General features: G+C 35.8%; 43 protein-coding genes (1 of these 43 running past the window's edge). 12 read left to right on the top strand and 31 right to left on the bottom strand.

The features are described 5' to 3' along the window. Positions 1-2,463: the 5' portion of an EAL domain-containing protein gene (locus tag EZV73_RS05870; protein ID WP_240839225.1), read on the bottom strand. It extends 210 nt beyond the left edge of the window; the window shows 2,463 of its 2,673 coding nt (coding positions 1-2,463); it begins with the start codon at positions 2,461-2,463; its stop codon lies off the left edge, out of view. A gap of 232 nt (positions 2,464-2,695) precedes the next feature. Here EZV73_RS05870 and EZV73_RS05865 point away from each other — a divergent pair, with 232 nt between their 5' ends. Beyond that, complete coding sequence (locus EZV73_RS05865; protein ID WP_240839223.1) at positions 2,696-4,318, top strand: diguanylate cyclase; 1,623 nt, start codon at positions 2,696-2,698, stop codon at positions 4,316-4,318. A 2-nt stretch (positions 4,319-4,320) separates the two neighbouring features. On the opposite strand, the gene EZV73_RS05860 is transcribed toward EZV73_RS05865, so the two are convergent. After that, on the bottom strand, positions 4,321-5,475 hold the full coding sequence (locus tag EZV73_RS05860; RefSeq protein WP_240839221.1) for a PLP-dependent aspartate aminotransferase family protein: 1,155 nt from the start codon (positions 5,473-5,475) through the stop codon (positions 4,321-4,323). Between the two features lie 242 nt (positions 5,476-5,717). Between EZV73_RS05860 and EZV73_RS05855 the strand changes: the two genes are divergently transcribed. Both EZV73_RS05855 and EZV73_RS05850 read left to right on the top strand, forming a co-directional pair. Next, complete coding sequence (locus EZV73_RS05855; RefSeq protein WP_240839219.1) at positions 5,718-6,089, top strand: BlaI/MecI/CopY family transcriptional regulator; 372 nt, start codon at positions 5,718-5,720, stop codon at positions 6,087-6,089. A 2-nt stretch (positions 6,090-6,091) separates the two neighbouring features. Beyond that, positions 6,092-7,540, top strand: a complete 1,449-nt coding sequence (locus EZV73_RS05850; protein WP_240839216.1) for a M56 family metallopeptidase — start codon at positions 6,092-6,094, stop codon at positions 7,538-7,540. A gap of 217 nt (positions 7,541-7,757) precedes the next feature. Here the strand turns inward: EZV73_RS05850 and EZV73_RS05845 are convergent, their stop codons facing one another. Then, positions 7,758-10,775: an S-layer homology domain-containing protein gene (locus EZV73_RS05845; protein ID WP_240839215.1), complete on the bottom strand. Its 3,018-nt coding sequence runs from the start codon at positions 10,773-10,775 to the stop codon at positions 7,758-7,760. A gap of 199 nt (positions 10,776-10,974) precedes the next feature. Here EZV73_RS05845 and EZV73_RS05840 point away from each other — a divergent pair, with 199 nt between their 5' ends. Beyond that, positions 10,975-12,669, top strand: coding sequence for a WG repeat-containing protein (locus tag EZV73_RS05840; protein WP_240839213.1), 1,695 nt, complete (start codon positions 10,975-10,977; stop codon positions 12,667-12,669). Between the two features lie 33 nt (positions 12,670-12,702). Here EZV73_RS05840 and EZV73_RS05835 read toward each other — a convergent pair whose 3' ends face one another. From EZV73_RS05835 to EZV73_RS05825, 3 genes are all read right to left on the bottom strand, one after another. Further along, positions 12,703-14,742, bottom strand: a complete 2,040-nt coding sequence (locus EZV73_RS05835; protein ID WP_240839211.1) for a methyl-accepting chemotaxis protein — start codon at positions 14,740-14,742, stop codon at positions 12,703-12,705. Positions 14,743-14,948: 206 nt separating this feature from the next. Continuing rightward, positions 14,949-15,737, bottom strand: a complete 789-nt coding sequence (locus tag EZV73_RS05830) for a DUF3298 and DUF4163 domain-containing protein (RefSeq protein WP_240839209.1) — start codon at positions 15,735-15,737, stop codon at positions 14,949-14,951. After that, positions 15,727-16,272 (bottom strand): sigma-70 family RNA polymerase sigma factor, encoded by a 546-nt coding sequence (locus EZV73_RS05825; protein ID WP_240839207.1) that lies wholly within the window; start codon positions 16,270-16,272, stop codon positions 15,727-15,729. Before EZV73_RS05825 ends, EZV73_RS05830 begins: the two co-directional genes overlap by 11 nt. Before the next feature lie 108 nt (positions 16,273-16,380). Here EZV73_RS05825 and EZV73_RS05820 point away from each other — a divergent pair, with 108 nt between their 5' ends. Further along, positions 16,381-17,187: an AraC family transcriptional regulator gene (locus EZV73_RS05820; RefSeq protein ID WP_240839206.1), complete on the top strand. Its 807-nt coding sequence runs from the start codon at positions 16,381-16,383 to the stop codon at positions 17,185-17,187. A gap of 11 nt (positions 17,188-17,198) precedes the next feature. Here EZV73_RS05820 and EZV73_RS05815 read toward each other — a convergent pair whose 3' ends face one another. The 13 genes from EZV73_RS05815 to EZV73_RS05755 all read right to left on the bottom strand — a co-directional run bounded on the left by EZV73_RS05815 (position 17,199) and on the right by EZV73_RS05755 (position 32,589). Further along, positions 17,199-19,496, bottom strand: coding sequence for an HD domain-containing phosphohydrolase (locus tag EZV73_RS05815; RefSeq protein WP_240839204.1), 2,298 nt, complete (start codon positions 19,494-19,496; stop codon positions 17,199-17,201). 142 nt (positions 19,497-19,638) lie between these two features. Next, positions 19,639-20,892, bottom strand: coding sequence for a GAF domain-containing sensor histidine kinase (locus EZV73_RS05810; RefSeq protein ID WP_240839202.1), 1,254 nt, complete (start codon positions 20,890-20,892; stop codon positions 19,639-19,641). A gap of 8 nt (positions 20,893-20,900) precedes the next feature. After that, the gene (locus tag EZV73_RS05805; protein WP_240839200.1) at positions 20,901-21,290 is read right to left on the bottom strand and encodes a response regulator; all 390 of its coding nucleotides are present in this window, start codon (positions 21,288-21,290) and stop codon (positions 20,901-20,903) included. Beyond that, positions 21,277-22,542, bottom strand: coding sequence for a GAF domain-containing sensor histidine kinase (locus EZV73_RS05800; RefSeq protein WP_240839326.1), 1,266 nt, complete (start codon positions 22,540-22,542; stop codon positions 21,277-21,279). Before EZV73_RS05800 ends, EZV73_RS05805 begins: the two co-directional genes overlap by 14 nt. Positions 22,543-22,714: 172 nt before the next feature. Further along, positions 22,715-24,844, bottom strand: a complete 2,130-nt coding sequence (locus tag EZV73_RS05795; RefSeq protein ID WP_240839198.1) for a CocE/NonD family hydrolase — start codon at positions 24,842-24,844, stop codon at positions 22,715-22,717. Between the two features lie 12 nt (positions 24,845-24,856). Beyond that, entirely contained in the window at positions 24,857-25,156 is a 300-nt protein-coding gene (locus tag EZV73_RS05790) for a hypothetical protein (protein WP_240839197.1), read from the bottom strand. Further along, positions 25,156-26,109 carry an ABC transporter ATP-binding protein gene (locus EZV73_RS05785; RefSeq protein ID WP_240839195.1) on the bottom strand — a complete coding sequence of 318 codons (954 nt, stop codon included), beginning with the start codon at positions 26,107-26,109 and terminating at the stop codon, positions 25,156-25,158. Before EZV73_RS05785 ends, EZV73_RS05790 begins: the two co-directional genes overlap by 1 nt. Then, positions 26,102-27,097 carry an ABC transporter ATP-binding protein gene (locus tag EZV73_RS05780; protein WP_240839193.1) on the bottom strand — a complete coding sequence of 332 codons (996 nt, stop codon included), beginning with the start codon at positions 27,095-27,097 and terminating at the stop codon, positions 26,102-26,104. Before EZV73_RS05780 ends, EZV73_RS05785 begins: the two co-directional genes overlap by 8 nt. 8 nt (positions 27,098-27,105) lie before the next feature. After that, positions 27,106-27,993: an ABC transporter permease gene (locus EZV73_RS05775; RefSeq protein WP_240839191.1), complete on the bottom strand. Its 888-nt coding sequence runs from the start codon at positions 27,991-27,993 to the stop codon at positions 27,106-27,108. Beyond that, complete coding sequence (locus EZV73_RS05770; RefSeq protein WP_240839189.1) at positions 27,993-28,949, bottom strand: ABC transporter permease; 957 nt, start codon at positions 28,947-28,949, stop codon at positions 27,993-27,995. The genes EZV73_RS05775 and EZV73_RS05770 overlap by 1 nt, the downstream gene beginning before the upstream one ends. Before the next feature lie 13 nt (positions 28,950-28,962). After that, the gene (locus EZV73_RS05765; protein WP_240839187.1) at positions 28,963-30,474 is read right to left on the bottom strand and encodes an ABC transporter substrate-binding protein; all 1,512 of its coding nucleotides are present in this window, start codon (positions 30,472-30,474) and stop codon (positions 28,963-28,965) included. Between the two features lie 17 nt (positions 30,475-30,491). Beyond that, complete coding sequence (locus EZV73_RS05760; RefSeq protein WP_240839186.1) at positions 30,492-31,637, bottom strand: membrane dipeptidase; 1,146 nt, start codon at positions 31,635-31,637, stop codon at positions 30,492-30,494. After that, on the bottom strand, positions 31,624-32,589 hold the full coding sequence (locus EZV73_RS05755) for an ornithine cyclodeaminase family protein (RefSeq protein ID WP_240839184.1): 966 nt from the start codon (positions 32,587-32,589) through the stop codon (positions 31,624-31,626). The genes EZV73_RS05760 and EZV73_RS05755 overlap by 14 nt, the downstream gene beginning before the upstream one ends. A 212-nt stretch (positions 32,590-32,801) precedes the next feature. Between EZV73_RS05755 and EZV73_RS05750 the strand changes: the two genes are divergently transcribed. The 4 genes from EZV73_RS05750 to EZV73_RS05735 all read left to right on the top strand — a co-directional run bounded on the left by EZV73_RS05750 (position 32,802) and on the right by EZV73_RS05735 (position 37,126). Then, positions 32,802-33,449 carry a transcriptional regulator gene (locus tag EZV73_RS05750; RefSeq protein WP_240839182.1) on the top strand — a complete coding sequence of 216 codons (648 nt, stop codon included), beginning with the start codon at positions 32,802-32,804 and terminating at the stop codon, positions 33,447-33,449. A 188-nt stretch (positions 33,450-33,637) separates the two neighbouring features. Continuing rightward, positions 33,638-34,345: a type II toxin-antitoxin system prevent-host-death family antitoxin gene (locus tag EZV73_RS05745; RefSeq protein WP_240839180.1), complete on the top strand. Its 708-nt coding sequence runs from the start codon at positions 33,638-33,640 to the stop codon at positions 34,343-34,345. A 40-nt stretch (positions 34,346-34,385) separates the two neighbouring features. After that, positions 34,386-35,396, top strand: a complete 1,011-nt coding sequence (locus EZV73_RS05740) for an aldo/keto reductase (RefSeq protein WP_240839178.1) — start codon at positions 34,386-34,388, stop codon at positions 35,394-35,396. A gap of 116 nt (positions 35,397-35,512) precedes the next feature. Beyond that, entirely contained in the window at positions 35,513-37,126 is a 1,614-nt protein-coding gene (locus EZV73_RS05735; RefSeq protein ID WP_240839176.1) for a diguanylate cyclase, read from the top strand. On the opposite strand, the gene EZV73_RS05730 is transcribed toward EZV73_RS05735, so the two are convergent. Beyond that, the gene (locus EZV73_RS05730) at positions 37,123-37,959 is read right to left on the bottom strand and encodes a MerR family transcriptional regulator (protein ID WP_240839175.1); all 837 of its coding nucleotides are present in this window, start codon (positions 37,957-37,959) and stop codon (positions 37,123-37,125) included. The genes EZV73_RS05735 and EZV73_RS05730 overlap by 4 nt on opposite strands. Positions 37,960-38,026: 67 nt before the next feature. Between EZV73_RS05730 and EZV73_RS05725 the strand changes: the two genes are divergently transcribed. Continuing rightward, positions 38,027-39,361 (top strand): MATE family efflux transporter, encoded by a 1,335-nt coding sequence (locus tag EZV73_RS05725; protein ID WP_240839173.1) that lies wholly within the window; start codon positions 38,027-38,029, stop codon positions 39,359-39,361. A gap of 164 nt (positions 39,362-39,525) precedes the next feature. On the opposite strand, the gene EZV73_RS05720 is transcribed toward EZV73_RS05725, so the two are convergent. The 7 genes from EZV73_RS05720 to EZV73_RS05690 all read right to left on the bottom strand — a co-directional run bounded on the left by EZV73_RS05720 (position 39,526) and on the right by EZV73_RS05690 (position 48,417). Then, entirely contained in the window at positions 39,526-40,728 is a 1,203-nt protein-coding gene (locus tag EZV73_RS05720) for a glycoside hydrolase family 28 protein (protein WP_240839172.1), read from the bottom strand. A gap of 77 nt (positions 40,729-40,805) precedes the next feature. After that, positions 40,806-43,262, bottom strand: a complete 2,457-nt coding sequence (locus tag EZV73_RS05715; RefSeq protein WP_240839171.1) for an alpha-L-rhamnosidase — start codon at positions 43,260-43,262, stop codon at positions 40,806-40,808. Continuing rightward, complete coding sequence (gene rhaD, locus EZV73_RS05710; RefSeq protein ID WP_240839169.1) at positions 43,263-44,042, bottom strand: rhamnulose-1-phosphate aldolase; 780 nt, start codon at positions 44,040-44,042, stop codon at positions 43,263-43,265. It abuts the gene before it with no gap. A 1-nt stretch (position 44,043) separates the two neighbouring features. Next, complete coding sequence (locus tag EZV73_RS05705) at positions 44,044-45,252, bottom strand: L-rhamnose isomerase (protein ID WP_240839167.1); 1,209 nt, start codon at positions 45,250-45,252, stop codon at positions 44,044-44,046. Next, positions 45,242-46,567: a rhamnulokinase family protein gene (locus EZV73_RS05700; RefSeq protein ID WP_240839166.1), complete on the bottom strand. Its 1,326-nt coding sequence runs from the start codon at positions 46,565-46,567 to the stop codon at positions 45,242-45,244. Before EZV73_RS05700 ends, EZV73_RS05705 begins: the two co-directional genes overlap by 11 nt. Before the next feature lie 67 nt (positions 46,568-46,634). Beyond that, the gene (locus tag EZV73_RS05695) at positions 46,635-47,585 is read right to left on the bottom strand and encodes an AraC family transcriptional regulator (protein WP_240839165.1); all 951 of its coding nucleotides are present in this window, start codon (positions 47,583-47,585) and stop codon (positions 46,635-46,637) included. Further along, entirely contained in the window at positions 47,575-48,417 is an 843-nt protein-coding gene (locus EZV73_RS05690; RefSeq protein WP_240839164.1) for an AraC family transcriptional regulator, read from the bottom strand. The genes EZV73_RS05695 and EZV73_RS05690 overlap by 11 nt, the downstream gene beginning before the upstream one ends. A 121-nt stretch (positions 48,418-48,538) precedes the next feature. Here EZV73_RS05690 and EZV73_RS05685 point away from each other — a divergent pair, with 121 nt between their 5' ends. Then, positions 48,539-49,909: a hypothetical protein gene (locus EZV73_RS05685; protein WP_240839163.1), complete on the top strand. Its 1,371-nt coding sequence runs from the start codon at positions 48,539-48,541 to the stop codon at positions 49,907-49,909. A 244-nt stretch (positions 49,910-50,153) separates the two neighbouring features. Here EZV73_RS05685 and EZV73_RS05680 read toward each other — a convergent pair whose 3' ends face one another. Together EZV73_RS05680 and EZV73_RS05675 are read right to left on the bottom strand one after the other, a co-directional pair. Next, positions 50,154-51,959, bottom strand: a complete 1,806-nt coding sequence (locus tag EZV73_RS05680) for a beta-L-arabinofuranosidase domain-containing protein (RefSeq protein WP_240839162.1) — start codon at positions 51,957-51,959, stop codon at positions 50,154-50,156. Beyond that, entirely contained in the window at positions 51,952-54,228 is a 2,277-nt protein-coding gene (locus EZV73_RS05675; protein WP_240839160.1) for a beta-L-arabinofuranosidase domain-containing protein, read from the bottom strand. The genes EZV73_RS05680 and EZV73_RS05675 overlap by 8 nt, the downstream gene beginning before the upstream one ends. Positions 54,229-54,335: 107 nt before the next feature. On the opposite strand from EZV73_RS05675, the gene EZV73_RS05670 reads away from it, so the two are divergent. After that, entirely contained in the window at positions 54,336-55,100 is a 765-nt protein-coding gene (locus tag EZV73_RS05670; RefSeq protein ID WP_240839158.1) for an AraC family transcriptional regulator, read from the top strand. A gap of 539 nt (positions 55,101-55,639) precedes the next feature. Here the strand turns inward: EZV73_RS05670 and EZV73_RS05665 are convergent. Together EZV73_RS05665 and EZV73_RS05660 are read right to left on the bottom strand one after the other, a co-directional pair. Continuing rightward, complete coding sequence (locus EZV73_RS05665) at positions 55,640-56,788, bottom strand: IS91 family transposase (RefSeq protein WP_240839156.1); 1,149 nt, start codon at positions 56,786-56,788, stop codon at positions 55,640-55,642. A gap of 2 nt (positions 56,789-56,790) precedes the next feature. Continuing rightward, the gene (locus EZV73_RS05660) at positions 56,791-57,642 is read right to left on the bottom strand and encodes a site-specific integrase (RefSeq protein WP_240839155.1); all 852 of its coding nucleotides are present in this window, start codon (positions 57,640-57,642) and stop codon (positions 56,791-56,793) included. Positions 57,643-57,671 lie beyond the last annotated feature (29 nt).

Raw genomic sequence — 57,671 nt, 5'->3', positions numbered from 1 at the left:
CTTGTCCAGCTTAAGCTTATCCAGCGGTAGATAAGTTAAATAGTTAAGAGATGAATAGCCTGTACCAAAGTCGTCTAGGGCAATGCTATGTCCCATCGACTTGAGTTTTTTCATAAACTTGATGGTTTCTTTTTTATCTTCAAAGAAAACGGATTCTGTAATCTCAATTTCAATATTTTTAGGATCCACCTTATAGGTTCTTAAAGCTTCTTCCAAGACAGGTATAAAGTCTTTATCATGAATCTGCTTAACAGAGAAGTTCACAGCGACGGGTTTTAAGATTGGTTTTTCCCATGTGGATACCTGTCTGACAACTTCACGAATCACCCACTGACCAATAGGAATGATCATACCGGAATCTTCTGCTACCGGGATAAACTTACCTGGTGAAAGCTCACTGTCTTTCATCCTTAAGAGAGCTTCATATGAAACAACTTGACCACTTATACTGTCATACTGCGGCTGATAAAGAACCTTAAAGTCATCATTTTCAAGTGCCTTGTGTAGTTCTTTTTCAATATATGAACGTGCCTTTAAAGACTCCTTCATATGAGTGGTATAAAAGGCAAAAGAATTTCTTCCTGATTTTTTTACTGAGTACATGGCCAAATCTGCATTCATGATCAGTTCATCAACAGTATGGCCATCTTTTGGGTATTTGGTAATACCCATAGACATGGTAATGACAATGTGTTCATCATCTATGATCATCTTTTCATTCACGCTCTTAATGATCTGATGAATAGCCTGACTCAAATCACATTTGCCAGACACCTGAATAAGAAACTCATCGCCACCAAATCTTGATACATATATATCCTCACAAGCCAGTTCTTTTAAACGACCAGCGATGGTCTCTAAAACAGCATCTCCAAATACGTGTCCTAGTGTGTCATTGATTTCTTTGAAGTTGTCCAAGTCCAGAAGAATCACTGCACCAGAATCATGCCTGTCTAGAAGCTCCTTTAACTTGAGTTTAAAGTTTCTTCTGTTAGGTAAACCCGTCAAAGGATCCATGTTGGCCATTTCAGAAAGTGCAATTTCTTGCTTTTTCATTTTGGTAACATCCATGATAATACCATTTACCTTACCTTCTATGGTCGTTCTACCAAGTACTAGATACCAATAACCATCTCTCGATATTTGACAGAACAACTCATCCGTTTTGCCGTCTAAATAGTCCAGCATGGCATTTTTAATTTTGTTGAAACTACTGGTCTCTAATATTTTTTCCAAAGAATCATAAATTGGCAATTGCATGCCTTCAATGCTTCTATCATCTGTAAAATAAGCATTGTTATAGACAATGGTCTGATCTTTTATGTCATACTCCCAAACAGAAATATGTGTCAGCTCAACGGCTAAATCATATTTTTCCTTAAGCTCTTCTATACGTTTTAAATAGTCTTGAATCTCATCATACTGGGCTCTTAACTCTTCTTCAGAAGCCTTTAGCTGCTCAAAGGCACTAAGAGTCGTTTCGTTGGATTGTTTTAAGGCTTGTTCCTTCTTTGTAAGTTTTGCGTATAAAGCACTCAACTCATCAAAGTTATCCGACATGCGGATTAAAAGAATGAAAATACCTATCATAATCATCGCCACAATAAAAATAAAGATGCTCAGTCCTTTAAAGAGCTTTGTAGAATACGTCACTTCTTCTTCTAAAATAATAAAGGCAACCATCCAATCATTCTTATCTATCCTTTTATAAGATAAGTGATAGTCTTTTTCTATAGAAAACTTAAATAAACCTTGATCGCCTTCTAACTCATGTATATGGTCACCCAAATCAACCCTAGGTGCCACGACATAAGTCTTGTCCTCACTTAAGAGCATGGCATGACCAGATTGATCTGTTGAATAATCACTGATAAAGTCTACCAGTTTACTTAGGGATATATCTATACCAAGATTACCAATTAATCTGCCATTGTCATAAATGGGCGCAACAATCGAAACAACCATTTCATCCGTTGATGTATCTTCATAAGGACTGGTAAAAACAAGGGGAGACCCATCGTGAATCATTTCCTTGTACCAGGGTCTGTCTAAAATATTGTAGTCTGGTTTGGTTTTATAATCTTCAATGTCTGATATGACATCATTTTCTTTTATCAGCCCAACCCATACCAAGCTGGTTTGATCAGCTGAATGTCTTATGTTTTGAACAGTTTTTAAAAAATCATTGTACAAATCATTTTTAACGCCCTGACTTTCAGTTAACTTCACATAATCAATAAGAATCTGATTGTTTCTCATCTGGTCAACTATTGCTGCATGTTCTGCAAAAAACAAGTTGACTTCTTGTGAAATAACATTGACTTCATTGTACATACGACTGTCCACAGTCTCTTGAAGACGCCTGTTTACAAAAGTAGAATAGATGACTGCAAAAAACAAAAAAGCTGCAATAACAATAATCGCTAAGATATTAAGTTGTTTTATCACTCTTCTTTTTTGCATATTTTTCCTCCACTCTTATATTATATCTATTAATTAAGTTTCTGCCTATAGGTCTGACGATTATTCTACAAAAAATAAGTTTATGCAACACATCACATTTTTCAAAAAAAATACAATGTAGTTTTCCATCCTAGATAAAACACTCAAATATTGGAAACAAACCTTGTAAGCCTTAATAACACTAGTATTCAGAAGAATTATCTGATATATTACAAGTAAGCGGGGAAAAGATATGATAAAGACAATAAAGAAAAATACACTCCTAAGAATTGGTCTGACTTGTTTGATCATTATGGCTACATTCTTGGTTTTGACATATTTAAATAATGATAAACATCTTCTAGAAAGTGGTTCTGTAAAAACCATGGACGACTGGACTTATATGGGCCAGCACATTGAAGTAGGTGAACATTTGCATATTACAGGTGGACAAGCCTATACCCTTACAAGTAAGGTTCCTGAAGATTACAAGAACCATTATAACTTGCTATTAAGATCTTCACTTTCTCATGTTCATGTAGCAGTTGATGATTATCAGGTTTACGATTCAGAACTAAACTATCCTCAAAGCCCTATGGCAAGTATATGGCATATAGTTGAACTACCTGAAAACAGTGTTGGAAAAACCATTCGAGTCACCTACCAGTCACCTTATGAAGCCATGAATGGTGTAGTTAATCCAGTCACCTACGGATCATCTGGTAACTTAAAACAAAGTATCGTTACAAGCTATGGACAAAGCCTAGCTATGGCCATGTTTATTTTGTTCATAGGTATTGTTTTGATTTTTACATCTTTTGTCAACCCGACTAGCAATGCTTGGCATGTAGGACTTTTTGCTGTATTCATATCATTTTGGCTTATTTCAGAATCCAGAATGCTGCAGTTTGTAACAGGCAATCAAGTTATACTGGCGAGTTCAGCCTTTATATCTCTTGCTCTTATCCCAATGCCCTTTCTGAGTTACATAAAGGGGATTTTAACTAAGAACACCCACAAAACACTCGATATTTGTGGCTTACTTGCTCTAGTCAACCTATTTCTTATAATAGGACTCCAAATCTTCCATGTGGCTGACTTTTTTGAAACAGTCGTCATTACACATGGACTAATGATTGGATTTATTGCAACTGTTATGGTTCTTTTATATAGAGAAATAAAGTATCAAAAAAACGAAAAAGCCAAACAGTTTTTTATATCACTCAGTATTTTATTTGGCTTTATTGCTCTGGAAATGGCAAGATTTTATATACTTCAAGCAGCTGAGGTTACAAGCCTTGTTACACTTGGCCTTCTCATCTTTATACTCAACTTAGGTTATGTGACAGGTAAAGACATGCTAACACTCTATAAAAAAAGCTACAAGGCTGAGTTTTATGAGAGACTGGCATATTTAGACCAGTTAACCCAGGGACCTAATAGGACTGCCTATGAACGTGACTTAGAAGATGTCTTTTTTAATCCGCATGTTAACAAACAGCTGAGACTTGTTATTCTAGATGTGAATCAGCTTAAGACCATCAATGATCAATACGGTCATATAAAGGGTGATGAAGCCATAAGAACATCCTTTGAACTGATTCAGAAGAACTACCAGCATTTAGGTTCAACTTATCGTATTGGTGGTGATGAATTTGCAGTCATCATCACTAAAGGATGCGAAAGACACTATGATAGTGCAACTCAAAGACTTCTTAGTGATATCAATGCTTATAATGATAAGACAGACTATCCGTTTTCCATTTCACTTGGTAGTGTTGCTTATAAGGATGACGTTTCTGTCAACCAGTTTATGCACCGTGCTGACACTAAAATGTATGTCTATAAAAGAAAAGCTCATGAGTTCTCCTCATGAGCTTATATTTTGTCTAAAGCCTGTTTCAAATCTTCTATCAGATCTTCTGGATCTTCTAAACCAGCAAATAACCTTATCAGACCAGGATGGATACCAGCTGCTTTTAGCTTATCAGGTGGCAGTTCCTTTGATAAAGAGATGATTGGCGCGTAAGCCAGTGATTCAAAACCACCCCAGCTGAAACCAATTGAAAAGTAGTTTAAACAATCTATGAAATCTCTGGCACCTTGACCATCTGTATCTAGCACAACAGAAAATAGACCTGAAAATCCCTTCATTTGTTTTAAGGCGATAGGATCTTTATCAGGATAAAGTATCTCTAACACTTTAGGATGAGAACCTAAATAATCTAAGACTTTTCTTGTAGATGATTGGTGTCTTTCCATCCTAATTGGCAGTGTTCTTAATCCTCTAAGTATCAGCCAAGCTTCAAATGGCGAAATCTTTGAGCCAAGAAATTGATGCTCTCCCATAAACATTTCTTTAATAATTTTTCTAGATGACACTGCACAGCCTGCAACCACATCAGAATGTCCGCATAAGTATTTACTAGCAGAATGTACAACAATATCGATACCCAGTTTTAAAGGATTCTGAAAGATTGGTGATGCCCATGTATTATCAACAACTGTCCCTATCCCCTTGTCTCTTGCATAGTCTGCAATCGCCTTTAAGTCCTGACAGGCATAAATGCCACTTGAAGGACTCTCTAGATAAATAAGTGACGTATTATGTCTGGTCTTTTCAATAATTTCATCTAGACCACCTTTAATGAAGTCTATTTCAATCTTAAACTTCTTGCCTAAATACTCAGATAAGAAATTGGATGTTGGTCCATAAACACTGTCAATACAGATGACATGGTCACCGGCATTTACAAAATGAAGAATGGCTGATGAAATGGCTGACATACCTGACGAGAAAAACTTGCATGCTTCACCATGTTCTAAGGCAGCTACCTTTTCTTCTAAAATGGTTACAGTAGGATTGTTGCCTCTGGTATAGATATAGGCATCCTCTACATTAGAAAATGCGTGATCGATGGCATCTGCATTTTCAAATGTAAACAGTGAATTTTGAAATATAGGTGGTACTACTGCACCATGATAATCTTTTCTATCTTCACCATGATGGGCAATTATTGTAGATGGTCTCATAATTTCCTCCAAATATTTATATAATTATATTTTCACTGTCATTATATCCGATACTTCCTTAAAGACCAATGCCTGAATACCTAAAATGCAGGCAAGTATGCTTGTAAAATTTATACAAGTACGTAAGACTCAATCAACACTTTAATATTTTAATTGATAAAATGCCTTGACTTTTATCGATTACACTTGTAATATTTAATTAAGATTACAGATGTAATCGTTCTACGTAGAAAAGAGGTCACATGAAAAAGTATCAGATATCAGATTCCGAATGGATTATTATGAAAGTTATATGGAAACATCAATCCATCTCCGCTAATGAAATCATTAAGGCTCTTGAAAGCCAGGTCGATTGGGCACCAAAGACAATTAAAACCATGCTTAACAGATTGGTTTCAAAAGAGATTCTCGGTTATGAAAAAAAGGGTAGAGCCTATCTTTACCATCCACTTATATCTTCGTCTGAAACCATCAAAGAAGAAAACAAATCTTTTATTAAGAAAGTTTATAATGGTGATTTTTCAAGCTTGCTCGCATCTTTTGTTGAACAAAATGAGTTTAGCCAAGAAGAAATAGATGAGTTCAAAAAAATTCTCGAAAGTAAGAGGAAATAAAGATGATTGGTGCAGTATTTTCAAGAGTACTCTCATTATCAATTACAGGATCTATCATAGTTGTTTTAACCATGCTCTTAAAGATGCTTTTTAAGAAGAAGTTCTCAGCTAGATGGCATTATCTTATATGGTTTGTTTTAATCATTAAGCTTATGATGCCCATAGACATTGAGAGTCCGGTATCTGTCATGCCAAACATTGATCTCGAATCCACGCCTTTATCGGTGACGACCGATGAAGGTGTGACTGAAACGCCTGAGCCTGTGATGGAGACCAAGGCTAGACCAGTAAAGTCTTTAACATACATACACTATATTTGGTTTACCATCGTAGTCTTAATAGTAACTATAAAAACCATACTCGAAGGCATTTTCTTAAGAAAACAAAAGATAAGAAAACTAGAACTACCAATGATGGACAAGCTGTTAAGTGAGTTAAAAGAGGAACTTAAGATAAAAGGAAAAGTAAGTCTCTGGCTTGATAAAGAAGATTCAGTTGCAAGAGTTTACGGTGTATTAAGACCTAGAATCATCTTAACAGAGAAGATACTCTATTCTTCTGATGAAAGTAGGTTAAGGTACATTCTTCTACATGAACTGGCTCATGTAAAAAATCATGACATCTTAATTAACATGGTCAGACATCTCTTGATGAGCCTCTACTTTTTTAATCCTATTATTTTATTAGGACTCAAACAGATGGCTAAAGACTGTGAGTTGGCCTGTGATGAAGCCGTACTATCTAGACTTACCCCAAATGAACAAATCGGCTATGGTCATACGCTTATCAGTCTAATCAATAAAAAAAGGCCCCCTAACTCCTTGGCTATGTCATTGGTCAAAAAGAAAGACATTGTAAGGAGACTCAAAATGATTCAGTCATACAAGAAGGCTTCTAAGCTTTCAAAAGTATTATCCATAGTTTTAGCAAGTGGCTTTATTACAACTTGTCTACTAGTACCCCAGGTCAGTGCAGAATACCAAGCACCTCATAAGGAGTTTGTGTTTTCTTTACCTGAAGAAAGTGTAACCGTTGAAACACCAGTAGAAGTTTTAGAGGAAAGTTTAGAGTTTATTTTTCCAACAGAAACTGCTAGAATTACAGCACCATACGGTGAAAGACTCCATCCAATTACAAAAGAGAAATTCTTTCATAAAGGTATCGATATTGCTGCCATAACTGGCACAGATATTTATGCGTCTGAAAAGGGTGAGGTTGTTTATGCAGATTGGATGAGTGAATATGGAAAGATCATCATCATAGAACACAAAGATGGTTACAAAACACTTTATGCACATTGTAGTAAGTTACTTGTATACGAAGGTGATACTGTTGATAAAAATCAAGTTATCGCCACAGTTGGAAACACAGGTCAGACAACGGGTCCACATCTTCACTTTGAAATTAGAAACGACGATGAACCTGTAGACCCAATGACAATATTAAAATAGGCTGTAGACAAAGGCGATTTTCAATCGCTTTTGTCTTACAGTCTTTTTTGATTCCCCACTATGGGACTAAAAAAGGTACTAATATAGGTTTTTGACCATCAATTAACACCTTTTTTTATAAAGTGTATCCCACTTTTTATCTTCACGCTCAAAGTATCATTTTAAAAAGTAGAATGTCTACGCTCTGAGGCTGTATCCTTTGGATACAGCCCTTTTTTTAGTTTTCTTCTACAAAGATGACAAGTGCATCTTCATCATCTCTTAAGACATAAATATAATCGCCTTCTTTTAAATCTTCTCTTTCTATACGTTTATCATTCTTGATGATAATAGCATCTCTGTACTCTACAGCAGAATTGGCTTTGTTGGCATTCCAACGGCCATAATCTTCTGCCCAGTCATGCGAGTCTGTAATGATGATTCTTTGATAAGTATCATTAAACTCTACAATCGAACCTCTTGTCAGCACAAGACCTGCTAAACGCTTGTCTAATTCCTTCTTAATTTCCGATTCTTTGGTCTCAACTGTATCCAGCTTTTGACCATCCAGTAAAGCCTTATGTCGGATGTTCATACCGATAACCTTACGGTCATCATCTGTTACAAAGAATGTATAATACCTATAGTAGTCTAAACCAGGACCTGTCTTGTTTTCATTTTCAAGTCTTGAATAACCACCGTGGTAGAAGTTATAAGATGGTAATGTCTTAAAGTCTGTTTTATCAGTAATATCAATGATGTCTAAGTTGTTAAAGTAATAGAACATACCTGATTTTGATTCTGATACATCACCCCATTCATTACCTGAAATGGTTGCATGGTTTTTAAGGTTAAATGTATAACCATAAACATTTTCAATAGCACCAATATAAATGTTATCAAAGATTCTTTCAGCATCTGAAGTGATTCTTACGATATTGGCATTGTCTTGACCCTTATAGTAGTCAGAAACAACAATAACATCGTCTTTTTCATCAATGTTAGATGGGTCTACAAGTCTTGAATTCTTAAGGAAGATTGTTCCTTCATTGTAAGCCACATTTCTGTTGTTGTCTTCAAGTTCGAAGTTTGCAATAACCTTATCGATAGATTCAATTCTATCAATGGCAAAGTGCTCGCCACCTACAGCTACAGAAACCTGCATCACTTTTTCTATGGAATAGTCATCTCTAATTGCTAGATAGACCGGTTTTTGCCTATAAAGTTTTGATAAATCTGTAATGGTAATCTGCTCACCACGTACATACATTGGAATTTCATCATCTAACTCAAATGTCTTTGAGTAAGGTTGATCTTCAGTCATCCACTGAGCATTGTTTAAAATAGCTGGTTCTACAATTGTGATCTCACCTCTATAGACGTTGACATCCTGGATGTAACCCCTATAAACCGTTTGAATCAACTGTTCTTTACCTTCTACTTCAATGAGTGATGCTTGCTTTGAATAGATATCGTTAAAGTAAATCTTTACATTATCACCCGGCATTATGGCTCTTACATTGATGACATTACCACCCTTAATGACAGTGGCAGTATTTTCTGTTTTAACAGTTTCATAAACACCATCGTCGTACTTAACTTTCATGTTGCCATAATCATCTACATAAGACACGATACCAATACGCATTTTTGAGTAATCTGGAATAAAACCTGGATTAATAAATGTTTCACCTGAGATTTTAGTTACATAACCGTTGGTAATCGAAAGTACAACATCTTGGCCATATTTTAGATCTGAAATATTGGCTATTTCATGATTGATAACAATTTCAGCATAATTGGTTACTTCATACTTCTTGATTTGATCACTATAGTCAAAGATGGTTACCATAGAAGTACCTGTTTCTTGATCTGTCGTTACAAATCTTACCGTACCACTCACTTGGCCTTGAGATGGTTCTGTAACTCTTACATAGATGATATTTTCTTCATTTTGAACAAGCATTTCAACAACATCTTGTTCTTCTAATAAATCAACACCGCCGATGTTACCATCTTTATAAACAATGATATCATTTCTAATACCTGTATTGAGGTTGTTATCAACAACAATATCAAATACCAAACCGTTATAAATAGTTGTTCTTAATCTATCTACTTCAAATGCATTACCATTCTCAGTTTTTTCTTCTTTAATTTTTTTACTGATGTAACCATAATAAATGTTGGTATCAGTGGCATAATCTGACTGCCTTTTGATCTGCTCTTGGATAGAACCATCATCATAAACTTCAGCAAAGATAACTTCACCATCTCTGATTAAGTATTCAATCTGATCGCCAGTCTTTAATGCTTTAGATAAGTTAACAATGCCATTTTTAAATAAAACAAAATCATTTCTTGCATTGTTTGACTTGTTATCCTTTGTGACAATGGTTGTTAAGGTACCATCCATGTTTCTAACAACAAAACGCTTTTCATCTATGATATTGCCAGTTTCCTGAACATTGGATGTTTTTTCTCCAATAACCAAACCAACATTTGATGTAACACCTAATGCACCATACATACGGTCAATGGTAGAGTTTAAAATATATGCAACCTCTCCCCTTGTAATTTCTCTTTTAGGATTGAAGTTACCGTCATTATCTACAGCCATGATCTGTTCTGTAATCATGGTCTCAACAAGTCCTCTATTGGACGGTGTAATGGCTGGCCAGTCACCAAAGCTATAGATATTGTCTGTATTTTGAAGTGTTGCCTGTAAGCCTAACATTCTAGCTATCCAAACAGCTGTCGTTTCTTTATCAACAGGTTGATTCAGACCAAAAGCTTCTTCAGCAGTAATAAGACCTTGACCTATTGCATCATCAACATATGCTTGTTTGGTTAAGTTCTCTACTGCAGCATCTCCCATGCCACCAGCCTGATTTATAACCCCTTGCATAACTTGGCCTTCTCTGCCACTCATACGTACAAGATACTCAACCAAGTCTTGTTTGGTAATCGAATTACCTGCATTGAAGTTCATATCGCCTTTTTTATGAACAATACCAAGCGCACCCATACGACCGATGTCTCTTGAATAAGTGGTTTGCTGAGAATCTATAAAATAAGCATTTACATATGCCGCATAACCTTTTTTATAGGCATCTATCTCTGTTGAGTTTGTATCGTCTACACCCATACCTGTCAGTTCAGGTACCGGTATTTCTGGTGGAATTTCTGCAAATGCACTTAATACCGACAATAACATGATCATCGCCATAAAAAGTGCGAACTTTCTTCTAAACATGAATAGCCTCCTCCATGAGTTTTCAGTCTCCGTCTTATAGTTTATCGACACATTGTCCTTAATAATTCACCTTTTCTCTTTACGATTATATTACAAAAACATGAGTTTTCTCAGACATTGTACGACTTTGTCTTTAATATTTAAATTTGGACATCAAAAGGATACAAAAAATTGCTATATTATCTCTGAGGTGACTATCATGATCAATAATTTAATCATTACATTTATGACAGCTTCTTTACTCATAACATCTATCCCAGTTACAGATCAGTTAACGTATGAACTTAAAGAATCTGCCATAGAAATCAAGAAAACAGAAACATTTAAAAAGACATATGCAAATGTCAACATCATAAACCCGTATGCGACAAATGGTTTTCTTCTATTTAGTTTTTTAGAAAACAAACAGCTCAAATATGGCTTTATAAACCTCAATGATGGACACATCATTGAACCAGTCTATGACAATGTATCACAGTATGGTTTATATTATTACAATCTTTTTATGGACGACTTTCAAGCTGTCGAAAAAGATGGCAAATGGGGCTACATTAATGGACAAGGTCAAGTTGTCATAGATTTTACTTATGATGATGCTTATGAGTTTTCAGATGGTTTTGCTATCGTAAAGAAAAAGAGCAAATACGGCATCATCGACAAAAAGAATCAAATCGTTTTACCTATTGACTATGAGACGATTGCTCCATTACAGGAAGGCTTTTATAACATACAGTCAGGTGATGACACAGGTGTTTATCATACAGAAAACGGACTTATCATTGAGCCAAAGCATCACTTGGTCATGTCCTATGACAATCTGATTGTTGCAGAAGACAAGAACAAAACAATCTTATACAACGCAAAAGGAAAAGTATTGAAGACCTATAAACAGTCGTCTTTTAACAACTCTTATAACATGGTAACTGTATTGCCAATCAACGAAGAATCACATGAACCACCATATGTAATCATTTATAATCAAGAAGACAAAAATGGCGCAGATATTTTTGATAATGGCCAGATAAAAGAATGGGCAAAACCTATATACGACTCTCTGTATTATGACAAAAGACGTCTTCATTTTTCCGATTATAAAAAAATGATTGATGGCACAATAAACTTAGAAGGGGACGTTAAAAAGTCTTCTTATGACTATGAAAAATTGCCACTTATCAATGGCATGAGAATGATTTATAAAGACAGTGGTGTAGGCTTTGAAGACGATTCTGGTAAGACAGTCATAGCCCCTATTTACCAACATGGTAGCGATTATGATGCAAATGGCTATACAATTATGACTAAAGATAATGGGCAAAATGTTGTCTTTGATAAAAAAGGACAAGTTGTACTCAATCTTGAAGAAGCTTATATTGAGCCAATATATGACTACTCACTATCAGAACCTATCATTAATAAACGCTTCTATAGGGTTCTAAATGAAGAAGGGATGACAATCTTTGATATCATAAAAAAAGATTACATCACCAAGTCTTATGAGGATATTGAGCTGTATGAAGACCATTTCATCGTTTATCATCAAAATCAATCGGGCCTTCTTACCTTGGACGGAATAATTCTAGTAGATTTAAAGGACAACTTCATTTATGAAGAATACGAAGACGGTTATTTTGTAGAATCTAAAAACAATCAGTATTACTTAACCGATTTAAAAGGCAATAGACTTCACAAGAACAACTACGATAGAATCAGTGGTATCAACGAATATGATAAAAGACAGGTTTATATTGGTAATAAAGTAACAGTCACTGACAGAGATGGACTGATTATTTTAGAAGGGCTTTATGATCAAATCTTCTTTATTGGTAACAACTACGTCATGACAGTATCAAAGCAAAATAGTATGACCACATTTGAAATTAAATCTCTAAATTAAAATGAAAATCCAGGCTAAAAAGCCTGGAATTTTTTATACTTTGAAGAACTTAATAGCTTCATTGAGTTCATTTGATAACTCTGACAATCTAGTAGATGCTTCAACAACATGCTCCATAGCACTGTTTTGTTCTACAACTGCTGCTGATGCTTCTTCAGTTGATGCCGCATTTTCTTCTGCAATTGCAGACAATGACTGAATTGCATCAAGGATTTCTACCTTCTTATCTGACATCTGTACACCAGATTCGTTAAGCTGGTCGACTGATTCTACTGCAATGGTTACCGCTTCATTGATCTCTGTGTACTTAGTTGATGTTTCTTCAACGCTCTTAACTTGTTCTTCTAGAATAACACCAACCTTCTTAATGGTCTCCATGGCCATAGAAGATACACTTACAAGTTCTTGAATAACTTCATCGATCTGTTGAGTCGATGCAGTAGACTGTTCAGCTAACTTTCTGATTTCATCTGCAACAACAGCAAAACCTCTACCATGTTCACCAGCTCTTGCTGCCTCAATGGATGCATTTAAGGCCAAGAGATTTGTTTGCTCTGCAATCGATGCAATCACACTTGATGCGTCACCGATTTTAACAGTAGACTCATCCGTCTTTCTAATCACATCAAATACTTCCTTAGTCGCCTCATCAGTATCCTTGGTCTTAGCAGATAGCTCTTCAATAATGGTTAAACCCTCTGTAACTAGACTGTTCATATGGTTTGAAGCTGAAGTCAAGGTTTCTAAATATGCCTTATTCTCTTCTACCAAATCACCAATCTCTGATGTTTTAATAGCACCATCTTCTGTTCTTTCAGCTTGTTCAGTCGCACCTTTTGCAATTTCTTCAATCGTAGCTGATACCTCAGAAGATGAACGAGCCACTCTGTCTGATGTGTTCTCTAACTTTTCACTTGCTTCTGATACATCAGAAGACGATCGAACAATCTCTCCAATTAAATTAGAAATATGAGACTGCATCTTATTAAATGCTCTGGCTAGTTCACCGATTTCATCTCTTCTCTTTGTTCTAACTTCAGGAACCTTATTAGAGAAGTCACCTTCTGAAAGTACAAGCGCAAAAGACGTCGCTTCTTGAATAAGCTGTACAATTCTTCTGATTGAAAAGAAGACGATACCTGAAAGTAGTAAACCACCTATAATAAAGATTGTAATAACAATGAAACTGAATCTGTTAAGTGATTCATAAGTTTCTTCTTCATTTACAAGTTGGACCACATGCCATCCTGTAATGTCCATCTCTTTAGTTTTTAAGATATATTCTTCATCCTGATACATGATCTCCTCTGTAACAGATTCGCCACCCATCATATTACCAGCATGTTGACCAACACCTTCTAACTCACTGATTTGAGTCCCAACTAAGTTTTCATCAGCTGCATAAATAATTGAACCATCAGCCCCTACTAACATAGCAAGACCTTTTTCACCGATTACTGCTGATTCCATAATCTCTGGAATAGTCTCTAAAGACACGTCTGCTGATATGTAACCAAAAGTTTTACCAGCATCATCTCTTACTGCATAGATTGCAGATACCAGTAAAGTACCTGTAGAGCTTTCTACATATGTAGATGTGAAACCAACATCAGTTGTTGCATTGGCAATGGCATGCCAAGGTCTAGAAGTTGTTTCATAATCGGTATCCGATATAAAACCTGTATTGTCTAGAAAGAAATTGGCTCTGTCATTGGCTATCCATACAAAGATAAGCTTGTCATAAGCATCATTGTATTCAGTAATTGACTTTTGTACTTGAGGATAAAACCTATGTGTTGTAATTTGGCTGTGTCTGTCCACTTCCTGTAAGTAAGTTCTTATGTTTTGGTCGTGAGCAGCTTGTAAAACAACTTGTTTGGATATAGCGAATATTTCAGAAATATCCTTAACGGCAATATCCGTTTTTAATTGTAACTCTGATTGGGTATTCTTTCTTAGATCATTACTTGTCGTTGTAAAAATATAGCCACCTAAGATGGCAAATATTAATATAATTGACGACAGAGTAATGAGGGTCATATTCACGAGTAGTGACCTTTTTTTCTGATTCATACGAGACTCCTTTTGACATAAAATTAACAATATTTAATACAATTATAACCTCCTGACGACTGGTCGTCAATGAAATGCACCTAAGTTCTAAGCCAGTATTTCCAATTGATTACCAATTTATGCTTCATTGTGTGAAATAAAAGTTATAAAAAATATTACTATATTTTTATACCCTTTTACATCAAATAAAATCAAAAAAGAACCAATTATTCAATTGGTCCAATTTCAATTTCCGGCATGCCCATATAGCCTGCTGCTATTTCATATTCATCAAAGACAATCACTAAATTGCCGTCTTTAATATAAAAGTTTTGATCTGATTCGACACCCTTAAAATCTTCTATAAAAAATGACTCGCCTTGTTGGTTTCTAAGTGTCATGTCCTCTATTATAAGCGCATTTAATGCATCTATATCTGGATAGATATCATCTAATGTCAGCTGCTTATTATCGTCTAAATCGATGTTATAAATAATAGATGTCGCATAGCCACTGGCGCCAACTGTAAAGGTTATCACTTGAAAAGATATATAAGATTCTGTCTGCTCTATTAATCTAAAACTTTGCTGAACATTAACAGGAATCTTAGAAACAAAACCATGTTGACTACTTTCTATATCTTCAACTGCCTTATCATAGACTGTCATGGCCCTATCCATCAGTAATTGATTGATGGCTTCTTGCAACGCCTTATCCTCTAAACCTTCTAATTTTGGAATAGAAATGTCTACATCCGCATTGTCACTGATAACAAGTCTGTTAAAGGTAAGCACTTGAACAAGGTTTCCTATAAGAGGGATGTCTGATAGTCTTTCAGCATAAGATAAGTTCAGATTCAAGATGCCTGAAACTAGAACAATCAAACTTGCCGCCACCACGCCAGTTCTTTTCATGTATATTCTACGACGCTTTCTATGGAAGTTCTTTTTTATACGGTTTAAACTGAAATCATCTACTTGAATATCCATTATCTCTATCTTTTGATCAATAGTCATCTAATACTCCTTTCATTTTCTCTCTCAGTTGCTTCTTGCTTTGAAAAATGTAATTACTGACCGCTTTTACAGGTAGTGATAATTTTAAAGCAATCTCATTTGGTTTCAACTGATAGAAAAATCGTAAAATAAATATCTCTTTACTGGGTTCTTTAAAAAGCGCCACATGCTTATAGACCTCTGCCATGACATACTTCTGATGAAGCTTTTCTTCAAAACCATCATCGACATAGTCATCTTCTAAAGGCAAGTTAGAAATTTTCTTTATTTTTCTTAAACGATCAATAGCACGGCTTCTTGCCTGTAAACACAAATAAGTCTTTAAGCTACCTCTTTCTGGATTAAACTTATGAGGATGCATCCATAGTTGAATAAAAACATCGGATGTGATTTCTTCAATATCCTCTCTCGATCCAACACCATTTATAACACCATATACGACCTTGTAGACCAACTTACCATACATATTCATTATTTCATCATAAGCTTTTGTATCTCTGTTCTTAATTTTCTTATGTAATTCTGTATCTTTCATTTGACCTCCTTTCACATATAGTACGCATTAAATGGTAAAATGACTTAATTTTTTTGAGTTACTTGTAAATTTTTACTTTTTTATTTATTATGAAATCAGGAGGTTGTCATGGATTACAGCAAAATTGTAAGAGATATCATTAATTATATTGAAGATGATTTATATAGAGACTTTAGTCAAGAAACCATTTTAAAAGACATGCCCTTATCAAATTATCATTTGCATCACCTTTTCCAGTCCATTACTGGCTATACCCTGATGGAGTATGTGGATAGAAGGCGTATATCTGATCAAATGTATCGGTGGGCTGCTATGAATAAAAAGTTCTCTATAGCTGAGGCTGCATTAAAGTGTGATTATAAAAAGCCAAGGGCTTTTTTAAGACAACTTAAATCTTATTTTGATGTTTCTCCCAATCAATATTACAAATCTTTTACTGGCTATGAACTGTTCCCAAATTTCAACTTGTATAAATACTTAAATAATCCCGCACGGTCTAGTGTAGACATTGAAACTGAAATTGTAGAGTTAGATGAGTTCACGCTCTATGGTAGGTCAATCAACCTTAAACATGAAGATTATGCTGTTAACGCTGAAAAACAAAAATACAGCGTGGTGTCCAACTCTAGGTTTACAGATGCTCTGGAATATACCTATTTTACAGGCTCTAAAGATTCGATTCAAGGTGGTGAGAGATTATCAATCCCTAAAAGCAAGTATATCTGTTTTGAAGGTATATCAGATACCTGGTTTTATGAACAAGCGACCAGGTACCTATACAGCACTTACTTGATCAATGAATCCATAGATATCTCTACAGATCAAATTGATATCATTCAAGAGAATGACTTTAATGATACATATAATAAATACCATAAGGTTAAGATATACATACCACTAAAAAAACGACTGTAAAAGTCGTTTTTTTATGAAGTACTCTCAGAATAGATGCGGTCAAACATAGTGTCTGAAAGTACTTGATTGATAAATACTTCAACTATGGTTGGATCAAACTGTGAGCCAGAGTGCTTTCTTAATTCTCTAATAGCTTGATCCTTTGTAAGAGCAGCCTTATATGGCCTTTCACTCACCATAGCATCGTATGAATCTGCAATTGTAATAATCCTTGAATAAAGAGGTATTGAACCGGCCGTTAGACCTGCTGGATACCCTCCACCGTCGAAACGTTCATGGTGATGTCTAATGATAAGGGCAATCTCTTTCATATGATCAATGGAATCTAATATTCTATAACCTTTTTCTGCGTGTAGTTTCATCTGAACATACTCTTCATCTGAAAGTTTTCCAATCTTGTTAACCACCTTATCTTGAATGGCTACTTTTCCGATATCATGAAGTAGACCAGCAAGTTTCATTTCTTCAGCTTCCTTGTCACTTAAGTTAAGAGCCTTTGCCAGCTTAAAAGAATATTCAGAAACTCTTTTAGAATGGGCTTCTTCTCTAGGATTACTTTCATGAAGGGTACGCATCATGGTATTAATAATTTTAGATCGATAAGAAGGACCTGAAAACATCTTTCTTTTATGAAGCATATTTTCTGCAGCCTTAAGGCTTTCATCAATGGTCTTATCATTCTGAATCGCCCATCCAAGACTGATGGATATGCTGATTTGATCTAATCGTAAATGTTTTGATAAAGTTCTTATCTCATGAACTCTTTCTTTTATTTCTTTTTCCTCAGCTTCTTTGAATACCATAATAAACTCGTCACCTGAGCATCTGGCAAGAAAACTTTTTTCATCAGTAAACTCAGACAAAAATGAGGACACTTTTAAGAGTAAAGCATCACCTTTTTTAAGTCCAAGCGAATCATTGATGATTTTCAGGCCATCTACATCTATCAGAATAAAACCTAAGTTATCTGTATTGGCTTGAAAATAATCTCTTAAATAATGTCTGTTCCTAAGACCTGTCAGATGGTCGTGGTGCATGTAATAATCAATGGACCTATCTCTTAAGACATCATCCGTGATATCTCTAGCCAGTCCCAATACTTCTTCATGACATGACTTAGACAACCTCATTTCATAAAAGCGTATCTTATTATGTTTTAAAGAAAATCTAAAGGTAGATACTCTGTTGAACTCAATAGTTTCATCCAAGTACTTATAAGCAAGCCTCTTATTTTCTTTAACCAAGTCACCAAGCGTCTTACCAATCATATTCATGCCAGGTGCTTTAGACTTTAAAATGTGACCATCAAAAGAAAATGTAAAAATCAAATCAGGTATGGCCTTAAATAAGGCATTGTTTCTTTTCTTATTTTCAACCATATCACTGTTCATTTTAAGAATTCTTACTGCATGTTTTTTAAGTCGTCTCTGCTGAAAAATCATACCTGCAAGGATTAAAATAAATAGGACCATAAAAAGTATATGTATCGTTTTAAACTGGGCAACTACTTTTGAATAAAGCGTCTCGGTATAGCTAGTAAACCATTTGTCATATAAGGTCTGATAACGACCATCACGCTTTAGAATTTGAAGTTCCGCATTCATTCTATCAACTAAATCATGGTCTTCTGAAATCATGCCATAAGCCACTGAGTTAAAAGTGATGTCATTAGATCTTACGTTTAAATAGTGTCTGTCAGAAATCAAATAATGACCAACATCTTTGGGTAGAAGTGCATAATCATAAGTGCCATCTTCAACTAAGTCCAGTGCTTGACTGGGACCATCTGCATAATCCAGTTCTATTATGAGTCCTCTAAGCTTTTTGGGCAAATGACTGCCCCTTACCATTAAAAGCCTCTTCCCATTTAATGCTTCTATGCCATCTAAATGGTTGTCTAGACTTGAAAAGACTTCTTTTCTCGAATGGCCTAAACCACTGGAGAGATAATAGTCTCCATAAGGATATGAAGGCCCTACAAGTAAATCAATCTCATCATGATTTAACATGTCTTTTATTTTGTACCAATGGTCTACAACGAAGGTAACATTGTAACCTGAATTAGTAACCACTTCTGTCATTAAATCTACATAAAGTCCTTTAAGTTCTGATTTTTCTACATAAGAAAAAGGTGCTAAATCCACATCCAAACCAACTACAATGGTTTCCAAATCTGGATCAATCTTATGTTGCACCTCTAGCTGATGTGTCATTTCATCCGTCCCCAACAAAGTCTTGACACCAGAAAAAACTAGAACAACAATTACCAGCACCATGAAAATCATGGCACCATTTACCCTAAATCTCATTTTTCCCCCTTCACACATGGCTTATTTTACCATTGTAAAATATTGGAGTCAACATATTTTGTCGAATTTACGACATAATTCGATTGATACAGTTATAAGCTAATATTTTTATATATAATCTACCGAAAATAAAGAAGAGGCACTAAGCCTCCTCAAGATTATGAATTTCAATAATAAATTGTGTCTTTTCGTTACTTGTACATGAAATTTTTCCAAGTAGTATCTTTTCAACCATTTCTTTTACAATAGCTAGTCCAAGTCCACTGGTTTCTTTACTTACATCAATCTCAGAAAATGGCTTGAACAAGTCTTTAATCACCTCAGAATCAATCTCCATACCATCATCTTCAAATATAAGTTTATTGTCTTCATAGTAAATGCTTAAATGAGTTTCTTCACCACATCTTGTGAAAATACCATGAATCAAGAGTTCTATGATGACTTGAGAAAGTGTTCCAGGATATGTTTTTATCAGTATGTTCTCATCTACTCTAGTATCTACATGAAGGTTGTACTTTCTAATGTCATACTTAAGACCAGAAATAACGTGTTTGATATATAGATTTAGGTTGATTACATCAATTCTTTGATGGCCTTGATCACTTGCAATCTTCTTAAAGGATTTAATCAAGTTTGCAGCTTCCTCAATGTTTTTATGAACCAGACTGGTGCCCTCTTGAAGCTTATCAAGCGGCACCTTTTCATCAAGTTTTTCAATGACATAGTCAAGATACTCCGCTGCAGTTAAGGCCACATGAAGAGGCGTTGAGATTTCATGTGAAATGCTCGAAACCAATTTATTGGTCAAGTGATTCTTTTCATGTTCAATCAATAGGTCATGAGTCTTCTGAAGTTCATCAAGGCTGTCCTGAAGTTTTTCATGACTGTCTAAAAGAGTCAGGTCTTTTTCAATATTGTTCTTTAAAGCAACAAAGAGTTCAATCTGCTCTTTTGTATAGTCATTGACTTCACTGTCTAACATACACATGGTTCCAAAGGATTCACCGCCTGGCCATTTAAGTGGTAAGCCCAAATAGTTGATCATATTGGCTTTTACATCAGGGCTGTCTTCCCAGAAAGGATCTTCATTAGCATCTTTAACAAAGAGCATGTCGTCATTTCCCAGGACTGTTTCACAATAATGACCCACACCAATACTGGTGTGCTTGTTCTTAACAAAAAAGTTTTCTTCGTTAGATGATTTTGCATAAATCTCCAAATCATCCTCATGAAGTTTCATAATCAAGGCTGCTGGTATACCATACATCTGTACCGCCAAATCCAAGATTTCTTGCCATTTATCAGCAATTTCCTTTTCTAATGCATTTGCAAGCGGCTCATTTAACTTAACTTCTACACGTTCTTCTTTACCTCTAACTTTTAACTTTGGATTCATATGCGCTCCTATGCAAGTGCTTTCACAATGTCATGTAATTTATCCATTGTACAATCGGTTTTACTGATATAGCCATCTATGTTTTCTATTAATGAAAGATATTCTTCAGGGACATTGCCTGGCTGTCCTGAACGAATAAAAATTGATATCATGTCATCTGTATGGTTCTTATTGATATAGTCAATCACCTTGTATCCTGCATTGACAGTCTCCATAATCACATCTAAAAAAATCAACTTATACTTATTCTGCCCAATCATTTCAATGGCTGCTTTAGCTGAATCGGAATAAGAGACATTGACATCTATGCCCTCATACTCAAGTAATTGTAATGCTAATTTCGTTGATAAATATACGTCTTCCTCATCATCTACAACTAGTACTTCAATGTGTTTCATATGTCACCTCCACAGGCAAATACATTGTAAAGATTGTGCCTTCTTCCCCTGAACCACAATCAATTGTTCCCTTTAACACTCTTTCTACCAAATCTTTTACTATGGTCAAACCTAGACCCGAACCTTCAGTTTCCATATCGTATCTAACAAATGGTTCGAAGGCCTTGTCACAAGTTTCCTCTGTCATACCAACACCATTATCAGAAAAAGATAAGATAATTCCATCTTTTTCTGTTTTGGCTCTGATAACAATCTTCTTTTCTCTATCTTCTTTAAAAGCATGTAATGTCGCGTTTACAGTCAAGTTTAAAAGAACCTGAATCAAGGCATAGGTATATATTTTCACTTGCAACTTATCATCTATATCAAACTCAACAGATACCTTATGCTCCTGTAAATCGTATTTCATTGACATAATCACACTTTTAATAAAGGTTTCTAGATGAACCAAACTCTCCTTTTCTACATCCTTATCATCCGTTATCTGTTTAAAGGTCTTTAACATCTTAGATGCCTGATCTAAGTTCTTTTGAACTAGGCTTGCACCTTCTTTAAGCTTGTCATAGGATCCAGGACTTTTTTTAAGCACATAGTCCATGTAAGATGCTGTTGTAAGGGCTACACCTATTGGCGTCGATATTTCATGTGATATAGACGATACCAACTGATTGGTTAACTTATTTTTTTCAAAGTCAAGAATCATCCCCTGAGACCGTTTGATCTCCTCCATATTCTTTTCTAGCTGAATCTGCTTATGTAAAAGCTCCAGATCTTTTTCAATGGTGTCTCTAAAAGCACCTAAAAGTTTCTTCTGCCTGTCATCGTAGTATCTAGTTTTACTATCTAAAATGCAAATAGTACCAAAAACAGAGCCGTCTGGCCAGGAAATAGGTAAACCATAATATGATATCATCTGAAGCTTTACATCAGGGTTGTCTATCCATACCTTATCATCTAAAGCATTGGCTACATGTAAGGGTCTATTATGTCCAATAACCGTCTCGCAGTAAAGGCCTAAACCCAGTTCACACATCTCGCCCGATTCATATGGATTTCCCCTACTATTACTTTTAACCAGCACCTCTATGTCTTTTGGATGCAAACGCATAATTAAAGCCGATGGTACCTTATACATCTTACTGGCAATATCCAGTACCCCTTGCCATTTATCTATTAAATCCTCGTCAATTCGCCTATAAAATGGTGATATTTCAACTGACTTAAACTCATTACTTTCTCGCAATTTTACCATAACCTTCACAAATACCTCCCCATCAGTTGATATATACCCAGTATTCCCCAATAAATGCATGATAAAATGACAAAATAAGAACTCAGCACATCGAGTGCTTCCTTACTTATGAAAACCCAGTTTTCAAACCAATAAAAAAGCTTAGTTCTCGATCAACTAAGCTTTTTCAATACTATTTCAAAATAGGTAATTTAACATGAGAAGGGTATTTTTTACCATGATAAATCTTTTGGGTCGCTAATATAGGAGTCGGATCGTCATATGGATTGATACCTGTATTGGTATTAGGGAAGAACTCCATATAATTAGATGATGTGACATCAAATCTAATCTTATGGCCCTTCTTAAATACATAAGCATTAAAATACATTTCCATCTCAAACTTTTCTACTTTACCAGGCTCAAGTTTTTCAGGTTTATCAAAGCCATTTCTAAACTCAGCTCTAATAACATTGTCAGAAATCTTTCTTGCAATGCCTTTTTCATCAACATCAGATACCCTTACAATAAAGTCTGTATCCACTGCACTTGATGATGCATAGAATTCTGCATATACACTTCCTGCCATGGTCAAATCATCTTCTAAAACATCAGTATCATAACATAAGCAGTCTTGTCTAAGCTGAATATCATTACAGATATACGGCTCTACATGACCATCAGTACCAATTGGATTATGAGGATCATAAACATACTCATCATAGCCAGTTTTATCCTTAGCTTCTAAATCGGCCTTGCCATCTCCATTTAGCGAGTTCGCCTTGCCACCACTTGAGAAGTAGAAGTTCACTAACTCACTTTCAGCTGGATTCCAAGTATCTGATGTACGCCACTTATTTTCACCAACCACATAATACATGGCACGCGGCTGTTTGTTTTCACCATTTTCAATGCCTTTCAAGTAGTGGTCAAACCATCTAACGATTCTTGTATCAAAATCATAATCAATGGCATTGTCACCAAACTCAAGATCTCTACAATCTCTAAATGCATTCAGACCATGTGGCCATGCACCTAGTACAATTCTTCTGCCTGGTACATCATGTTCTTCTAAGAAACGCCATGTTTCTTGTACACCAAGAGCATCACCATCATACCAACCAGACATGATAAGCATTGGAATATTGATATTCTTTGCATGTAAAGTGTTATCAGAAAACTTCCAAAAGTCATCATAATAATAATGTTCTGCCCATCTAGACCAAGGTTTTGATTCTATACCCAAGGCTTGCCTTGGAATGTCTTTAAGAGGTCTCATTTTGCATACTTCTTCTGGCTTTGCGACAAGTCCTGCAAAAATGTCAAAGCTCACTCTATTTGCTACAGATTGAGCCAAAGTCCATGATAATAGCGGCCATGAACAAATAGTACCACCACGTCTAGCTGTATCATAAAATGGTGATCCCACATTAACTTCAGAAATAGCAGTCTTTAAGTTAGGATGACCACCCGTTGCAGCTGTAGTTGTTGTATAACCTAAATAAGATGCACCCCACATACCGATATTACCATCAGACCATTCCTGATCTTTAATCCAATCAAACAAATCATAAGCATCATCTCTTTCATGTGAGAAAACAATTAAATCACCTTCAGAGTTAGTTCTACCTCTTACATCCTGAACAACAACAGCATAGCCTCTGTTGATCCAGTGACTTGTTCTTTCATGACTTCTATCTTTACCATAACAAGTTCTGATAACAATAGCCGGTACTTTTTCATTAGATTTTCTCGGAAAAGGTAAAAAGACATCCGTTGCTAATTTAAAACCATCTCTTGTAGTTACAAACTGGTTACCCAGATAGTCAATACCATAATTTGCTGGTGATAGGTTGTCGTACTTAGAAAGTGGTGTCACTTTTTCATAACCTTCTTTTACTAAGATCTCCATTGTGCCTCTACCAGTCATAATAAATCCAATTACTTTATCATCACAAGTTAGAACATCAATATTCTGTCCAGAACGCATGCCTACTTCTAGTTTTCTTCTTGCCCAAAGCGTTGCTTTTAAGCCATCACTTTCTAGTACTTTATATTTATTATAATTTGCACCATTAGATAACTTGACTTTCTCCTCATGCCAACTTTCATTAGCATATGCATCTAAATTCTCAAAAATATTTTCTAAATTTGTTAGACATTTAAAATCTGTTGCTTCTTTGAGAGGAATTTCCTTTAACTGAACACGACTCTTTCTATCCATTGGTAAAACATCAACTTGCCTATCTGCAAAGACAATTTGACCATAGTAAACACCACCATGATACAGATTAAACTTCTGATTCTTTAAATAATTCTCCATTCTGTTACTCCTTTATCTACATAATAAATACAGTCCATCCCTAGCAACCATACCTTTTGTTATCCCCATTGATTTCCCTTTATCTGTTACAAAGCTTATCTCACAATCTAAAGCTTCCTCTAATGTAAATGCAGGCATGACAAATGCAGCTGCACCACTTTTGTTGACGCGTTCCTCATTCATAATTGCACACATGGCATAACCTAAATCACCTTTAATAAGATACATTTCACCCTTATCCTCATTGCCAGGTAAAATGGTCTTAAAAGCCAATAGTTTCTTATTATGAATTCTTATCTCTTCAATCTCCATTATATCTCACCAATCCTCAGACATCTTACAGTGTGTCCATCATCTATCTTAGTTATTTCAGGAAGTTCATTAAAACATTTATCTGTCGCATAAATACATCTAGGTGCAAATCTGCACGCCTGCGGCGGATTAATAGGCGAAGTGATTTCCCCCTTTAGAACGACTCTCTCCCTTTTATTTCTTATAGATGGTACTGGTATCGCAGATAATAGCGCCTTTGTATAAGGATGTTTAGGATTTAAAAACAACTGCTTAACAGAAGCCTTTTCTACCATCTCCCCTAAGTACATGACCATGATTTCATCTGAGAAATGCTTAACAACGCTTAAATCATGTGTGATAAAGACATAAGTGAGTCCCAGTCTCTCTTTCAAGTCGTTTAAAAGATTTAGAATTTGAGCTTGTATAGACACATCAAGCGCTGAAACAGGTTCGTCACACACAATAAAATCTGGATTTAGCGCTAGTGCTCTAGCAATACCAATTCTTTGCCTTCTACCACCATCTAACTCATGAGGATAAGCATTAATCAATCTCTCTGATAGGCCTACCATATTCATGAGTTCAAGTACTTTTTCACGTCTCTTAGCTTTATTCTTAATCACCTTATGAATAATCAAAGGTTCTTCAATCGTATCACTAACAGTCCTTCTAGGATTTAATGAAGCAAATGGGTCTTGGAAAATAATCTGTACACGTTCTCGCATATTCTTAAGCTCTTTGCCCTTTAATGTTGATATTTCGCGACCATCGAAATAGATTTCACCATCAGTTGCTTCGTGAAGTCTAGTTAACAGGCGTCCTGTTGTAGACTTACCGCAGCCAGATTCACCAACAATACCAAGTGTTTTTCCCTTTTCTATCGAAAAATCTAGATTATCCACAGCATGCAACATGCCCATAGGAGTAGGAAAATATTTTTTTAAGTTTTTTACTTCTACAAACTTAGACATACTTGACTACCTCCCTTGTTTGCAATAAGGATTCATAGATTAGACATTTTACTTGATGAGTGTCATTGATGGATGTCACCATAGGTCTTTTATTCTTGCATACCGGTTCTGCATATTTACATCTTGGGTGAAAATGACAACCCGTCGGTAAATGAGTTGGATCAGCTACATCACCTGTAATAGGCGATAACTTTTTCACATCTTTATCCAGACTTGGAATGGAGCCGAACAAGCCATTTGTATAAGGGTGACAGGGGTTATCGAATATATCTTCTAACGAGCCGCTCTCAATGATTTCACCTGCATACATGATGGCCACATGATCACAAGAATCTGCAACAACACCAAGATCGTGGGTAATCAACAACATGGCTGTATTAATTTGCTTTTGTAAATCCTTCATCATCTCGATAACTTGGGCTTGAATGGTCACATCTAGAGCAGTAGTAGGTTCATCCGCTATAAGAAGTGATGGCTTGCAGGCTAAGGCAATTGCAATAACGACCCTCTGTTTCATGCCACCTGAGAATTGATGAGGATATTCATCGTATCTTTCTTTTGGAATACCAACTCTTTCAAGCATTTCTTCACCTTCTATCCTGGCTTCTGCCCCCCCGCAATTCATATGTATCTGAATCACTTCTGCAATTTGATCGCCAATTGTTAATACTGGATTGAGACTTGTCATTGGGTCTTGAAATATCATGGATATTTTACCGCCACGAACAAGTCGCATTTGATCTTCACTTAAGGTAAGTATGTGATCTTTATCAAAGACAATATCTCCATCTACAATTTCTCCTGGAGGTGACTGTAACAGTCTTAATAAACTGAGTGCTGTTGTTGTTTTACCAGCACCAGTTTCACCTACAAGGCCCAGTGTCTCACCTCGGTTAATCTCAAAAGATATATCGTTAACTGCATGGACTGTACCTTCATCTGTAAAATACTTTACAGTCAAATTCTTTACATCTATTATATTCTCCAAATTGCCCCCTAACGTTTCATTTTTGGATCGAGTGCATCTCTTAGGCCATCACCAAGAAGAGTTAGAAGCACAACAACAATAACGATTGCAATACCTGGGAAGGCTGTTACATGCCATACATCCCTGATGAAGGCTTTTCCTGATGAAAGCATGGCTCCCCATTCTGGATTTGGTGGTTGAACACCAAGACCAAGAAAACTCATGGCTGAAATGCCCATAATACCACCCGCTACAGCCATAGCATATGAAGAGATCAAAGGACTGATTGCATTTGGAAGAATATGGACCAAAATTATTCGTAGGTCAGACGCTCCTAATACTTTAACAGCCTCAATAAACTCTTGATTTTTAACTTTCATGACCTGAACCCTTATCATTCTAGATGAAGATGGTATGCTAGATATACTCATAGCAATTATTAGGTTCATAAAGTTAGGTTCTAGTGCAGTAACAATCGTAATCATTAACAGCATGCCTGGTATAGCCAGTAATATATCCATCATTCGCATAAGTATTGTATCGAACAAGCCACCGTAGTAGCCAGCAACTGCGCCAATTGTAATTCCAATAAATGATGAAAATACAACCGTTAATATACCAGCAGATAATGAAAATCTCGAACCGTATAAAATTCTTGAAAATATGTCTCTTCCAAGCTCATCAGTGCCTAAAGCATGACCTTCTGCAGGAAACTGAAGTCTGGTTCTCATATCTGGTTCTACTACATCCGTATCGTAATCGATAAGAACAGGCGCAAGTATGGCTGTTAAAAATATCATGCCTAACAAAACCATAGCGATTACAGAAGATTTGTTTCTCTTCATTCGATGCCATGCATCTGCCCACAAGCTTTTTTTCTTAATTCTTTTTTCTTGATTTTTTGCAGCTATTTCCATCAGGCACCTACCTTTACAGCTTTTCTTTTCTTAACAAACTGTGATTTAATTCTAGGATCAATTACACCATAAGTTAAATCTGTTAATAAGTTCATCACTGCAATGATTATTGCTGTAATGAGAACACTTGCCATTATGGTAGGAACATCCTTTTGTCTTATTTGATTGACAATCAACTTGCCCAGACCATTAATGCCGAATACGGTTTCAATTAAAACCGATCCACCGAAAGAGCCAGCAATAGCCATACCGATACTTGTCACCATAGGTAAAAGTGCATTCTTTAGAGCATGCTTTCTTAGGATGGTCTTCTCTGATACCCCTTTTGCTCTGGCTGTGCGAATGTAATCTTGCCTAATAACGTCTAACATAGATGCTCTTGTTAATCTTGAATTTACTGCAATACCAGCAGCCGACATACATATAACAGGCATAATGATAGCGAGTGGTGTCTCCATACCATTAGCTGGTAACCATCCCAACTTAACAGAGAACAAGATTATTAGCATGAGCCCTAGCCAGAAGGATGGCATAGCTGCAATAACCAGTGAAAGAATCCTCATAACATCATCAAACATGGTATTTTGTTTAACTGCTAAGAGAATACCAAGTGGAATTGCACACAGCAGGGTAACAAAGAGTGATGTAAACGATAACAAGAGAGTTACAGGTAATCTTTGCAAGATCATATCAGATACTTGCTCCTTGGTAGAGTATGAAGTGCCTAGATCGCCTTGTAATACTCTACCTACGTACTTAACATATCTAATAACAATCGGGTCGTTTAGTCCCAACTGTTCTCTCATCAATTCAATTTCTTCTTTTTCAGCTTGTTGACCAAGTATCATTTGCGCCGGATCTCCCGGCGACAATGATAAAATAACAAATACAACAAATGTAACACCTAAAATTACCGGTATCATTTGAAATAGTCTTCCGACTATATATCTACTCATGAATCCTCCTAGTCTACTCTAAATAAGCTTTAGAAAAATCAAGTATACCTGAAGGTATAAATCCAACACCATGTAGATTTTTCTTCATGCCATAACAAGTCAAACCAGATGTTGTAGGTACCATAGAACATGCCTGACCTGCAAGTTCTTGTATATCTTTCAGAGCCTCAATCTTTTCATCATGATCCAGCGTTTCAACAGCAAGCTTGTGTAAACGATCCATTTCAGGGTCTAAGTAAAAGGCAATATTACTTTCTCCCCACGAAGATTCTGTATAGCAGTCAAGCATAGAAGCTACATCACCATTTGTATTACCCCATGAGCCGAATAAAAGTTCATAGTCTTGGTTAATGACTTTATCAAGAAAGACGCCAAATTCTAGGATTTCGATATTCATCTCAATGCCAACCTTCTTCAAATCAGCCTGTAACAACTCAATTCTTGCTGTATCTGAAGAATAGGCTGAACAAGTGATTGAGAGATTCTCATAACCGGCTTCCTTAAGAAGTGCTTTTGCCTTTTCTACATCATAAACAGGTACTGTATCTGCAGAATGATAACCTTCTACAAAATGAGGAACCATAGAATCTATCACTACAGCGTCGCCAGATAAGAGGGCCATTGACTCTTTATCAGTAGCAAATGCTACAGCTCTTCTAATAAGTTCATTATCAAATGGTGCCTTAGATGCATTCATGGCTATAAAGCCAGTATTTACGGTTTCTACCTTCTGAATCTTAATATCTTCATGCTCTTCAGCTCTTGGCTGATCCAAGTACTGAACCTTGTTGATAAAATCCGTCTCACCTGTTTCAAGAGCAATATACAAACTAGTTGCATCTTCTATATTTTTAAAAGTAATTGAATCTAGTTTTGCCTTCTCAAATGGATAGTCATCCCACTTTTTAATGACTACTTCCTGACCTGGAACAAAAGATACGAATTCAAATGGGCCTGAGCCGACAGGATGTTCCCAATACTTGTCTCCTTGTTCTTCCACCAATTTCTTAGGCACAACAACGATATTAGCCATGCCTCTCATAGTGTTATTTTCTGGATTTATCGTTACCATTTTTAAAGTTTTATCATCTACAATTGTGATATCTTTAATATTCTCTACAGAAGAAGCTGTCTGTGGAATATCGGCTAGTCTCAAAATGGAATATTGAACATCTTCTACCGTTACAGGCTCACCATTATGAAACATATAATCAGGATTTATAACGAGCTCATATGTATTTTCATCTAGTTGATCCCAAGAAGTCAAAACTTCTGGTTTCATTGAAAAAGTTTCGTCAAAATAAATTAGATTACTTAAAACCTGATACATAATTGTAGATGTATTTGTATAGTTTGCTATATTAACGTCCATTGTGTTTGTAATACCATTTAGTGTTACCCTTAAATCTTGTGCGACCTCAACTTTGTCTTCAGCATTTTGGCTAGTCGTACTCGTATTTTCTCCACCACCGCACGAAACTAAGATTAAACTCATAATCATCATTAATGCTAGTATTTTTTTCATTTTTCCCCCCGTATTAATTACCAAACTTCTTTAAAAACTCTCATCCAGTTACCACCAATGATTTTCTTTATCGCCTCCTCACTATAGCCTCTTGAAACAAGACCTCTTGTTATGTTTATAAAAGAACCATAGGTCTCTAATCCTTCAATGACTTCCGTTGAAGGACCATCACCCTTTTTAAAGCCCATGGTATGAGCAATTTTTTCTTTGAAGATTTTTAATGTTGGTAAGATATCAGTCATTGGCCAGTCAGTCCCTATACCAACATGATCTTCACCAACGAGATTCACCACATAGTCCACATGATCCAAGAAATGTTCTAATGTCGAATTCTTCGGATCCTCATGAATAAACCAAGGCATGTTAAAGATACCAATCACACCACCAGTTTCTGCTATGGCTTTAATTTCTTCATCACTCTTACATCTCATATGATGATAGACATTTTCCACACCAGTATGTGAAGCAATCACTGGTGTTTTTGAATATTTACAGGCATCTAAAGTTGTTTGCTTGTTACAGTGCCCTGTATCTACAACAATACCTAGCTCATTGAGTCTTTCTATAAACTTCTGACCGTATACCGATACACCTGATCCGTCAGGTTCACCACAGCCAGAAGCCACATAATTTTGATTATTATAAGTTAGTTGAACAACCCTTAAGCCATAGTTATATAGTGCATCCAATAACTTTAAGTCTTTGCCTAGACCAAGGGTTTCCTGACAAGAAACAATGCCTGCTTTTAAACCCTTTTTCTTTGCCTCTTCAATATGCTCAGCCTTAGTCGCTTTTACAAGCCAATCGAAGTGGTCAAATTGTCTTTCAATAGATCCTATAGAACCAATTATTTGACTCATATCCCCAAGGCCAAGTTGTCTATTACCTGCTGTTAAACCAGAGTCGTACCATTCCTGTTTAAACTCTGGTAAATCACCCTTTATTGCTAAGTCGATCAGTCTGCTACCGGAATATGAAACAAGGCCCATGTCATCACCAAACTTTTCTTCAGCTTCTTTTACTATTTGTTCTTCTATGTGCTTAGGTACTGCATAAGGTGACATTGGACCTTGAAAGAGCATGTCAATGACTATAGAATCGTCATGAATACGCTTTGCAAATACCTCTTCTTCTTCTGTTAGTTTAAAATCAAATAACTTCACTTTTATCCCCCTTCACTGTTTCATATACATAATTAGCTGCAACGATATCCTCAGATGCTAAACCTAAAGATTCAAACAAGGTAATTTCTTCAGATGAACTTCTTCCTGGATGTTTGCCTCCTATAACTTCACCAATTTCAGCAAGAATATGATTCTTATCTATCAAGTCCTCTTTGATCGGCATGATAATATCACCGGATTCATTAAGGGCAGATTCTCTAGAATCTGCAAAGACCTTAGCTTCTTTAATGGTTAAAGCATCAATCTCTCTAGCATCTGGTGTACAAGCACCTACTGCATTGATATGAACACCATCTGATAACCAGGCTCTTTTTATAATTGGTTCTCTAAGAACAGTTACAGTACAAACGATATCCGCTTTGAACACTGCCTCTTTGGCGTATTCAAAGGCTACAGTTTCAATATTTAAACTCATTGATAAGTCTCTAGCAACTTTCTTTGCAAACTCATAATGGCTATCCCATATCTGAATTCTTTTAATGTTTCTAATCTTGCAAATGGCCTTTGCATGTTGCCTACCTTGCAAACCAGCCCCTAATATAGACAGTATCGATGAATCTTTTCTTGCCAAAAGATCCGTTGCAACAGCAGATACTGCTGCAGTTCTTACTGCTGTAATAGCATCTGCATCTACTATTGAAAGCATCTCGCCTGTAGATCCATCAAATAATACAATGGATCCTTGATGCGACTTTAATCCCTTCTTTCCGTTTTCCGGAAAAACTGAAATTAATTTAGCTCCAAAAATATTTTTAGCCCCTATATGGCAAGGCATCAAACCAAAAACATTGTTAGCATTCAAATGAAGAGCTGTCCTAAGTGTCTGCTTTATTTCCCCTAGAGATACCAGTTCAAGCGTTTCCTCCATCAGCTTTCTAGTATTATCTTCATGAAGAATATCACTGACTTGTTTCTCATTTATGATTAACATTTATCCTCCTACCTAAAATTTTATCATGCGCACTAAAAAATTTTTATGTTTTGTTCATTATAATTTTATTGTTTATAATTTGTCAATAATATTCTGACAATTTATCAAATTATTTTTTATTACCAATAACTTTTTTTTAGTTTCTTCACAAGAGCTAATTAAATATGTTATGATAAATGTGATTACCGTTCACACAAAGGAGTATTAGGAATATGAAGTCAATTAAAGATGAAATTAAAACATTTGAGAATATAGTGAAAGCAATCGCTGCTCAATTTGGAAGCAGTTGTGAAGTAGTCATGCATGATTTTTCAGATGGTTATGAAAACAGTATAAAGCTTGTAGAAAACGGCCATGTAACAGGCAGAAAAGTCGGTTCTTCCATCACCAATATGGGTCTTGAAAAACTGAATGAAGATTCTAAAGAATTACAAGTCAATGGTGGTATTCATAACTACACAACCATGACAAAAGACGGTAAGACACTTCGATCTTCTTCTGCTATGATCCAAGATGATGAAGGCAATATCATCGGTTCTTTATGTATTAACTTTGATATGACTGATTTTATACATGCTGCAAATACACTCAATAATTTCTCGCAAGCTGCATCGCCTAAAGTTGAAAACGAAGTTTTTGTAAACGATGTCAACGAACTTCTTGATACATCACTTAAAGAATGTGTGGAATATGTAGGTAAACCAGTACCTCTAATGAATAAGGAAGACAAGGTAAAGGCTATTTCTTATTTAGATAAAAAAGGTGTCTTCTTAATCACTAAATCAGGCAACAAGGTTTGTGACTTGTTTGGCATCTCAAAGTACACACTTTACAGCTACCTAGATGAAGTTAGAAAATAAAGCTTCAGGAGACTCAGTCTCTTGGAGCTTTTCTTATGGCATACAATTTTCCTAAATTCTGTTTCACTAATTTGTCCAACCTTTCTTCATAAAATAATTTTAGCTATGGTAAACATTTATCTGAATAATTTTAGCTAATTTGACTAAATAGCCATTTTGTTTTACACTTTAGCTAAGGAGGTGGATAAATGAAAATTACAGCCACAGATGTCAAAAACTCATTTGGTAAGTACCTGCAATACGCACTAGACGGCCATGAAGTTATCATCACAAAGAATGGTAGGTCTGTTGCTCAAATAGCTAAACTGTCAGACGATTATATCAGAGAGGAAGAAGCTCTTTATGTCGCCAACAAAAAAATGTCTTATGAAGAATTTATTCTTTTTACCGAAGAAAGCGACTTTAGGTATGAACTCATTGATGGGGAAGTCTTTATGCTTGCTTCACCAAGCTTTGAACACCAAGATATTTCCATTAAGCTATCAGCTAAGTTTCTTGAGTTCCTAAAAGATCACAAGTGTGGTATATACAATGCACCATTAGATATTCGTCTTAAAAGAGATGAAAATGACCAAAACACCAGCGTCGTACAACCAGACATTATGGTCATATGTGATAAAGAAAATAGAGTAGACGGTAAGTACATGGGTATACCAGAACTGGTCATTGAGATTCTTTCACCTTCTACTAGGTCTAAAGATATGCTTAAAAAACTAGACTTATATACTTTTACTGGTATTAAAGAATACTGGGTAGTTGATCCTGATCAAAACTTAATCTTCATTTACTACTTTGAAGATTCTAAAATACTTAAAACAAACTCCTTTAAGAAACCTGAAATACTTGAGTCTTTTCTATATCCAGATTTCAAAATTGATTTAAGCCAGGTCTTCTAAGAATAAGTCTAAAGTGCTATACTTACTTTTGGAGGGCGTTATGGAAAAAAGACAGTTAGGGAAAACAGGTTTAGAAGTAACAAGTGTTGGTTTTGGTGGTATTCCAATTCAAAGAGTTGACCAAGACCAAGTTATCAAAATTGTAGCTGAAATGGAACGTGTCGGTATTAACTTCATTGACACTGCAAGAGGTTATACCGTTTCAGAAGGTTTTTTAGGGAATGCCTTAAAAGGTAAAAGAGACAAGTTCATCTTAGCAACCAAATCAATGGCCAAAGATTATGAGGCTATGAAAGAAGAAGTTGAAACTTCTTTAAAGAATTTACAAACCGATTACATTGAACTTTATCAATTACATCTTGTAAAAGATATGGACGACTACAACCACGTTATGGGACCAAATGGTGCTTATCGAGCTCTTGTTGAAGCTAAAGAAGCTGGTAAAATTGGTCATATCGGTATCACAGCTCACAGTGTAGATTTAATGATGGCTCTTGTAGACGACATGCCTTTTGAAACAATCCAGTTTCCATACAATCTTGTAGAAAGACAAGCTGAAGAACTATTTGAAAAAGCAGGCAAAAGAGGCATTGGTATCATTTGCATGAAGCCAATTGCTGGTGGTGCTATAACAAATGGTACCTTAAGTATCAAGTACATCTTACAAAATAAAAATGTTTCAGCAGTTATTCCAGGTATGGAAAAAGTAGATGAAGTCTATCAAAATGCTCAGGTAGCCAACGGCAACTATGTCTTTACTGAAAAAGAAAAAACTGAAGCTGATAAAATCGTTGAAGAGCTTCATGGTAACTTCTGTAGAAGATGTGGTTACTGTTTGCCGTGTACGCAAGGCATTAATATTCCATCAATGTTTATAGCAGAAGGCTATTTAACAAGATACAAAATGACAGAATATGCAACCAAGTATTATGCTAAACAAGCTGTTAAAGCAGGTGCATGCATTGAGTGTGGTGAATGTATGAGCAAGTGTCCATATCATCTACCTATCATAGAAAAAATGAAGCAAGTTAAAGAAGTATTTGGTGAATAAATATTACTCTTAAACTTATAACAGAGTGTGATTAAATCGCACTCTTATTTTTTTGACTACAAATGCTCCTTTTGGGGTATAATACATATGTTATGAATATCTATAGGGAGTTATAAATGATAAAGAAGATATTAACAATTATTTTAGTCTTGATGCTTTCAGTACCAGTTGTTTATGCTGAAGATCAAGATGATTACACCATTGGCATATTGTCTTTTAATTCTAAAGAGGCGACACTTGATAAATGGCAGCCACTTGCAGATTATTTGTCTGAAAGAGTCAGTGGACAGACCTTCTGTGTGGAAGCCCTCTTCTATACAGAGTTTGAAGAGGCAATTAACTCAAAGTCAATTGATTACATCCTAACCAATCCAGCCCACTATATTGCTATTGGTCAGGAATTTGAACTATCAGGTGCTATTGCCACACTGACAGAACTTTATGAAGGCAAGCCAATGTCTGGTTTTGGCGGGGTCATCTTTACAAAGAATACCCAGCATGCACCAAAGACTTTAGAAGAACTTGAAAATAAGAAAATCAGTGCAGTTTCTCAATCTTCACTAGGTGGCTACCAAGCTTCTGCTTATGAACTGTTAAAAATAGGTATTGACCTTGATAAAGTTGACTTTGTCTTAACAGGTATGCCTCATTCTAATGCCGTTCAAATGGTTCTTAATGATCAAGCTGATGCAGGTTTTGCCAGATCTGGTGTCATAGAAAGTCTTATAAAATCCGGTGAAATAAATGAAGATGATTTGTTAGTGTTAAACAGCCAAACTTATGAAGATTTTAATCAGCTTATATCAACACCCCTATATCCTGAATGGCCCTTTATAGCTCTGTCTCATATTGAAAAGCACAAAGCCCAGCGTGTTGCTGCAGCGCTCTACTTAATGGATGAAAACCAGGAATATATAGATAAAGTAGGCATTTCTGGATTTACGATTCCAGCCAATTATCTAGATGTGGAACTTATGATGAGGGCATTAAAGCAACCGCCATTTGATCAAGAAGAAGACATCACAATGGAAGGTATTTGGAAGCAATACAATGCAGAGATAATAATAGCCTTATTTATCATCTTGATCATATCATCCTATGCTTTTTATAAGGCCATCATAGGTAAGGTTTTAAGAGAAAAAAATGAAACGCTTAATAATCTGACAGATCAGCTTCAGCAGTCAAATGATTGTTTAAAAGAAATATCTATTAAAGACGCGCTGACAGGGCTTTATAATAGACGATATTTTGAAGAGTATATAGAAGAAAAATTACAGTTAATCTATAGACATGATAATGCCTTAGCTGTTTGTGTGATAGATATTGATAACTTTAAGTATTACAACGATACTTTTGGTCATGCAATAGGTGATTTGGTCTTAAAAGAAGTCGCTAATACACTGAATGAGCAAGTTTTAAGATCATTAGACATGGTAGCAAGGTATGCAGGTGATGAGTTTGTCATTGTTTTGTATGATGTGGATAATGATAATTTAGAACCTGTTGCAGAAAGAATTGTCAATTCTATCAATAACCTTAGAATTGGAATTCCTGATTATGATAAAAAACTCACGGTCTCAATTTCAATGGGCATTACAACCGCTAAAGGAAAATGTAAACATACCAGCACCGAGATTTTCCAAAAAGCAGATCAAGCCCTTTTCAGGGCCAAAGATGAAGGTAAAAACTGTTATCAAATAGATTATTGCCACTGTACTGATCCGAACTAAGTTCGGATCTTTTTTACTGGAATTTGAACATCTGTGACATAGTCATTCTCAGAGCTTACTGACCAAGTTGTAATGATTGGGATCTCAATAGCATCACCTGCAAGTTCGTAACCCGCTTCTTCTATATAGTCTAAGAGATCATCATAAGTTGTATCTAAACCTGAAAATGAACCATAGTGCTGCTTACATATATACAAACACTCGTCTAAAACAACTTCATTTTCACCACCAGCAGGTGTATCTATGAAGATAAAGACCGAATCTAGATTACTCATGCTTCTGGCTTCAAGGTCTTTTTTACTAATCACAACACCTTCTATGTAATGACTATATGGATCATATATGGGATGATTATGAATAAAATCCCTAAATACTTTAAGTGTCGCCAGGAAGTTATCTTTTTCATTTTCATCTCTAATGATTTCATACTTTAAAATCACACGTTCAGGCTTTTTTATCTCCCTGATATCTTTACTTAAGTCAATTGTTTTTATATGTTTGATTTCCGATATTTTATTATTTATCCTTGACTGTACCTGTAAAAGCTTCTCGATGGTTTTATCAAGTTTTTTGCTTTGATTTTCTAGAAGAACCATACTTTCATCTAATGAAGGCTGGACCATATACGCCTTGATTTCCTTAAGTGATAGGCCAGCTTCTTTCAAACATATAATTAAATCCAACTTATCAATGTCTTCAAAGGTATAATAGCGATAACTATTACCCTCAACAATAGACGGTTTTAGAAGACCGATGCGGTCATAATGAATCAATGTTTGCTTAGAAATATTGTGATATTTGGCCACATCTCCTATTAAAATTTTCATTTCCATAAAATTCTCCTTGACCATATAGTAACTATATCCCTTATTATAACACTTAGAACTAAGGAGGTCACATATGTTTAGTCAAAAGTGGACATATAAGGAATTTATTAAATACGTTATGCCAGCAGTTTTAACCATGGTTTTCATTTCTCTCTATACCATCGTAGACGGTTTATTTGTCGCAAGATTTGTTGGTACTGAGGCCTTAGCATCAATGAACTTGGTTTATCCAATATATAATTTAGGTTTTGCCATCACTGTGATGCTGGCTGTAGGGGGTTCAGCCCTTATCTCCATCGCACTGGGAGAAAAAGATAAAGAAAAGGCCATTAACAGGTTTTCACTCATATCTCTTGTCATTTTAGTCACAAATATTCTAGTCAGTATACTAGGTATCATTTTTATAGAACAGATTTTAAATCTTCTCGGTGTGACTCAAGGACTCTATGCAGATGCAAAGACCTATGGTCTTATACTTTTTATAGCCCTACCTGTCCTAAGCATTAAAGTTGGCTATGAATATTTCTTAAGAGTCGATGATTGTTCAGGACTCTCACTTGCCGTTGCTGTAGTAGGTGGTCTAGTCAATATTGTCCTAGATTATCTCTTTGTTGCTAAGTTTTCATGGGGCATTGCAGGTGCGGGATTCGCTACGCTTCTCGGTATCATTACGTCAGCTATTATTGGTGCTGTTCATTTTATTAGAAAACCAAAGTTGATATACTATAAAAAGCCTAAGCTCGAATGGACATTTCTTAAAGAAGCAACCATCAACGGCTCTTCAGAAATGGTCACAGAACTTTCTGGTGCTGTAACAGCAGTACTTTTTAATATCACACTTTTAAAGTACGCAGGCACACCCGGTGTTGCTGCCAACTCTGTTATGATGTATATACTCTTTTTATTCATTGCCATCAGCCTAGGACTTTCAATGGGTATTCAGCCTGTTATCAGCTACTCATATGGTGCTAAAAACACAGAAATGATTAAAGATGTTATGAAAAAATCAACACTTACAATTGCCATTCTTTCACTTGTTAGCTTCTTATTTTTACAAGGCTTCGGTAAGCACCTTATTGAGCTATTTGTAAAAGACGATTTAAGAACGACTGAGCTTGCTGTACATGGCATGCATATCTTCTCCATTGCATTCTTATTTAACGGCATCAACATTTTAATGAGTGGTTATTTTACAGCCATCAACAATGGTAAAATATCTGCCATCATCTCATTTTCAAGATCATTTATCTTCTTGATTCCGAGTATTTTGATATTGCCACAGTTTCTGAAAATCAATGGTATCTGGTTAACCATCCCTCTAGCAGAACTGATTACACTCGGTATGGTACTCATCTTCTCAAGAAGAGATAAAATAATCTCCAATAAACAACTTAAACGAGTAGCATAGACAAACTCTAGGTTTCAGACCGATTAAAAGTGGACGCAGGATGTGCGTCCATTGTATCTTTATAAGCCTCTTTTGCAAGCATTCTCTATTCTAAAAAAGTTTATTCAAACCTATAACCATGCTTTCGACCACAAAAAAATTGGACGAAGAAGACTTCGTCCAATTTACTCTATAATCGAATCCCCTTCATGACCGATTATCTTATAATCTTCAATTCTAATATTGTCTGTTCTTCTAATGACCATACCCTGTTTACACATTTGATCTTGGCCACATAACATGGCAGCCTGCCCTTTTTCTGCATGATCCTTCATAACCACATAATAATCCTTTATGGTCACATTTTTTATAGGACTTTCTGCCAAACCATCTATAAAACCAGCTGCAACAGAAACCTCCTTAGCACTTATATGACTCAAATGAATGTTTCTGATAACAGGTGTGCCATCACTAAGTTCACAAGCTTTCTTTTCTGAGACAATAGGCTTTTTGCCATCTTCACCACAGTGATAATACATGTTCATCACAATGGGACATAATACGTCATTCATAATAATGTTGGTGACTCTTATATCTTCAACAATACCGCCTCTGCCTCTTCTAGTTTTAATACGTATACCTCTATCCGTACCATCAAAAATGCAATTTGAGATGACCACATTTTTTACGCCACCAGACATCTCACTACCTATTACAACACCACCATGACCATGAACAAGGGTGCAATTGGTTACAGCTATATTCACACACGGCACCCTATGTTTAGAAGCTTCTACACCCGATTTTATGGTAATGCAGTCATCACCAACGTCAACATGACAGTTTGATATTCTGACGTTTTTACAAGAATCAGGATTGATACCATCTGTATTGGGTGAATCCTTAGGATTAAAAATGGTCACCTTATCTACAACAACATTTTTACACCTAATAGGATTTATTGTCCATGCCGGTGAATCTTTAATAGTTATGCCTTCAATCAAGATATTTTCACTGTCTTCAAAACAAATAAATCTTGGTCTCGGAAAGTCTAAATAGTCTTTTAACGGCCACCAGTAACCACCATTTCCGATTAGGTGTCCCCTGCCTACAATAGCCACATCAACCAAGTCTTTACCATAAATAAGTGGCGCATAAACCTCTTGTTCTAGTCCTTCCCACTGAGAAAATACTCTTTCATGAGTTGATTTATCAGACCTAAAGTCTAACACAGCACCAGCTTCTAAGTGAAGTGTCGTATAAGACTTCATTTCTAAAGGACCTGTTCTGTAGTGGCCTTTTTCTATATACACAGTGCCGCCCTTATTTAAGGCATCTTGTATCACATGGGTGTAGTCTTCTAGTTTTTTATCATTTATTGTTATCATATCTTCCTCCAAAACAATCATAAAGAAAATGTAAGTTAAAACTCTACTTGCATTTTGTCGTAATAAAAGGAAATCTTTCATATCTTGTGATGATAATCATGTATACCTGGTTCAAGCTCGATACTCTCTTTTCCTAAGATCAAAAGACCTTGGGTATTTGACGGTATTTGAACTGTTAACTTGACCACACCATTCATTTTAGTCCACTTAACTGCAATTTTTCCATAAATAGACTCATAAGAAGCATCTACAAACTCTAAGGCGGATTTTAAATATGGTTTAATCAGAATCTCTTTAAAGCCAGCTTTTAATGGTCTAATGCCTGCTAAGTATCCATAAAACCATTCACCAATAGACCCGTAGGCATAGTGGTTAAAAGAGTTCATGTTTACATTGCCAAAGCCCTTATCATGGGTATAAGAATCCCACCTTTCCCAAATGGTTGTCGCCCCATTATTAACGCTGTATAACCATGATGGATAAGATTCCTTAAGTAAAACTTTTTCTGCAAGATCATCTAAGCCAAGCTCACTTAAAACTGGACATAGATAACCTACGCCAACAAAACCAGTAGTTAAGTGATTATTTGAATCTTTCAGTTTCCTAATAAGATGCTTTCTAATGATGTCTTCATCTAATAAGTCAGCCTTATAAGCCAGCAGATAAGCCGTTTGACTGTCACCAAGTATTTTATCCTGATCTGTTAAATAGTCTTTAAAGTCACCTTTTATGGATGCATGTAGGTCTTCTAACATACTTTGGTCTTTATGATCAATCACTCCAGCCAATTTACAAAGTAACTTAACAGAGTAAGCGTAGTAGGCTGTGGCAACAACCTCTTTGGGAGTTTCTTCTGGACCTAACCAATCCCCATAACGACAGGATGCAATGATATGGCTACCTTCAATTAATTTTTCTCTATAATCCCTGTAATACTTAACCCATCTAATCATCATGTTATAGTAGTCATAGATGACACTTTTATCGCCATACATATGATAGAGATTATAAGGAATAATCACACAAGCGTCAGCCCAGGCGGCATTACCCCATTTTTCGAAATGATGACCTGATTTAGGTGCAATATCATAAATTGCCCCGTCTGATCTTTGAGCAAGCTTCATTTCATTAAGGTAACGTTTGTAAAAACCATAGGTGAAGGAATTGTAAATAGCCGTTCTTGAAAACACTTGTGCATCACCAGTCCATCCCAAGCGTTCATCTCTTTGAGGACAATCGGTTGGTATAGAAAAGAAGTTACCCTTCTGGCCCCAAAGAATATTGGAGTAGAGCTGATTCAACTTTTCGTTAGAGCATATGAAATGGCCATTTGTCTCTAAGCTTGAACCAAGAACAAGGCCCTTCACTTCTATAACTTCCATATCCGTCTCAAGTTCTGCATACCTAAAGCCATGAAAAGTAAATCTTGGCTCATAAGTCTGTAGGCCATCTTTTGCAATGTAGATGTCTTTGGCCTCAGCTGATCTTAGATTTTCAGTGTAGAGCTTGTCTTTATCCATCATCTCACCATGAGAAATAATAAGTTTGTCACCTGATTTTCCTCTAAGTTTTATGCGTAAAAGGCCTACCATGTTTTGGCCAAAGTCGTAAATAGATTTGTTTTTATTCTTGGAGATCAGCTTACAGCTTCTTATGTCTAAAATCTCAACCGGTGAGTAGTTATCACCTATAAGCTTAGGATTTTTAACAAGCGTCTCCATCTGATCTAGACCAGTCTTTACAGGCTCGAAGTCATTTTTATACCAATCAAGCTCTATTCTGCCATCATAGTGTTCACCATTTTGAAGGTCTGCTTGGATAAAAGGTGTATTTAAAGATGACTCCCATGATTCATCACTTCCGATGATTTCTGTATCCCCATCCTGATAGCTTAGAACGAGCTGACACCAAGCCGCTTTCTCCTGACCATAAAGCTTGACGTTTTTTGAAACATGTCCTTGGTACCAACCATCTGCCACCAGTAGTCCAAGTACATTCATACTTTCAAGCATATGTGTAACATCATAAGTTTGATAAGTCATATATTCTTGATATTCTGTCCAACCTGGTGCAAGTTTATGGTCTCCAACTTTTTTTGAGTTGATGTAAACCTCATAGACCCCTAACCCACTCGTATAAAGCCTTGCTCTTTTTATTGGCTTATTAATTTTTATCTGTTTTCTGAACATGATACAAGCTATATCTGTTTGTCCATAAGAGATAAATTTGGCTTCAGACTTGCCCATAATCCCAGTTTCAAAAAATGCAAGTTTTGACAGAAATGACTGTTTACCAGACCAGACTTGGACTTGAAAGTAATATCTAGAAAGTGGCTTAAAGACGTAATCTAAACCAATGTGAACACTCTCTTTTGACAAAAGCTTACCGGTCTGATAAATAAGTGTTTCATCTTCATCATATAAACTTAATTGATAATGCGTTTGTATAAAATCTTTCAGTTTCCATGATAACTTAGGTTTTTCATCTATCCCAATTGGATTTTTTTGAAATAGACATCTTAAATCTGTAATCATTTATATCTCCATTAAGTCTACTTGAAAAGCCTCAGCCACTTGGTTGAAGTTATCATTTGTAATGGTATTTTTTATATTTATGCCTGTCGACATAACCTTTATTAGTATTTCCGCTGACTTCTCAATTGTATGCATTAGGCCAAAGGTTTCATCGAAATCCCTGCCTGAACAAAAGAGACCATGATGTGCCCATACACACGCATTGTAGTCCTTCATCTTTTGACTGGTCTTTTCAGCAATCGCTCTACCACCAGGTACCATCCACTCGACCACACCAAGACCTTCAGGAAAGACAACTGGACATTCAGTAGCCATTTGCCATAACTTTTTTGTAAAGACCTTGTCCTCTAAAGGCAAGACAAATGTCAAAGCAATCACATTGGTCGTATGAGCATGATAAATCACTCGGTGTCCAAGCGCTTTTTTAACACTGTGATTCATCAAATGAGTCGGTAGTTCACTTGTCGGCTTTGAGCCTTCAAGCCCCCATCTTATTCGGTAAGCATCTCCCGAATCATTCAGTTCGATGATGCCTATAGCATCCTGTGAATTCATGACATTAGAAAAATACTTACCTGACCCTGTCACAATAAAGAACTCATTAGAAAGATTATCTAGTGTCACGTCAAGGTCTATCCACTGGGACTGAATAAAATCTTTTTTCATAGAATCAATGTCTTCATATGTCATTCTATAGCTTAAATTACCGCCGTTTCTTTCATGCCATCCCATTAAATGACCCTCATAAGCCATTTTGCAAAATCTATTTATGATATCCATCTTAGCCTCTCTTCTTTAAAATATTTCTTTCGTAATCTTTGATTTCAGCCATTAACTTAGCATCTCTTAAAGTTTCATGACGGTCACAATAAGAGCCCCACAGTTCTGCTACTGGCATAAGTTTGCCATGCTCTCTAGTCACCATAAGTTCTGTAAACTTATCCTCATCTTGCAAGACTTTCATTTCGTCATGAGGCATGGTCATGGCCATCAAAAGTGCCTTTTGCATGTTTCTTACACCAATCACCCAGGCAGTAATCCTGTTGATGCTGGCATCAAAAAAGTCCATACCAATATAAACCGTCTTATCTGTCTTAACAATTTCTTCAGCAATGGCCTTGGTCTCATCATCTAATAAAACAACATGGTCACTATCCCACCTTACAGATCTGGTCACATGTAAGGCCAGTTCATCGTTAAAAGCAAGCATAGATGATATCTTATCTTGAACTTGTTCTGTTGGATGATAGTGTCCATTGTCTAATAGACACATGATCCCCTTCTCATTGGCATAGTTCATATAAAACTCATGTGAACCAACCGTATAACTTTCTATACCAATACCAAAGACCTTGGATTCCACAGCTACCTTGACAAGAGATTTATCATAATCCTCACTTAGGATTTCATCAAGTGAGCCCTTTAACCTTAGTCTAGGCCCTAGTCTATCGGCTGGTATATCTTTAAAACCATCTGGTATCCATATATTCATCAAGCAATGCGTATCCAAAGATTTGGCGAAGTAGTCAGATATTTTCAAACAAGCCTTACCATGATCAATCCAAAACCTTCTTATTTCTTCATCCACATGAGAAAGCGTTAGGGTTTGTGCTTTTTCATGGGCAAAGAAAGTTGGGTTAAAATCAATGCCCAGTCCTCTTTCTTTGGCAAATCGAACCCATGGTTCAAAGTGTTCTGGCTTTAACTTATCTCTATCAACAAAGCCATCACTCACACCATAAATTGCATGCAAGTTGATACGGTGTATACCAGGAATCAATGATAAAACCTTATCTAAATCAAGCATCAAGTCATCAGGTGTTCTTGCCTTGCCGGGATAAGACCCCGTTGACTGTATACCACCAGATAAACCAGTTTGATTTTCAAAACCAGCCACATCATCACCTTGCCAACAATGAATACTAATTGAATAGTCATCCATTTTATTTAAGATACAGTCTTTTTCTTCTTTGCTCAGTCTATACTTCATATTTATACTCCTTTATTTCAAATGATTCTCTTATCAATGAATGGATATTATCTTTATCTATATGTCCAACAGCCATCATCTGCGTCAAAATGTTTCCGGTAGCAGTTGCTTCTATGGGTCCAGCTAATACTGTTTTCTTTGAAAACTCTGCTGTCAGTCTGTTTAAATAATCCGCTTTAGCGCCACCACCAATAATGTGGATACAGTCAAATGAACTATTAAAGTGATTTTCTAAATCTGAAATGGCATCTGCATAAGCCTTTGCCAGACTCCTATAAACAACCCTAGCTATTTGATAAATGTTTTCAGGCACTGCTTGTCCCGATTCTTTGCAAGATGCTTTTACTTCTGAAATCATAGAATCTGGGCTGATAAAGCGCTCATGATTCACATCTATAAGCGTCTCTATGATTTCTTTTTCTGCACCTATACATAGGTCTTCAAATGAGATGAACTTATGATGTTCTTTTTGAATGCACTGAATCATCCATAAGCCCATGATGTTTTTTAGATACCGTATGCCCTCATAGCCAACTTCATTGGTAAAGTTGTGGTCTTTTGAGAAATCGCTGACGTCATAAGACTGTCTTTCTAAACCAAGTAAAGACCATGTTCCCGAACTTAGAATGATAGAATTTGCTTGATTAGGGGCAGCTAAAAATGCAGATGCTGTATCATGAGTAGCTGTCATAATGACTTTGTATTCATAGCCCACATCATACTTATTACTTGCCTTTCCAAGTACAGTACCAGCATTTTTTACTTGAGGAAAAATAGACGACGAGACACCTATGTCTTCTAAAAGCTCAAGGTCTAAATCCCCATTCAAACCAAGTAATTGACTTGTCGACAAGTTGGTTTTTTCTAAATACTTATAACCCGTTAAAAGAAAGCTGAGATAATCCGGTATCATCAAAAAAGTTTCAGCTTCACTTAAATCTCTATCCATCAACTGATAGTAAGTGTTAAAGGGTTGATATTGAATGGCCGTCTTTTCATACAAACACTTATCCGCCTCTGTACTTGTGTATTGTCTGTATGAAATATCAGGTCCTAGTCTATTGTCGTCTTTATCTAATAAAACAAAATCAACTCCCCAGGTATCAATGCCTACATAATGAACAGGTCCGCCCATTTTTAATCCAGTAAGTACATGGTCAAACAAGTTATCTAAGTCCCAGCATAACTTACCTTCTACAGGCTTTACGCCATTTTCAAATCGGTAAAGCTCTTCCAAAACAAGTTTGCCTTTTACAATTTCTCCAGCCATATGCCTACCACTGGATGCACCAATGTCTATTGCCATAAATCTCATGTATATGCCCTCCTACTTAAAGCCTATAAAAAAGATTCCAACTAAAAAAGGACCTGAATTTCTAGATTCATGTCCTTTTTTGAATTCTGTAATTTTTAGGTGTTAATCCATAGGTCTTTTTAAACATCTTATAGCAGTAAGACTTATTAGAGTAGCCAACTAGGTCTACAATTGCATCAAAAGTCAGTGGACTATGCTCAAGTAAATAACATACTTCTTGAAGCCGTCTTTGAATCAAGAGCTCATTAAACCCCTTACCTGTAAACGACTTGATCATTTTACTAATTGTCGAGACATCGTAATTAAACTCTTCTGAAAGCTTACTCAGTGAAATTGTCTTGTAGTCATGATCTATAGACTTTAGAATTTTTAAAATCATGGATTCATTCTTATTCATTAGAAACTCAGGCCTTCTTGCAAGCTCCATAAACATAAGACCCATGGTATACTTTAGAACATCTATATCATAGGATTCCAAAAATAGTTGGTGAATCATATTTTCTATCAAATGCCTCACAGGCATATAATCCTTGGCATCATAATACAGATAAGAGGTGTTTTCTGTATCGTCTCCTGTTAAACAGGCTATTAGAAAAGACTTGATACTATTTTGTTCTGCATGCATCATCTTTAAAGTTGTATCAAAAAAGAGGGGCCTTATGATGAAGTTGATGGCCAAATCATCTAGTCCCGACTTTTGAACCTCATGCAAGACATGTTCATTCATAATCAAAAGGCCACCTTTATTTAATTCAACCGCTTCACCATTAACGTAATGATGAGTCGTCCCTCTTAAGCCATAAACCATTTCTACATAATTGTGTTTATGTTTTGGAAAATGAACAAACCTTGTATGGGGTCTTATCTCAATCATTTGTTTACCAGACGTAAGCTTCTCATGGTCGACGATATTTGACTTAGAGGCATAGACAGAAAAATCCAGTGACCTACTTTTGATAATCTGACTTTCTTCTCTGGTTTCATAAGATAACTTGTCAATGATGGCATCAATGTTCATAAGATTTCTCCTTGTAAAGATAGGTGTTACCTTGAATTAAGTAGCGGCTAGGCGCAACTTTGTAATGTTTTTTAAAGGCCACTGAAAAATTATAGGGATCTGAGTAACCTAAATCATAGGCAATTTCTTTTATGGTTAAAGATCTGCTTCTTAATAGCTCCACAGCTTGTCTCATTCTTATCTGTATCAAATACCTCAGTGGGGTGATACCAAGGGTTTCTTTAAAGTAGGTAATAAAATACTTTTCTGACATGCCACATAAAAGGGCATAATCGACCATAGACTTATGCTGTCTATAATCCACATGCATCTGGTCTATGGCTGGCATAAGCTTTAGAAGCTTATGATAAGCTAGGTTCACACTAGAATCCTCCCCTATTTTTTCTCTAAAAAACAGAACCATCATGACATTAAAATACTGAGACTTCTTATAGTCTGACATGAAGGTATCTCCAAAAAAACACTTCACAAACAAGTCCCTTACACAAGCTATTTCATGATCCTCTTCAATTTTTAAATAGCCATCAAAAGAAAACATCTCTAAAAGATCAGAGCTTCTGTTTAGTTGTAAATCGTATTTACTATAGATAAAAGTTGTCTCTTCTACAAAGTCTGCTTGATAGATTTTACCAGGGTACATCAAAAATAAGTCACCGGTTTTTAGATCGTATACCCCATCTTCATAAGTGAACTTTACATGACCTTTTACAAGGGTCCACAAGTCATACTTTATTTTATAACCTCTCTCCTTGTAGCCCTTCTTATGGGTCACAATTTCATTTTTACTGTCTATTGTAATCTCATCTTGTAAGACATCTAATATATGTTTCATAAAACCTCAAATCGTACTATTTCATATCTTATTCAGATAATAGCACATGTTACTTTAAGAAGTGAGTCTTTATAATGAACCTAACAAGAAACGCTAGGTAAATAAGTAAGGAGAACAAAAAATGAATCAAACAATTTCAAATCCTAAGGTAACACTTATAGGTGCAGGCAGTCTTTTCTTTGGTAGAGAAGCTATTTGGCAGATGGTCCATTCGGATATTTTAAACTCAGGTACACTTGCATTAGTGGATACAGATGAAAAGGTCTTAGAAAAAATGACCACACTTGCCAAGATGGTTGTTAAGGAGGAAGGTGTTGATCTAAAAATCGAATCCTCTACTCAGGCAAATGATGTGTTAGAAGGTTCAGATTTCGTTGTTTTAAGTTTTGCAAAGGAATCTGTTAGATACCGTGAAATCGATTGTAGAATTTCAGAAAAATACGGAATCAGAATGTGTTCAGGTGATACCATAGGTCCAGGTGGTGTCTTCAGAGCCATGAGAGAACTACCGGTTATCATGTCTTATGCGAAAGACATTGAAAGACTTTGTCCTGATGCATGGGTCATCAACTACATCAACCCAACGTCAGTACATGGTATGGCACTAAAAAGATATGCACCAAACTTAAAGTCATTTGCACTTTGCGATGGTCTTCATATGCCTCATATAAAAAATAGATATGCAGAACGTGCAGGCATTGATATGAATAAATACAATGAATCTGACTTTGACTTCAGAATCGCTGGTGTTAACCACTTTACCTTCCTTGTAAAGGGTGCATACAAAGATGCTGATGTCACTGAAAATATTGCCAAATCACTAAAAGTTGCAGCAGCATCAGAAACAGATGGCGGTGATATCGGTGCAAAGGCTAAGTTTAACAATACCATTTCTTATGAGTTATACGATGGGCTTGGCTATGTACCAACATGTACAGGACATACAAAAGAATATGTCAGATTCTATCAGGGACATAATACAGCTAAGGAAAACTTACCTGCTCTTGATTTATGGGATCATGAAACAAGAATTGAAAGACATAAGGCTATGTGGGTTCAAGTAGATGATTTTATTTCAGGCAAAACACCAATTTCTGATTACATGAAAACATTTAAACCAGATCATGCCACGGATATCATTGAGTCTATGGCAGGCAACTTAAATAAGAAGTTCTTTATCAATACTTACAACAATGGTGCTGTCACAAATATGAATGATGACGCCTTCTTAGAACTCTTATGTGAAGTTGGCGCAGATGGTCCTAAACCCCTTCATGTAGGTGACATGCCAAGAGGTCTTAAAGGTATGCAAGAAACAGTTCTAGATACTCATGAATTAACAGCAGAAGCAGTTGTGAAAGCTGATAAAGCACTCTTAAGAAGAGCCCTTCTAGTAGATCCATTAACAAATGGGTATGCAGATACTGATGCCATCATTGAAGAACTATTAGAACTAGAAAAAGACATCATTCCAGATGTTTGGTATAAATAATAGAAAGTCGCCTATCAAAATGATGGCGACTTTTTTACTCAGCCAACTCAACCCATCCTAAACATCAAGGTATAATAAGATTTGTAGACCAAAATATTTTTCGGAATCCTCAATCACACTTTATACAACGAATATATTTTCATAATTACATTTTATACAACGAATCCAACAAATATATTCACACTTTTTACAAGGAAAATCAATCTTGATCTCTATAATCTAAAAACTCTAGGCATATATTTGCCTAGAATTTTCTTATTAAAGGAAACTCTCCAATCCTTAATTTAGTACACCCATACGGTACCAGTTCAATTGTCTCTTGATCGGTTTCAACCTCATAATGATAGTATGGGTCCTCTGCACTGTTATTCTTTAAACCCCATTCAGGTAAAAAGTGTCCTTTTACTAAGATAGAAACAGGTTTATCTGAAAAAGCTTGTTTGTTAATCTTACCATGCATTACCTCAAAAGATGTTTGATCTTTTAGTCCATACTGCCACTTAGACATAGGATAAATCTCATAGTCATGAAATCTATCTCTTTTAACAACTTGTCTCCAATCTTCTTTGATAGGAAGAACGTAGACTAAAGGTCCCATCTGAACGGTTGTTGAAGAACCTCTATTAACCTGTTTTGGACTCATCTTTAAGCTGACCTCAAATGTTTGAGAGGATTTAACTTTAATAAGAGCATAACCGTTTTCTTCTAAATAACTTACCTTCTTACCCTCAGACTCAAGACCAAATGCATGACACCAAGTTGGTATTCTTAAGCGCAACTCTATTTGATCTCCAGTAACGATCTTAATAATTGCCTTGTCTCTAAAAGGATAATCGGAATCACACCTTAGTTCAAAGTCTTTATCCTTAAACTTTACAGGTACATAAGAATTGACAACATAGCCTTTATCAGATTTCATAAGTGTATGTGAGACAAACTTAGGCCATCCCTGATGCATATTGGCAGTACAACACCCAAAGTTAGGTTCAAGACCAAACATGTTTGAATCATCCCTATTGGACCAAGGTCTTTCAGCTCTATTACAAATCACTTGATTGACTTGCTGATCATATTGGTGGGAAGTAAAGTCATAAGATATGGTGCCCGGCAGCGCGTTAAAAGCAGCTTTTTCAAGTATATCTACATACTTGCCATGACCATATATACGGGTCAACTCCTCCATAGCGTACATATATTCAACAACCGCACACAACTCAAGGCCTTGGCTTGGACTGGTGCCAGACAGCCATTCATCTCCAGAAAACATGCCGTGAGCTTGACCATGATAGGTCATTAGTGATTCTATGCCCTTATCAACAATGGCTTGGTTTTGACTGCCTCTCGTTTCGTCAACGACACCAGGAAACTTAATCCCCATGGCCACATTAACTACATGCGAGTTCCAGTGAAATCTATCTACCTTTCTCCAAAATGGAAAATCTGAAAATAATCCTATCCAGTCTGTTGTCTGGTTGATAATGATATTAGATAGACTTTCTAAATAAGGCTTGTTGAGTCTTTTTCTTAACCATGATATAGATAATAAAAGTTCCGCCCCTCTTGCTTGGGCCCAACCATATAGGGCTTGCTTTTCAATGTTAGCATACATATACTCAAAGAACTTATCCATAAATGGCAGCACTCTTTCGTCACCGGTAGCCTCATGGTACTGGGTTAAAACCTTTAGAACAATCATAAAATGCCACCAGTCTTGATTTTTATCAAGATCACTGTTAACCGTTATGATACTTTTAGGTCCAAACAAACCTGTATGATCTTGTGATTTTAAAATCCATTCAATCCATACTTGAGCCTTTTGAATTAGATTTTCATCCTTTAAGGTATAAGCCAAAGGCACAAGACCATCTAAATAATATGGACCTCTTTCCCAACTTTCACCTCGTCCGCCCTTCCATCCATTATCTTTTAGTTCAGACCACTGATCTTCTATATGACCTGTTAAACCTGCAGCTTGAATCTCTAGCTGATTTCTTAACCAGCCACCCGCTTCAATTGTTCCAAGTGGTAACTTTTCAAATTGATTATTCATAAGTCCCTCCATAAGTGTGTATTTGAATCTTGTCTAGTAAGGATCCAATAATGCCCTTATAGAAAACTTGCCTTCTGTAATCCATAAAGTCTTTCTTTCGAATCCTAATTTGAAGTTTCTTCTTCTTTCTTGTTTGCTCTATAGGTATTGGATAAATAACGTCATAAATCAACCCTGGTGATTCTTTCATCAAATGCTGGGTTGCAACGGTATAAATAAGCTTCCCATTCTCAATAATCTCAAAATCAAATAGCCTTATATAATCGACTCCCATATCTTTAAAGTCGGTCTCATCACCTGAATACCACATCTTGATGTAGTTAAGCTTGTCTGAATCTATATTTACTTCAAAGGTAATCTCTTTTCCAGTCAGTCCTAGTTCGGTCATTTCAAGCGCCTTACCCTTAAGATGATGGATATCTATACTACCTACAATGACTTCCTTTCTAGGCTCAGATATTCTGGTGTAACCATTGTAGATTTCATCCACGATTTCACTAATCGGCTTATAAGTAATTGTCTTCGTCCCCTTAAATACTGCCAGCTCATCATCCTCTATTGGACCTAGCTGGACTCTAAAATGATTGTCTTTTCCAAAAGGCTTAAAGGATGCCAGCAAGTCTTTTTCACCACCAGTAAAGCCAATGGATTCATGGCCGCATGCTACCAAGACATGAGGACCATAGGAAATACTGATATATTCAGGTCTATCCGGCATAGGTTCTGAAGACAGGGTGTATTCAAAGTTAAACTCAATCGTAGAATCCTTACACTTCAGTATGGCAAACTCTCCTGGCGTCATTTTCATAGTCTTATCATCTAGTTTAATATAAGACTTTTTACCTGCCCACTTAGGCACTCTTAGGTGAATAAGAATTTCATGTTCAGAATCAACTTGAATACAGCCTGATCCGCTAGTTGGAAAGTTTGTTTTCATTTTTATATGAGCATTCATTTCATCAAATGATAGGTCACTGTCTAAATAGTTTGTAATATAGAGATGGTTATTCTCATAATAATAAGCACCTTCTGCAAGTGAAGAAAAGGCTTCAATCCCAGTACAATAGCAACACCAGAAGGCATCTTCTTCACTCCCCCATTCCTTAAAAGATCCAAACTTCAAGTCCTGGTTATAGATGAACATACCTGTATCAGGATGCTGCTGAGACAAAACTGCGTTTACATATCTTTTTTCAAACTGATGCATGTAGTCAATGTTTTTATCCCACTTAAAGATTTTCTGGTTGATGATGTTCATATTGTGACTACAACAAGACTCACCACTGTGATTGGACTTGTGACCAGGTGAAGTTGTAATATGGTCATAAAATAAATTGGGATAAGTAAAAAGCTCTGCACCGTAGTCTTTGTAGGCACTAGCACCACTTAGTCCTCCGGTAGGAAAAACATGTCCATTTTCCATCCATTTCATAAAGTTTTCTACACCAGTTTTATAGTAAGGGTCTCCAAACATCTTGTAATGTTTGATCATAGATTTTATAACAGGTATCTCACTGTTTACATGCTCCTTGTTGACTGCCAGTAAATCCTCGTCCCTATAAAGCATGTCATTAAACCACTTACGATCAAACTTTTTTCCAAGAGCCATATGTCTTTTCTCACCCGTGATTTCATACAAATCTAGAAGGGCTTCATACATGCCGCCAAACTCCTTAAAGAAGCCAGTAGGATACCTTCTTGTATTAAACATGATGTCTAACTCCGATTGAGAAAACTTCTCAAGTCTCTTTTCATAGTAGTCTGCCATCTTTATGGCAATCTCTAGCGCTTTAGAAAAACCAAATGATTTATAGGCTTCTAGCACCGCCACAAACATTTTATGACTTACATAGTAAGGGACACCACCACGAACAGGGTCTTTCATCTCTTCTAAAAAATCAAACTGACTTTCAGGTATGGCATTGAGATAACCATTGCCATAGCTTTCTTGACATTCATAAAGTGCTTCAATGATGTACTCAACCCTTGATAAAAAGTCTACCGACCTATCAGTATCTTTATAGTAGTTGAACATATTGATGCAGGCCTTAACATAGTGACCTATAAACTGTCCCCTGACGCCACCCTCAGGGTTTTCCCAACCACCATATGGTTTGACCCTAGATTCAACACCACACTGTAACCTGGTTGTATGGAGAATTCTATCTAAATCTAGAGATAGAATATACTTTTCATTTAAGATCATTTTTCTAAAGATTTCTGAATCTTGTCTTAACTTTATCCTGCTTAAATCAAATTCTTTTAACATATACACCTCGCAAATTCCGATTTTACTATCACTAGTATATCTGCTAAAATAGATAATAACTATTGCATACTCCGCTGAGAAGTTTGCATATTCCGACGAGGTAAACCATGAAATTTGATAAATACGCTTTGCCCCATTATAACTATTCAAACTATAGACAATTTTACAAAGGTGAAAAACATGTGACAAGAACCATTGACCACTACGTCCTTGTCATGGTCTTAAAAGGCACACTTACTTTTAGAGAAGACTCTAAAAATATAGAAGTTTCTGCAGGTCAGTGGTATATACAAAAGCCCGGTCTTTTGCAAGAAGGACTTACCAGTGACTATGAACCAAGGTATTACTATATTCATTTCTATGGAAGTGAAGTTGACCACTTAGAACATACCATCACTTTAGACAAAAGAGGACAATTTAATCAAGATATGTTTATACCTCTATTTGATAAACTCTCGAAAGTAAATACTTTTGATGACTTAGAGAGTCAAATCACTTTCTTGAGGATTCTAAAAAAACTCAGTGAAGAAAAGCATATCTTAAACTCAAACCATATAGCAGACCAAATGATGATGTATTTATCAAGCAACTACAATCAAGACATCTCCATCCAGTCCATGAGCAAGCTCTTTAATTTTTCACCTGATCATCTGACACGACAGTTTAAAAAGAAGCACCATCTGACACCCTCTCAGTATCTGATTCAACTAAGGCTCGAAAAAGCCAAGCAGCTACTTTTAGATACTGATATGACCGTTCAGTCTATAGCACTTACAATCGGTTATCATGATATATCTGTCTTTTATAAGATGTTTAAAAAACACTTAAAGACAACCCCAGTTAAATGGCGCCAAAACTTTAGAGGTCTTTAATATGTAGAAATTAATTATAATCATTGTATCGATATGAAAAGTCCTTACCAGGTGGCATAATTAACTTACCGGTACAGTTAAGGAGCAATCCTAAACTCCACTGATTTTCTGCAGGAAATCAGAATACATGTTGAAAGGAGTTGATTGAATGAAAAACACAGAGGTGTTTAAAGCGTAAAAAGGAAGCAGCGAGAAATCGCTGCTCTTTTATTTTATTACATATGCCTTGCATAACAAACGTTAACACACATTATTCTATACTTTGTAAATATGTTATAATTATTACTGAAAGAATGAAAAATGCGAGCATAAAATTATAGCTGTTATAAAAAACAACTATATCGAGATTTTTTAGTCTTTTATTTTGTACAAAAGCGTCTGCTATGGGATTTCAATGATAAAACTATTTCTTGTTTAATTTAACTCATCGATTCTGTGAGGCTTGAGTTTAATTCTTACTGCATGTTATGTAAAAAATGACACTCGAAGCTACAACATCAGGAATGTTGTAATGATTTGGTTATTAAGTTTAGAAAGAACTATTCAAGTTGAATTCGTTTTTTTCTTCTTATCAGTTTAGTGTGTAGTTGATCACTATTACATTTTGGACATCTTGTAATGTCTTTATTAAAGAGTTTTAGAATAATCTCAGCTGAAGTTAAATCTAGGAGTTCAGGAACATATAACTCAGTTTCGGTCTCATTCCAAATTATTGATAGAGCTTCAGCCTTTTTAGTATTACTGAATAAACCATAATATCGTATTTTGACAAATCCTTTTGGGAGTATGTGCAATAAGAAACGCCTAGAAAATTCATCTAGCGATAAAGTCATTATTTTGCCTTTGTTCTTGTCTTTTCTATCTTTGTATTTAAAAGTTACTTTTTCATTATCAAATTTAATGATTCTTGAGTTTGAAATAGCAACCCTATGTGTATAACGGCCCAAGTATTCTATGACATACTTTGCGCTATCAAAAGTTTTTTTAGAGTAAATAGTCCATTTCTTTTTATGAAGTTTTGATTTTAATTTAGAGTACTCTGTATCAGAAATAGGTTTGTAATCTAGTTTGTTTTTTCTCCAGGCTTTATCGATGTGATCAATTAATTTACCTTTAAAGAGTCTTGAGATTACTGGAAATGGGAATAAGAATTCATTTGCATATTTAACAAAGGTATTATTTCTTAAGCCACCTGCTAGAAAAATTACATGAATATGTGGATGAAAAGATAGGTTTTGTCCCCAAGTATGCAGAATAGAAATAAAGCCTACTTCTGCTTCAACTTTATGCTTAGGATCTTTGGAAAGAGCTTTTAATGTTTCTGCTACACATTTATAAAACAAGTCATACATGATTTTGTCATTGCACATAAAAAATTGATTGAGTTCATGTGGCACTGTGAAGACTATGTGATGATAAGGAGCATCAATTAGTGAAGATTTTGTCTTGTCGATCCATTGTTCTTTAACAATAGCACCACAACAAGGACAATGCCTGTCTCTACAAGAATTATAGTGGATAGTTTCATTGTGACAATCATCACAAATAGATATGTGACCCCCCATATAAGGTGTTTTACACTTTAAAATATGATCTAATACTTCTGCTTTACGTTCGTTAAGAACAGGAAATTGAAAATCTTCTTTTCCATTGGCGATAGTAAGAATTTCTTGGATTGAATAAGTCATAATTACCTCCAATCCATTGGGCTTGTAGCACCAAGTTTATTTAAACTAGCTAATTGCACATATATGGTTGTTGACCGGATTGATTTGTGTCCAAGCAACTTTTGAATCGTCAACAAATCAGTTCCGTTCTCATATAAATGTGTTCCAAAAGCGTGTCTAAAAGAATGAGGCGAAAGCTTTTCGGACCAGCCTAATTGTTTAAGATGTCGCTTAATGTGATAATCAACGGTTTGTGTACAAATGGCTTTTTCACCTGTCGCATTAGGAAAAAGAAGTGCCATTGGTTTTCCGTATACTTTCCAATACTCTGAAAGAATATCAAGTGTTGTTTTTGAAAGAATAGCATAGCGATCCTGTCTTGATTTAGATGGTCGAATGTAGATTTGCATATTTTTTCGACTGATATCATGATATTCAAGTCGGCGAACTTCGCTCACTCTAAGACCAGATCCGTACATCAGAGAGCAAATTGCTTTGATTTTCAGATGAGGTAGAGTGTTGATAAAATGAATCATATCTTTCTGAGCTAAAATAATAGGCAAATTAATGTCGATTTTAAGAAATGGTACCTGATAATAGTTCCAATCTTTCTCAAGAACATAGAGTTGAAAGAATCTGATTTTAGAAATATAGATATTAACACTACGATTGGTCCAATTTCTTTCGAGTTTATAATGCAGTAGAAAAGTGCGGATATCATCATATGTAGCATTTTCTGGCAAAATATTGTTGGATAAAAGCCAATTAAGATAAAGCCTGATAGCACAAAGATAGTTCTCTAAGGTTTTAGGGGTGAGGTTTCTAAAAGTTGCAAACTCAACAACTTTCTTTAGATAATCGTTAGGTTCAAACATAAAAAATCTCCTTTCGTAGTGAGTAATAG

It is taken from the genome of Acidaminobacter sp. JC074 (assembly GCF_022496765.1).
Classification (GTDB): Bacteria; Bacillota; Clostridia; order Peptostreptococcales; family Acidaminobacteraceae; genus JABXKX01.
This window is presented reverse-complemented; position numbering and strand designations above follow the sequence as displayed.

Excerpts from the sequence above, each read along its gene's own strand:
- EZV73_RS05690 (WP_240839164.1), bottom strand. The coding sequence starts at position 48,417 with ATGAAACATATATTAGATGTCTTACAAGATGAGATTACAATAGACAGT.
- EZV73_RS05815 (WP_240839204.1), bottom strand. The coding sequence starts at position 19,496 with ATGAGATTTAGGGTAAATGGTGCCATGATTTTCATGGTGCTGGTAATT.
- EZV73_RS05695 (WP_240839165.1), bottom strand. The coding sequence starts at position 47,585 with ATGAACATTGATGCCATCATTGACAAGTTATCTTATGAAACCAGAGAA.
- EZV73_RS05660 (WP_240839155.1), bottom strand. The coding sequence starts at position 57,642 with ATGTTTGAACCTAACGATTATCTAAAGAAAGTTGTTGAGTTTGCAACT.
- EZV73_RS05835 (WP_240839211.1), bottom strand. The coding sequence starts at position 14,742 with ATGAATCAGAAAAAAAGGTCACTACTCGTGAATATGACCCTCATTACT.
- EZV73_RS05715 (WP_240839171.1), bottom strand. The coding sequence starts at position 43,262 with ATGATTACAGATTTAAGATGTCTATTTCAAAAAAATCCAATTGGGATA.
- EZV73_RS05675 (WP_240839160.1), bottom strand. The coding sequence starts at position 54,228 with ATGTTAAAAGAATTTGATTTAAGCAGGATAAAGTTAAGACAAGATTCA.
- EZV73_RS05855 (WP_240839219.1), top strand. The coding sequence starts at position 5,718 with ATGAAAAAGTATCAGATATCAGATTCCGAATGGATTATTATGAAAGTT.
- EZV73_RS05705 (WP_240839167.1), bottom strand. The coding sequence starts at position 45,252 with ATGAAGTATAGACTGAGCAAAGAAGAAAAAGACTGTATCTTAAATAAA.
- EZV73_RS05730 (WP_240839175.1), bottom strand. The coding sequence starts at position 37,959 with ATGGAAATGAAAATTTTAATAGGAGATGTGGCCAAATATCACAATATT.
- EZV73_RS05805 (WP_240839200.1), bottom strand. The coding sequence starts at position 21,290 with ATGAAACACATTGAAGTACTAGTTGTAGATGATGAGGAAGACGTATAT.
- EZV73_RS05765 (WP_240839187.1), bottom strand. The coding sequence starts at position 30,474 with ATGAAAAAAATACTAGCATTAATGATGATTATGAGTTTAATCTTAGTT.
- EZV73_RS05830 (WP_240839209.1), bottom strand. The coding sequence starts at position 15,737 with ATGACTATTGATCAAAAGATAGAGATAATGGATATTCAAGTAGATGAT.
- EZV73_RS05845 (WP_240839215.1), bottom strand. The coding sequence starts at position 10,775 with ATGTTTAGAAGAAAGTTCGCACTTTTTATGGCGATGATCATGTTATTG.
- EZV73_RS05735 (WP_240839176.1), top strand. The coding sequence starts at position 35,513 with ATGATAAAGAAGATATTAACAATTATTTTAGTCTTGATGCTTTCAGTA.
- EZV73_RS05700 (WP_240839166.1), bottom strand. The coding sequence starts at position 46,567 with ATGAGATTTATGGCAATAGACATTGGTGCATCCAGTGGTAGGCATATG.
- EZV73_RS05745 (WP_240839180.1), top strand. The coding sequence starts at position 33,638 with ATGAAAATTACAGCCACAGATGTCAAAAACTCATTTGGTAAGTACCTG.
- EZV73_RS05770 (WP_240839189.1), bottom strand. The coding sequence starts at position 28,949 with ATGAGTAGATATATAGTCGGAAGACTATTTCAAATGATACCGGTAATT.
- EZV73_RS05860 (WP_240839221.1), bottom strand. The coding sequence starts at position 5,475 with ATGAGACCATCTACAATAATTGCCCATCATGGTGAAGATAGAAAAGAT.
- EZV73_RS05810 (WP_240839202.1), bottom strand. The coding sequence starts at position 20,892 with ATGAATCCAAAGTTAAAAGTTAGAGGTAAAGAAGAACGTGTAGAAGTT.
- EZV73_RS05740 (WP_240839178.1), top strand. The coding sequence starts at position 34,386 with ATGGAAAAAAGACAGTTAGGGAAAACAGGTTTAGAAGTAACAAGTGTT.
- EZV73_RS05825 (WP_240839207.1), bottom strand. The coding sequence starts at position 16,272 with ATGAAAGATACAGAATTACATAAGAAAATTAAGAACAGAGATACAAAA.
- EZV73_RS05800 (WP_240839326.1), bottom strand. The coding sequence starts at position 22,542 with ATGGTAAAATTGCGAGAAAGTAATGAGTTTAAGTCAGTTGAAATATCA.
- EZV73_RS05665 (WP_240839156.1), bottom strand. The coding sequence starts at position 56,788 with ATGACTTATTCAATCCAAGAAATTCTTACTATCGCCAATGGAAAAGAA.
- EZV73_RS05670 (WP_240839158.1), top strand. The coding sequence starts at position 54,336 with ATGAAATTTGATAAATACGCTTTGCCCCATTATAACTATTCAAACTAT.
- EZV73_RS05795 (WP_240839198.1), bottom strand. The coding sequence starts at position 24,844 with ATGGAGAATTATTTAAAGAATCAGAAGTTTAATCTGTATCATGGTGGT.
- EZV73_RS05850 (WP_240839216.1), top strand. The coding sequence starts at position 6,092 with ATGATTGGTGCAGTATTTTCAAGAGTACTCTCATTATCAATTACAGGA.
- EZV73_RS05785 (WP_240839195.1), bottom strand. The coding sequence starts at position 26,109 with ATGTCTAAGTTTGTAGAAGTAAAAAACTTAAAAAAATATTTTCCTACT.
- EZV73_RS05840 (WP_240839213.1), top strand. The coding sequence starts at position 10,975 with ATGATCAATAATTTAATCATTACATTTATGACAGCTTCTTTACTCATA.
- EZV73_RS05755 (WP_240839184.1), bottom strand. The coding sequence starts at position 32,589 with ATGTTAATCATAAATGAGAAACAAGTCAGTGATATTCTTCATGAAGAT.
- rhaD (WP_240839169.1), bottom strand. The coding sequence starts at position 44,042 with ATGGATATCATAAATAGATTTTGCAAAATGGCTTATGAGGGTCATTTA.
- EZV73_RS05820 (WP_240839206.1), top strand. The coding sequence starts at position 16,381 with ATGGATTACAGCAAAATTGTAAGAGATATCATTAATTATATTGAAGAT.
- EZV73_RS05775 (WP_240839191.1), bottom strand. The coding sequence starts at position 27,993 with ATGGAAATAGCTGCAAAAAATCAAGAAAAAAGAATTAAGAAAAAAAGC.
- EZV73_RS05865 (WP_240839223.1), top strand. The coding sequence starts at position 2,696 with ATGATAAAGACAATAAAGAAAAATACACTCCTAAGAATTGGTCTGACT.
- EZV73_RS05790 (WP_240839197.1), bottom strand. The coding sequence starts at position 25,156 with ATGGAGATTGAAGAGATAAGAATTCATAATAAGAAACTATTGGCTTTT.
- EZV73_RS05680 (WP_240839162.1), bottom strand. The coding sequence starts at position 51,959 with ATGAATAATCAATTTGAAAAGTTACCACTTGGAACAATTGAAGCGGGT.
- EZV73_RS05725 (WP_240839173.1), top strand. The coding sequence starts at position 38,027 with ATGTTTAGTCAAAAGTGGACATATAAGGAATTTATTAAATACGTTATG.
- EZV73_RS05685 (WP_240839163.1), top strand. The coding sequence starts at position 48,539 with ATGAATCAAACAATTTCAAATCCTAAGGTAACACTTATAGGTGCAGGC.
- EZV73_RS05750 (WP_240839182.1), top strand. The coding sequence starts at position 32,802 with ATGAAGTCAATTAAAGATGAAATTAAAACATTTGAGAATATAGTGAAA.
- EZV73_RS05720 (WP_240839172.1), bottom strand. The coding sequence starts at position 40,728 with ATGATAACAATAAATGATAAAAAACTAGAAGACTACACCCATGTGATA.